The organism is Micromonospora sp. KC723 (assembly GCF_004348595.1).
GTDB lineage: Bacteria > Actinomycetota > Actinomycetes > Mycobacteriales > Micromonosporaceae > Micromonospora.
On the sequence record NZ_SMKD01000039.1, the window covers coordinates 1 to 42,095 of the forward strand.

The window sequence follows — 42,095 nt, forward strand, 5'->3', positions numbered from 1 at the left end:
CACCCGCCCCGCCGCCGGCGGTGGCCCGGTCGCCGAGGGGACGCTGCTCGGTGTGCCGCGCGTGCTCACCCGCCCGGCCACCCGAGTCCGCGCCGAGGTCACCGCCGAGACCACCCGGGGTGGGACGGTGCAGGTCCAGGCCCGGGGCTGGCGGGCCACCGGCTGGACCGAGTGGCACGACGTCTCCACCGGCGCGGTCCTCGACCGCCCGGTCACCCGGGTGCAGGCGCGCGTGCTGCTCGCCGCCCCGGACACGCGGGCCACGGTCGGGGTACGCGCCGTCACGCTCACCGCCGACCACACCGCCGCCCCGGCCCCGCGGCTCGCCGCCACCCCGCTCACCTACCGGGTCTTCGCCACCCGGATCGGTCTGGTCGGCGACCAGACCGCCAACGGCCGGATCATCCAGCCCAGGGACCACTTCGTGGCGCTGCCCAGCCGACGTGGTCTCGCCCCGCCCAACTCCGGCGACTACACCGTGCGGGTGTGCACCGTCGGCGGTGGTCGCTGCGCGTACGCCCCGGTGTGGGACGTCGGGCCGTGGAACACCCGGGACGACCACTGGAACCCCAGCGCGGTACGGGAGAACTGGAAGGACCTGCCGCAGGGGCTCCCCGAGGCGCAGGCCGCCTACCAGAACGGCTACCACGGCGGACGGGACGAGTTCGGCCGCGTGGTGCTCAACCCCGCCGGCATCGACCTCGCCGACGGCACCTTCTGGGACGGGCTCCGCCTGACCGACAACGCCTGGGTCGACACGACGTACCTGTGGACCGCCGACGGCCTGCGCGGCGTGGTCGGCTCCGGCCCGCTCAACGTACGCGGCGGGGCCGGCACCGGGTACGCCGTGCGCGGGCTCGCCGCCACGTACGCCCAGGTGCCGATCCAGTGCTACGTGACCGGTCAGACGGTCAGCGGGCCGTACCGGACCACCAACCGGTGGCACCGGCTGGCCAGCGGCCAGTACGTCAGCCACGCCTACCTCTCCGCCGTCTACGGCGGCGCCGTACCACCCTGCTGACCGCCCCGGCCGCCGTGCTCCCCGGACCGGTCGTGGCAGGTCAGGGGCGCTCGTCGGGGCGCGGTGGGCGGACCATGTCCTGGTAGCGGGGGTGGCTGGCGCCGTACACGGCGAAGTTCAGGCGGGCGTGGGTCAGGCTCAACTCACCGTTCGGCCCACCGCGCACATCTTCGGCGTCGGCGTCGCCCTGCCCGTCGTCGGTCCAGAAACAGACCGGGCAGGTGCCCCCACCGGTCCGGGACGCGCAGCAGGGACAGACCGCAGGAACCCAGAGCTCACCCACGGGGAGCAAGCTTTCCACATGGGACGAGGCCACGGCAGGGGTGGTCGGTCCCCGCGATCGCCCGGTTCGGCCGAGGCCAACGGCCCCCAGGGCCGCCGTCGTCGCCGGTTCCGGTGCCCGCTCGACCGGCCTGCTCGCCGACGCCGGTCAACCGCCCGTACCGGTCACCCGAACCAGGTCACCCGGGGTGACCCCGAGCAGGTCCACCGCCCGACCCCGGTTGACCGCCACCGCCACCAGACCGGCGGAGTCCACGTAGAGCACCAGCGCGCCGTGGGGCGCGTCACCGAAGGTGCGTCCGCGTACGGCGGGACGACCGGCGACGCGCGGCTCGCCGGGCAGCGCGTCGAGCAGGCCGGCCCCGGCGGCGAGCTGCACGTTGCCGAAGTGGTCGACGGTGAGCACCTCGGCGGCGAACCCGTCTGCCTCGCGGCGCAGGACCGGCTCGGGCAGGCGTACCAGGGTTGTCGGGTCGACCGCCGGCCCGGCCTCGACCGCCGTCGCGCCCAGCGCGAGCCGGGCCGCCACCGGGGCGAAGACGTCCCGGCCGTGGAAGGTGGGCGACACCTGCGGCGCCAGCCAGTCCGGGTTGGCCAGCTCCACCGCCTCGGTCACGCCGCCCAGCGCGGCGGCGGCCGGCAGCAGCAGGCCGTTGTCCGGCCCGACCAGCAGCCCGCCCGGGGTGACCAGGGCGACCCCGCGCCGCGCGGTGCCCACCCCCGGGTCCACCACCCCGACATGCACGCCGTACGGCAGGAACGGCACGGTCTGGGCGAGCACCGCCGCGCCGCGCCGGACGTCGGCCGGTGCCACCAGGTGGGTCACGTCGATCACCCGCACCGCCGGGGCCAGCCGGGCGATCACCCCGTGGCAGGCGGCCACGAACCCGTCGCCGAGTCCGTAGTCGGTGGTCAGGGAGATCCAGGCGGTCGGGGTCATCCCCGAAGGCTAGGCCGGATTCCGTACGTCGGCACGACCCACGCCGGCTCGTCCCGCCGTCCGGGCCGACGCCGAGACCTTCGCGGCGCTGCGCGCCAGCAGGCACCATGGCCGACCGTGGGGTGACGGGCCGGCCGTTCACCCGGCAAACTGCCCGAGTGAAGAAACACCCTCGTGCTCTGACCGTCGCCGGACTCCTGACCGCCCTCGCCCTCTCCGGCTGTGGCGACGATCCCAAGCCCGGCGATCCCTCGTGGGCCGACGGCTCCGCGAAGCCCGCGCCCACCACCCAGGCGGCCCCGCCCGACGCGCCGCAGCAGGCCGCGCCCACCGGCAGGGCGCCCCGGATCCCGGGGGAGAGCCCGTCGACCCCGCCGTTCACGATGCCGAAGCGGGACGCGGACGCGCCGGCAGCGCGCGCCGTCGTCGACGCGTTCAAGGCTGCCGGGCTGAAGGTGACGAACCTGCGCGACCGCAGCGCCGACTGTGGGCCCGACGGGGCCGGCCTCGGCTGCGCCGAACTGCTGGTCACCGACGCGGTGACGGTGTACGTCTTCCCCGACGAGGCGTACGCGAGCAACCAGACCGACGTCTGGGGCGCCGACGCCTACCGGGCGGGGGCCGTGGTGCTCAGCTACGCCGGCACCAAGACCGGCGAGGCACAACGCAAACGCTACAACGACGTCCTCGCCAAGCTGGGCTGAGCCGGCAGCCCGCCCCAACCGGGCGGGACCAGGCACGCCCGGGAATGCCCGCCGCGACCCCGCAGGTCAGCCCCGCAGTCGCAGCCCACGCGGGGTGGCCCGGAAACCGGCGGCGGTGAGCGCGTCGCGCAGCGGGGAGGAGTGCACCGCCTCGCCGTCGGCGCGTTCCACCGACATCGCCCCGAGCGCCCCCGAGTGCACCGCGTCGGCCAGCGCCTTGCCGGCGGCGGCCACCGTGTCGGCGTCGTCGGTGAAGGAGAGGAGGGTCCGCCCGCCCCGCTCCACGTAGAGCACCAGGTCACCGCCGACCAACACCACCAGCGCGCCGGCCTTGCGGCCGGCCCGGTGCCCGCCCGTCGGGACGGCCCCGTCGCCCGAGTCGACCACCCGCTCCGGCCACGGCAGCGCGGCGCCGTACGGGTTGGCCGGATCGGTGGCGGCGAGCACCAGCGTCGCGCCGCCCCGGCCGCGCCCTCCGCCGGTCGGGTCGGCGAGGGCCCGGATCCGGTCCACCGCCCCGGGGACGGCGAACTGGGCCGCGCCCAGCCCCTCCACGAAGTAGCCCCGTCGGGCCGCCCCGCGTTCCTCCAGCGCGGACAGCACCGGGTAGACCGCGGCGAACCCGCCGGTCACCTGCTCGGCGACCACCGCGCCGCGGGTCACCACCCCGTGCCGATCCAACAGCAGGTCGGCCAGGGCGGCGGCCCGTCGGGTCGGGTCGGTGTCCCGCTCCGGCAGGCGGGACCAGCGACCGGCCACGGTTAGCGGGCCACCGCGGCTGGGCAGCGCCACCCGGCCGGGACGGCGGTGCCGGGTACGCGGGGCCGACGGCCGGGACCGGTGCGCCCCGCCGCCGCCGAGCACCGCCCGCAGCGGAGCGAGCGTGTCGTTGGTGAGGTGGCCGGCCCAGACCAGGTCCCACACGGCGGCGATCAGCGCCGCGTCGTCGGGGCCGCCCACCCGGTCCGACAGGGCGCGGAAGAACAGCGCCTGCCCGTCGCCGAGCGCGTCGAGCACCGCGCGGTGCAGCGGGGTGAGGGCCAGCGCCTCGTCCACCGGGGGCAGCAGCAGCCCGGCGGCGTCCGCGTACGCCAGGGTGACCCAGCCGTCCCCGCCGGAGATCGCGCCGGCGCCGGCCCAGAGCACCTCTCCGCTGGCGCAGAGCTCGTCGAGCTGGGCGGGGGAGTAGTCCGCCACCCGGGCGGGCAGGACGAGCCGTTCCAGGGCGGACGCCGGCACCGTCGCTCCCTGTAGTTGCTCGACGGCGGCGGCCAGCGCCGCCACCCCCCGGGCTGACGAGCCGACCTGCTGCCAGCGGGGCAGGAACGCCGCGAGCGCTCGTGGCGGCACCGGCTCGATCTCCCGCCGCAGCGCGGCCAGACTGCGCCGGCGCAGCAGCCGCAGCACCTCGGCGTCGCACCACTGGGTGCCGACGGTGTCCGGCGCGAACTCGCCGGAAACCACCCGGCCGGTGGCGGCGAGCCGACGCAGCGCCTGCTCGACCACGTACACGCCGAGCCCGAACCGGGCGGCGCAGGTCGCCGCGGCGAACGGCCCGTGGGTCCGGGCATACCGGGCGACCAGGTCGCCGAGCGGGTCGGCCACCGGGACGAGGTACGCCTCGGCGACCCCGACGGGCAGCGCCACGCCGAGCGCGTCGCGCAGCCGGGCGGCGTCCTCGACGACGATCCAGCGTTCCTCCCCGGCGATCCGTACCCGCAACACCCGGCGGGCCGCCGTCAGCTCGGTGAGCCACGCCGTCGGCACGGCCCGCTCGGCCAGCTCCGCCTCGGTGAGGTCGCCGACGACCCGGAGCAGCTCGACGACGTCCTCGGCGTCGCGGGGGCGGCGCTGCTCGGTGCGCCAGCGCAACTGCCGCTCCGTCTCGGTGAGCACCGCCGGGTCGAGAAGTTCCCGCAGGTCGACCCGGCCGAGCAGCTCGCCGAGCAGGGCGGAGTCCAGCGCCAGCGCGGCGGCCCGCCGTTCCGCCAGGGGCGCGTCGCCCTCGTACAGGAACGCGCCGACATACCCGAAGAGCAACGAACGGGCAAACGGCGAGGGGCGTTCGGTCTCCACCTCGACCAGACGCACCCGGCGGGCGGCCAGATCGCGCATGTGCTGGGTGAGGGCGGGCTGGTCGAAGACGTCCTGGAGGCACTCCCGGGCGGCTTCCAGGGTGACCGGGAAGTCGGCGTACTCGCGGGCGACGTCGAGCAGTTGGGCGGCGCGTTGGCGCTGCTGCCAGAGCGGCTGGCGGCGGCGCGGGTCGCGGCGGGGCAGCAGCAGGGACCGGGCCGCGCACTCGCGGAACCGGGACGCGAACAGCGCGGAGGTGCCGACCGAGTCCTCGACCAGCTGGCCTATCTCGTCGGCGTCGAAGACCACCACGTCCGCGCCGGGCGGGGTGTCGGCGGTGTCCGGCAACCGCACCACGATCCCGTCGTCCGACGGCATCACCTGGGCGTCCACGCCGTACCGCTCGGCGAGCCGGCGACCGATCGCCAGTGCCCACGGCCCGTTGACGCGCGCGCCGAGCACACTGTGCACGGCGAGCCGCCAGTCGCCCAGCTCGTCGCGGAACCGCTCGACCACCACCGTGCGGTCGTCGGGCAGGGACCGGGTGGCGGCCTGCTGCTCGCGCAGGTACGCCAGCAGGTTGCCGGCGGCCCAGTCGTCCAGGCCGCCGGCGCGCAGCGCGGCGATGGCCTCGTCGTCGCCGTGGCGCAGCAGGGCGCGGACCCGGGCGCCGATGGCCCGACCCAGCTCCACCGGCCGGCCGAGTTGGTCGCCCTTCCAGAACGGCATCCGGGCGGCCTGGCCCGGGGCGGGGGAGACCAGCACCCGATCGGGGGTGATCTCCTCGATCCGCCAGGACGAGGAGCCGAGCAGGAAGACGTCGCCGACCCGGGACTCGTAGACCATCTCCTCGTCCAGTTCGCCGACCCGGGCGGCGCGTTCCGCGCCGGCCAGGAAGACCCCGAACAGGCCCCGGTCGGGGATGGTGCCGCCGCTGGTGACGGCGAGGCGCTGGGCGCCGGGTCGGCCGGTGAGCACGTCGGCGACGCGGTCCCAGACCAGGCGGGGCCGCAGCTCGGCGAAGGCGGTCGACGGGTAGCGCCCCGACAGCATGTCGAGCACGGCGTGCAGCGCCGAGTCGGGCAGCTCGGCGAAGGGGGCGGCGCGGCGGACCAGCGCGGCCAGGTCGTCGACCTGCCACGGTTCGAGGGCCACCATGGCGACGATCTGCTGGGCCAGGACGTCCAGCGGGTTGCGCGGGTAGTGCAGTTCCTCGATGGCCCCGGTGGCCATCCGTTCGGCGACCACCGCGCAGGAAAGCAGGTCGCCCCGGTGCTTGGGGAAGACCACGCCCCGGGACACCGCGCCGACCTGGTGCCCGGCCCGGCCGACGCGTTGCAGGCCGGCGGCGACGCTGGGCGGCGCCTCGATCTGCACCACCAGGTCGACCGCGCCCATGTCGATGCCGAGCTCCAGGCTGGAGGTGGCGACCACGGCGGGCAGTTGCCCGGACTTGAGGGCCTCCTCGATGTGCTTGCGTTCCTCGCGGGAGACGCTGCCGTGGTGGGCCCGGGCGATCACCGGAGCCGCGCCGGCCGCCGCGCCGGACTGCGCCATCACCTCCGCCGGCGGCCGGTCGGCCCGCGACGGCTCGACCGCTTCGCCCCGCCGCGCCACCCCCTCTCCGCCCGCGCCGGCGAGCTCCTCGGCGGCCAGTTCGTTGAGGCGCGCGCAGAGCCGTTCCGCGCTGCGCCGGGAGTTGGTGAAGACGATGGTCGAGCGGTGCGCCCGAACCAGTGAGAAGACCCGCTCCTCGACGGCCGGCCAGATCGAGGCGCGCCGCACGCCGGGGCCGCCCAGGTCGTCCCCGGGCGGCTCCTGCTCGTCGAGGCGGGTCATGTCCTCCACCGGGACCTGGACGCTCACCTCGATCGTCTTGGCGGTGGCCGGTTGCACCACGTCGACCGGGCGGGCACCGCCCAGGAAGCGGGCGCAGGCGTCGATCGGCCGGATGGTGGCGGACAGGCCGATCCGCTGCGCGGGACGGTCCAGCAGCTCGTCGAGGCGTTCCAGGGAGAGCGCCAGGTGGGCGCCGCGCTTGGTGCCGGCCACCGCGTGCACCTCGTCGACGATCACCGTCTCGACGCCGCGCAGGGAGTCACGGGCGGCTGAGGTGAGCAGCAGGAAGAGCGACTCCGGGGTGGTGATCAGGATGTCCGGCGGGGTGCGGGCGAAGGCGCGGCGCTCGTCGGCGGGGGTGTCGCCGGTGCGCATGCCGACGGTGATCTCGGGCGGGACGACGCCCAGCCGGGTGGCGGCCTGCCGGATGCCCGCGAGGGGAGCCCGCAGGTTGCGCTCGACGTCGACCGCGAGGGCCTTGAGCGGGCTGACGTAGAGCACCCGGCAGCGGTGCCGGGCCTCGGCCGGCGCCGGTTGGCGGGCCAGCCGGTCCAGCGACCAGAGGAAGGCGGCCAGGGTCTTGCCGGATCCGGTCGGGGCGACGACCAACGCATGGCGGCCGGCGGAGATCGAACGCCAGGCGCCGGTCTGGGCGGCGGTGGGCGCGGCGAAGGCGGCGCGGAACCACTCCCGGGTCGCCGCGCCGAACTCGGCCAGCACCCCGAGCCCGGTTGCCCCGTCCGCCTGATCGGTCATGCCTCCATCCTGCCTCGCCGGTGTGACATCCCCTCCGGCCCGGACGCTCTTCTGGGCAGTGGCCGTTCTTATTGGGCAGACCAGGCACGAGACCGTTAAGTCCTAGATAACTGGTTGCTAGCGGAGCGCAACATAAAGTAACTTCACTGCAGCGTGGCGTCGGGCAGAGGGGGATCGGATGACCGTCGAGCAGCACGGCCTGAGATCCGGCACCGATGTGCTCATCCGCAAGGTCGACAGCCATCTCGCCGCCGTCCGGAGCGGTCTGCGCGGCGCCGAGCTGGAGCTCGCCGAGCATCTCGCCCGTACCCTGCGTGAGCTGGTCGTCTCCACCGCCCAGGCCAGCGCCGCCGACCGGGCCCAGGTGCGGGCCGCGGTGCACTACTTCGTGCTGCGCCGGGAGAGCCGCGGCAACCTGCTCTCGGTGCGTTCCCTCACCGCCGCCCAGCGGGTGGTCAACAAGGTCGTCCGTCAGCTCGGCCGTCCGGACCTGCTGGTCGAGGCCCGCTGGGACCGGGAGCCGGCCGTGCCGGCCGGCGACGTCGTCCTGCGCTGACCCGGGTCCCGGCCGGCTGTCCCGATCCCGGCCGCCGCGCCTTTCGCCGTCCCGGGCGGGTGCGGCGATCCGTCCCGTCCAGGCGGGACCGCGGTGTGCCCTGCCGGCCACGCGCGCCCGCCACGTCCACCCGCCGCTCGCCCGGCCGACCCGCCACCGACCGGCTGCCCTCTCGGCACGGGACGTCGCCAGCCGTGCGGCTCGCCGACGCGGCCCGGCGGCAGCCCGCGCGTGGTCACCTGATCCGGATGTGTACTCAAGTCCCCTAGCCTCCGCCGACATCCGGACCACCACCACTCACGACGCAATGGCCAGATTTCGGTAAAACCGCCCGCAACCCGGTGAACTGGCGTGTGATCAGTGCTGGCCGGGACATTCCGACCCGGCGCGCGCCGCCAGCTCGACGGGGAGGACGCGTGCTCGTACTGCTGCTCCTCCACGTGGCGGCGGCACTCGTCGCGCCGCTGCTGGTGCGGTGGTGGGGTCCGCGTGCCTGCTACCCGCTGGCGCTCGCGCCGGCCGCCGCCCTCGGCTGGGCGCTGACCCGTACGTCGGCCGTCCGCGACGGCGGCGCGGTCGTCGAGACGTACCACTGGGTCGGCCAGCTCGACCTGGACGTCGCGTTGCGGATGACGACGCTGTCCTGGCTGATGACCCTGCTGGTCGGCGGCGTCGGGGCGCTCGTGCTGGTCTACTGCGGTCGATACTTCGATCGGGACACGGTCGGGCTCTCCCCACTGGTGGCGGTGCTGGTGGCCTTCGCCGGGGCGATGCTCGGCCTGGTCCTCGCCGACGACCTGCTGCTGCTGTTCGTCTTCTGGGAGCTGACCACCGTCTTCTCGTACCTGCTGATCGGGCACGACGCCGAGCGACGGTCCAGCCGGTGGGCCGCCGCACAGGCGCTGACCGTCACCGCCCTCGGCGGCCTGGCGATGCTGCTGGGCTTCCTGGTGCTCGGCGAACAGGCCGGCAGCTACCGCTGGTCGGTGATCGCCGAGACACCGCTGCCCGGCGGCGCCAGCCAGGTCGTCGCGGTGCTGCTGATCCTCACCGGGGCACTGGCCAAGTCGGCGATCATGCCGTTCCAGTCCTGGCTCCCGGTCGCGATGGCCGCCCCCACCCCCGTCAGCGCGTACCTGCACGCGGCCGCCATGGTCAAGGCCGGCGTCTACCTGATCGGGCTGCTCGCCCCGGTCCTTGCCGACACCGGGCCGTGGCGGCCGGTGGTGCTCACCCTCGGCCTGGTCACCATGGTCGGCGGCGGCGTGGCCGCACTGCGACAGTGTGACCTGAAGTTGCTGCTGGCGTACGGCACGGTCAGCCAACTCGGCCTGCTGGCGGTGGTGCTCGGCGCCGGCACCGCCGACGCCGCCCTCGCCGGGGTCGCCATGCTGCTGGCGCACGCCCTGTTCAAGGCGGCGCTCTTCCTCGTCGTCGGCGCCGTCGACCACCAGGCCGGCACCCGCGACCTCCGGCAACTCAGCGGACTCGGCCGACGGTCGCCGGTGCTCGCCGGGGTGGCCACGCTCGCCGCCGCGTCGATGGCCGGGGTGCCGCCGTTGCTCGGTTTCGTCGCCAAGGAGGCCGTCTTCGCCGCGCTCACCGACCGGCCCCTGGTGCTCGCCGGCATGATGGTGGGGACGGTGCTCACCGCCGGGTACAGCATCCGGTTCCTGTGGGGCGCCTTCGCCACCCGACCCGGCGTCCCGCCCACCGAAGCCGCCCCGGCGCCGCTGCCGATGCTGGCGCCCCCGGCCCTGCTGGCCGCCGCCGGGCTGGTCGCCGGCACCACCGCCACCGGGCTCGACGGGCTGCTGCGCCCGTACGCCGAACTCTTCGGCACACCGCACGAGAAACTGGCGCTCTGGCACGGGCCCACCCTGGCGCTCGGCCTGTCGGCGGTGGCGCTGGCCGGCGGCGCGGTGCTGCACACGATGCGCGGCCGGCTCACCCCGGCGCTGGTCCGGCTGCGTTCGCCGGTCGGCGGCAACCAGGCGTACGAGTGGCTCACCCACCGTTTCGACCGGCTGGCCGTCGAGGTCACCGGCGCCACCCAACGCGGTTCCCTGCCGGTGTACCTGGGCACCATCCTGCTCACGCTGGTGCTGGTACCCGGCGGCACGCTGCTGGCCACTCGCCCGTGGACGGAACGCATCGCCCTCTGGGACACCCCGTTGCAACTGGTGGTGGCGCTGGTCATCGCGGTCGCGGCGGTGCTCGCGGCCGGCGCCCGCCGCCGGCTCACCGCGATGCTGCTGGTCGGAGTGACCGGTTACGGCACCGCCATGCTCTTCGTGCTCCACGGCGCGCCCGACCTGGCGCTGACCCAGTTCCTGGTGGAGACCGCCACCATCGCGGTCTTCGTGCTGGTGCTGCGCCGGCTGCCGGAGCGCTTCTCCGCCCGCCCGCTACGCCGCAGCCGCTGGGGGCGGCGACTGGTCGGGGTCGCCGTCGGCGTGGTCCTGTCCGGCCTTGCCCTGGTCGCCGCCGCGGCTCGCACCGCCACGCCGGTCTCGGTGGCCCTGCCCGAACTCGCGGTCCTGGAGGGGTACGGCCGCAACGTGGTCAACGTGACCCTGGTTGACATCCGGGGCTGGGACACCACGGGAGAGATCTCCGTGCTGGTGGTGGCCGCCACCGGGGTGGCCAGCCTGGTCTTCGAGCGGTCCCGCACCGGCCCCCGGCCCCGCCGGGACCCGGCCGGCCGCCGGCGCGACGACCGGCCGGTGTGGCTGCACGGCGGACCCACCCTCCGCGAGCGTCGCCGGTCGATCGTCTTCGAGGTGGTCACCCGGCTGGTGTTCCACACCGTCGTGCTCTTCTCCCTCTTCCTGCTCTTCTCCGGCCACAACGCCCCCGGTGGAGGCTTCGCCGGCGGCCTGGTGGCAGGACTGGCGCTGGCCCTGCGGTACCTCGCCGGCGGCCGGTACGAACTGGCCGAGAGCGCCCCGGTGGGCGCGGGCACCGTTCTCGGCGCCGGAATGGCGATCTCCGTCGGCGGCGGCGTGGTGTCCCTGCTCACCACCGGCGTGCTGCTCGACAGCGCCAAGGTGGCCCTGCCACTGCCGGAACTCGGCGATCCGTACCTGGTGACCTCGCTCTTCTTCGACGTCGGCGTCTACCTGATCGTGGTCGGCCTGCTGCTGGACATCCTGCGCAGCCTCGGCGCCGAGGTGGACCGGCACATCGAGGCGACCGGCAGAGCCGAGCGGGGCCTCGTCATCGACCAGCGTGGAGACCCGACGTGAACGCGGACGGTGCGGGGCCCACCCTGGTGCTGGTGCTCGCCGTCGGCGTGCTCGCCGCCACCGGGGTCACCCTGCTGCTGGAACGCAGCCTGACCCGGATCCTGCTCGGTGTCGTCCTGCTCGGCAACGGCGTGAACCTGCTCATCCTGCTCAGCGGACGGTCCGGCGGACCGCCGGTGGTGGGCACCGGACCGCCCGGCGACTTCAGCGATCCGCTCCCCCAGGCGATGGTCCTCACCGCCATCGTGATCACCTTCGGGTTGACCGCGTTCGTGGCCGCCGTGGCGTACCGGAGCTGGTACCTCACCGGCGACGACGAGGTGCCCGACGACCTGGAGGACCGGCAGGTCGTCCGGCTCGCCGAACGCAACGAGATCGCCAGCTCCGACCTCGGCGAGGAGGGCCCGGGCGACCCCGAACAGGTGGACCCCCGGCCGGCGCGTCGCCGGCTGCGCGGACCCGGAGGCCAGCCATGACCCAGCTGGTCCCGCTGCCGGTGGTGGTGCCGCTGCTCGGCGCCGCGCTGACGCTGGTCCTCGGCAGGTGGCCCCAGGTGCAGCGCACGGTCAGCGTGATCGCGCTCACCGCCAACCTGGTCGTGGCGGCGCTGCTGCTGGTCGAGGCTTACCGGTACGGACCGGTGGTGGTGCAGGTGGGTGGCTGGCCCGCCCCGGTGGGGATCGTGCTGGTCGCCGACCAGTTGGCCGCCCTGATGCTGGTCGTCTCCTCGGCGGTGACCCTCTGCGTGCTGCTGTACTCCATCGGTCAGGGCCTCAGCGAAACCAGCGAGTCGGCGCCGGTGAGCATCTACCACCCGACCTACCTGGTGCTGACCGCCGGCGTCACCAACGCCTTCCTCACCGGGGACCTGTTCAACCTCTTCGTCGGCTTCGAGATGCTGCTCGCGGCGAGCTTCGTCCTGATCACCCTCGGCGGCACCGAGGCGCGGATCCGTAGCGGCTCCACGTACGTCCTGGTCAGCGTCCTGTCCTCGCTGATCTTCCTGATCGCGGTGGCCCTGGTGTACGCGGCCACCGGCACCCTCAACATGGCGCAGCTCGCCGCGCGCCTCGACGCGCTGCCCGACGGCGTACGCCTGGGGTTGCAACTGACGCTGCTGCTCGCCTTCGGCATCAAGGCGGCGGTCTTCCCGGTCTTCGCGTGGTTGCCGGACAGCTACCCGACCGCGCCGGCCCCGGTGACCGCCGTCTTCGCCGGCCTGCTCACCAAGGTCGGCGTCTACGCGATCATCCGGACCGAGACGTTGCTGTTCCCGGGCGGGGAGGTCGCCACCCTGCTCATGGTGGTGGCCGGCCTCACCATGATGGTCGGCGTCCTCGGCGCGGTGGCCCAGTCGGACATGAAGCGGCTCTTCTCCTTCACCCTGGTCAGCCACATCGGTTACCTGATCTTCGGGGTGGGCTTGAGCACGGCCGCCGCGCTCTCCGGCGCGATCTTCTACGTGGTGCACCACATCACCATCCAGACCACCCTCTTCCTCGTCGCCGGTCTGGTCGAGGAACGGGCCGGCAGCACCGACCTGCGCCGGCTCGGCGGGTTGGCCCGGGCCGCGCCGCTGCTGGCGGTGCTCTTCTTCGTACCGGCGATGAACCTGGCCGGCATCCCGCCCTTCTCCGGCTTCCTCGGCAAGCTGGGACTGCTCCAGGCCGGGGTGGCGGTCGGCGGCCCGCTCGCCTGGGTACTGGTCGCCGCCGGGACGCTGACCAGCCTGCTCACCCTCTACGCCGCCTCCCGGGTGTGGAACATCGCCTTCTGGCGGGCACCGCGGCTGGCCAGCGCCGAGCCGCTGGTCCGGCTGCCCAACCTGATGGTCGGCGCGACCACCGCGCTGGTGGTGCTGGGGCTGGTGCTCACCCTCGCCGCCGGCCCGCTCTACGGCGTCACCGCCGACGCCGCGTCCGACCTGCTGCGGCGAACCCCCTACGTGGAGGCCGTGCTGCCCGGCGGTCCGCCGTGACGGCCCCGTCCCGGCCCGGTCGCTGGCGGGACCAGGCGATCGCCCTGGGGTGGCTCATCGCCGCGTGGAACCTGCTCTGGGGCGAGGTGACCTGGGGAAACCTGGTCGGCGGGACGCTGGTCGGCGTAGCGGTGCTGGTGTTCTTCCCGCTGCCGCCGGTCACCTTCGCCGGCCGACTGCGGCCCCGGGGGCTGCTGGTGCTGGTGGCGGCGTTCGTCGTCGAGCTGGCCAGCGCCAGCGTGAACGTCGCCTGGATCGCCGTACGCCCCGGTTACCGGCCCCGCGGCGCGATCATCGGGGTACGGCTGCGGGTGCGCAGCGACCTCAACCTGGCCCTCACCGCCGAACTGCTCTCCCTGGTACCCGGCACCCTGATCATCGACGTGGACCGGGACGAGGGCGTCCTCTACGTGCACGTCCTCGACGTGCGCCGGGCGCACGACCTGGACGACAGCCGGGACCGGGTCCTCGCCGTCGAGGAGCGCATCGTCCGGGCGATCGGCTCCGACGCCGAGCTGCGCCTGCTCACCACCGACCCCGACCGGAGGTCCGAGACATGACCGTCGTCCTCGCCGTCGTGCTGACCGTGCTGCTGTCGGTCACCGCGCTGCTGGCCCTGGCCCGGATGTACCGGGGCCCGTCCCTGCTCGACCGGGTGATCGCCGCCGACCTCCTGCTCGCCACCATGATCGGCGCGGTCGGGGCCGAGGCGGCGGTCAACCGGCACGCCACCAGCCTGCCCGTGCTGGTGGTGGTCTCGCTGCTCGGCTTCGTCAGCTCGGTGGCCCTGGTCCGCTTCGCCGTCCGGCAGGAGTCGTGAGCGTGGCCGGCGTCCTCGACTGGCTGGGCGCGCTGGCGCTGGTGGCGGGCGCCCTGCTCAGCCTCGCCGCCGGGATCGGTGTGGTGCGTTTCCCGACCGTGCTGGACCGGATGCACGCGGCCACCAAGCCGCAGGCGCTCGGCGTGCTGCTGTTGCTGCTCGGGCTGGCGTTGCGGCTGCGTACCCCGGCGGACCTGGGCATGATCCTGCTGGTCGGGATCTTCCAGCTGGCCACCGCGCCGGTCGCCGCGCAGATGATCGGCCGGGCCGCGTACCGGTCCGGCCGGGTCGAGCGGGAACTGCTCGGCACCGACGAACTCGCCGACCGGAGGAGATAGCGGGCGGCGACGGCTTCGGCCCCACCATCAGCGAACCTCCAGGGATCGCCGATAGAATTACCGAATGATCGACTCTTCTGTCCAGGAGGGCAGCAGTAGCCAGCCGGGTCGTGCCCGGCATCCCCTCGGCCCGACGACCCCGGGAGCCCTGAGCGGCCCGTGTTGATTGTCGTCGGTCTCGTCGTCATCATCGTTCTCACCGCCGCCACCGGCTACTTCGTGGCCCAGGAGTTCGGCTACGTCGCCGTCGACCGCGGCCGGCTCAAGCAGCGCGCCGACGACGGCGACCAGGCGTCCGCCCGGGCTCTCGAGGTCACCGGTCGGCTCTCCTTCATGCTCTCCGGGGCCCAGCTCGGCATCACCGTCACCGCCCTGCTGGTCGGTTACGTCGCCGAGCCGTACCTGGGCGCCGGGCTGGCCGAGCTGCTCGGCGGGGCCGGTGTGCCCACCTCGGTCGGTCTGCCGCTGTCGGTGGCGCTGGCCCTGATCATCGCCACCGTGGTGCAGATGGTCCTCGGCGAACTGGCCCCGAAGAACCTCGCGCTCGCCCGCGCCGAGCACCTCGCCCGGGCGCTCGCCCGCTCCACCCTGATCTACCTCAAGATCGCCGGCCCGCTGATCAAGCTGTTCGACCGGGCCGCGGTCCGGCTGCTGCGCCGGGTCGGCATCGAGCCGATCGAGGAACTGCCCAGCGGCGCCACCCCGGAGGACCTGGAGCAGATCATCGCCGACTCCCGCGAGGGGGGCCACCTCGACGTCGAGATGTCCACCCTGCTCGACCGGGGGCTCGACTTCCGGCAGTTGACCGCCGGGGAGGCCATGGTGCCCCGGGTCCACGTGCACACCGTACGGGCGCACGAGCCGGTCAGCCGGGTGGTGGAGCTGCTCGACAGCGGCCACTCCCGCTTCCCGGTACGCGGGACGGAGGGCGTGGACGACCTGGTGGGTGTGGTCGGCATCGCCGACGTGCTCGGGGTGGCCCCGGAGAAGCGGGCGAGCACCCCGGTCAGCGCGGTGGCCGTACCCCCGTTGCTGGTGCCCGAGACGTTGCCGCTGCCGACGGTGCTGGACCGGCTCCGGTCCGGGCACCGGCAGCTCGCCTGCGTCGTCGACGAGTACGGCGGCTTCGCCGGTGTGATCACGCTGGAGGACATCGCCGAGGAACTGGTCGGCCCGATCCGCGACGAGGACGACCCACCGGAGCGGGCGCCCGCGCGGCAGGAGGACGGCTCCTGGGTGGTGCCGGCGCGGTGGCGGATCGACGAGGTCGCCGACAGCACCGGCATCGCGCTGCCCGAAGCACCCGAGTACGACACCATCAGTGGCCTGGTGATGCGGGAACTGGGCCGGGTGCCGGAGGTCGGTGACCGGCTGGAGATCAGCCTCCCGGCCGACGGCGAGGAGCCGCAGGAGCGGCCGAAGGCCCTGGTCGAGGTGCTGGCGGTGGACCGGCACGTGGCCGACACCGTACGGCTGCGGATGGCCGGCGCGGCCCGCGACGGGGAGGCCGCCGCGTGAGCCCCGGCCTCGCTCTGTTCGTCTCGGTGCTGCTGCTCGCCCTCAACGGCTTCTTCGTCGCCGCCGAGTTCGCGCTGGTGGCGGCGAAGCGGTACCGCCTGGAGCAGTTCGCCGCCGGTGGGGGCCGCGCGGCCCGGGCCGCGCTGGACGGCGTCCGGGAGCTGTCCCTGATGCTGGCCGGTGCCCAGCTCGGCATCACCCTGTGCACGCTGGGGCTCGGCGCGCTCGCCGAACCGGCGATCGAGCACCTGCTCAGCCCGCTGCTGTACGCCGTCGGGCTGCCGGTGGCGGCCAGTCACCTCATCGCACTGGTGTTCGCCCTGGCGCTGGTGACCTTCCTGCACCTGGTGGTCGGCGAGATGGCGCCGAAGTCGTGGGCGATCACCGACGCCGAGCGGTCCGCGATGCTGCTGGCGCTGCCGTTCCGGGCCTTCGCCCGGTTTGCCCGGCCGGTGCTGTCGGCGCTCAACGCGCTGGCCAACGCGATGCTGCGACTGGTCGGCGTGCAGCAGCAGGACCAACTCGCCCAGGTACACGGCCCGGACGAGCTGCGCATGCTGCTGGAGCAGTCCCGGGAGCACGGGCTGCTCGGCGCCGAGCAGCACCAGATGCTGACCAGCATGCTGGAGTTGCAGGCCACCACTGTCGCCGACGTGATGGAGCCGTTCGACCGGATCGTCACGGTCCGCCGGGACGACACCGCCGAGCGCGTCGAGGAGGTCAGCCGCGACAGCGGCCGATCCCGGCTCGCCGTGCTCGACCCGTCCGGGGAGGTCTGCGGCCTGGTCCACGTACGGGAGGCGGTGCGGGCGGTCACCACCGGCCGCCCGGCCACAGCCGGGGAGTTGATGGGCCGGGCCTTCACCCTGCCCGCCGGATCCACGGTCACCGAGGCGGTGGCCGCCATGCGTGCCGACCAGTCCCAGCTCGCGCTGGTCCGCAACGGCGGCGGGCCGACCCGGCCGATTGGCTTCGTGGCGCTGGAGGACCTGCTGGAGGAGGTCATCGGCGAGTTCGACGACGAGACCGACCCGGTGCCGCGCGGGCGGCGCCTGCGCTGACCGCGTCCACCGCCGCTGACCCCGCGTCCACCGCCCTGACCGGCCGCCGGGCCGTCCATGACCCGGCGGCCGGCCGAGGAGTGCCGGGCCGTCCGGGACCCGGTGGCCGGCCGAGGAGTGCCGGGCCGGACAGCGGGAAAGCGCCGCGACGACGGCGGCCCGGCAGGACGACGGGTCGGGGCGGCGGGAGCGGCGGGATGCGGTTGACGGGGGTGGCGCGGGAGTCCGGCGGGATCGGACTGTCGGTGCGCACCACCCTGACCAACCCCAGCACCCGGCCCGGCCTGCGCCTACCCGGGCGGGTGGTGCTCACCGCCGGTCGGGACGACGTGCCGGTCCGGCGCGTCCGGCTGGGGTTGGTCGCCACCGCCGAACCCGATGATCCGGGCTCGCCGCGCCGGTTGGTGCAGTACCACCAGGTGCCGATCGCCGGCCGGTTCGTGGTGCCGGCGGGGCGGCGGCGGGCGGTCGACTTCGCGGTGCCGCTGCCCTGGGAGACCCCGGTGACGATCTTCGGCGGGGTGCCGTTGATGGGGTTGCGCACCGGACTGCGTACGGAGGTCTCCGTCGACCCCGAGCGGGACCGGGGGGCGATGGTGCCGGTCTTCGTCCACCCGCTCCCCACCCAGCAGCATGTCCTGGCCGCGTTGGACACGCTCGGTTTCGTGCTGCGGCAGGCGGGTCTCGTGCAGGGCCGGCTGCCCGGGGTGGAGCAGACCCTGCCGGTGCACCAGCGTCTCGGGTACTGGGTGGCGCCGTTGTACGCCGGCCCGATGACCGAGCTGGAAGTGATCTTCGTGGCGAACTCGGCGGGGCTGGAGGTGCTGCTCTGGGTGGACCGCCGGCTCTCCCTGACCGGGATCAGTCACCAGAGCGTCAGCCGGTTCCGGATCTGGCACACCGGAGCGGCGCAGCGGGACTGGATCGCCACCGTGGACGGCTGGCTACGCGAGACGATCAACCGGCATGCGGCGGCGGCCGGCCGTTCCGACTGGTCGGCTCCGATCACCGAGTCGGCGCACGTCAGTCGCCCGCCGGACCAGCCGGTCGCGCCCGGTTACGGCCTCGGTGGCACCGCCGGCGGGCCGGGCATCGGCGGCGGCGGCGGGGGTGGCGGCGACGGCAGCTGACCGCTGCCGTCTCACCCCACCGGTGCGGCCCGGCGAAGCTTCTCCCGCAGCCTGGCCCGCGCCGTCGGCCACTCGTCGACGGTCATCGCGAACTGCACGGTGTCCCGCCAGGAGCCGTCGGGGCGCTGCCGGTGCATCCGCAGCACGCCCTCCCGGGTCGCGCCGAGCCGCTCGATGGCCGCCTGCGAGCGGCTGTTGCGGATGTCGGTGTGCCAGACCACCCGCACCGCGCCCAGGTCGTCGAAGGCCCGGCCGAGCAGCAGCAGCTTCGCCTCGGTGTTGATGCCCGTGCGCCACCAGGGTCGACCCAGCCAGGTGTGCCCGATCGCCACCGATCGCCGCTGCGGGTCGATCTCGTAGTAGGAGGTGCTGCCGACCACCGCCCCCGTCCGCGCGCAGCGCTGCACCCACGGCACCCGCTCGCCGCGATGCCGGGCGGCGAGCGCGGTGGCGACGATCGCCCGCATGTCGGCGAGCCCGGCCGGCAGCGGGTTGCCCAGGTGGGCGAAGACCTCGGGCTCGGCGGTGGCGGCGAAGAGCTCGTCGGCGTGGGCCAGGTCCAGCGGCTCCAGCAGCACGTGCGCGCCGCGCAACTCTGCCGGCTCCCGCCAGGGTGACACCGGCGCGCGCAGGTACGCCGGCACCGGCGCGGTCACCCCGACGTCCGGCTCGGGCAGCCCGGCGGTCAGCCGCACCGGCACCACCCCGGCCCAGTGCGGCAGGTCGAGGTCGGCCGGCTCGTCCACGACGCCGCCGGTGCGGGCCCGCACCGACACCTCGCGCAACGGCAGGGCCAGCACCGCCGTCTCGGCCAACTCCCGACGGCTCGGTGGGCGGCTGTCGGCGCTCCGCCCGGCGCCCACCTTGTCCACCAGCGCGGTCAGCACCTTCCGCTTCTCGTCCTCGCCGGTGACCAGGTGCGCCACGCCGTGCGCCACCACCGAGCGGTAGTTGGCGCTGTGGTGGAACTGGGAGCGGCCGTAGACCAGCCCGTCGAGCAGCGTGACCGCGACGCACACCGGCAGCCCGGCGTCGCCCCTCGCGGCGAGCAGCGGCCGACCGCCGGTGGAGCCGTGCAGGTAGAGGGTGTCGCCGACGCGTACGTGCAGGGTGGGCAGCAGCCGGGGCTCGCCGTCCACGGCGAACCCGAGTACGCAGTGGTAGGCCTCGTCGAGCACCGCGTGCGCCGCTGCGCGGTCGTAGCTCATCCGGTCCCGGTAGCGGCTGGCGGTGGTCCGCGCGGTCGGGGTGTACATGACATTCCACCTTTGTTCTAGTACAATCTCCGAACTGTGGCAGTACGTTATCAGATCGACGGCGCGACCTCCGCCGCGATTTCGGCCAGCGTGGAAGCGGGCATCCGCGCCGGCGCGCTGGAGCCGGGCGAGCTGCTGCCCGCCGTCCGCGCGCTCGCCGCCGCGCTGGCCGTCAGCCCGGCCACCGTCGCGCGGGCCTACCAGGAGCTGCGCCAGCGGGGCCTGGTGGTCACCGCCGGCCGGCACGGCACCCGGGTGCGGCTTTGCCCACCGGTCGCCGCCCGCCGCGTCGCGCTCCGCCCGACACCCGCGCCGGGCAGTCGCGACCTGTCGCAGGGGCACCCCGACCTGCGGCTGCTGCCCCCGCTCGGCCCACATCTGGCCGCGCTCGCCACCGAGGTCGGCCCACCCGTGGGGTACGCCTCGACCGCCGTGCTTCCCGCGCTCGCCGAGGCCGCCCGGGAGCGCCTCACCGCCGACGGTGTGCCCGCCGAGGAGGTCATTGTCACCGGCGGCGCGCTGGACGGCATCGAGCGGCTCCTCGCCGCCCACCTGCGCCCCGGCGACGCGGTGGCGGTGGAGGACCCGGGCTGGGCCAACCTGCTCGACCTGGTGGCCGCGGCGGGCCTGCGTCCGGTCGGCGTGCCGGTGGACGAGGACGGCCCCACGGTGACCGGCGTGCGGGACGCCCTGGCCCTCGGCGCACGGGCGCTGGTGGTGACCAGCCGCGCGCAGAACCCGACCGGCGCCGCCGTCTCCGCCGGCCGTGCCGCCGCGTTGCGCGAGTTGCTCACCGGCCGTGACGTGCTGCTCGTCGAGGACGACCACGCCGCCGAGTTGGCCCGTGTCCCGTTGCACCCGCTGGCCGGGGCGACTTCGACCTGGGCCTTCGTCCGGTCGGTGAGCAAACCCCTCGGGCCCGACCTACGGCTGGCGGTGCTGACCGGTGACGAGGCGACGGTGGCCCGGGTGGCCGGCCGGGCCCGGGTCGGCGCGGGTTGGGTCTCCACGGTGCTGCAACGTCTCGTGTTGTCGCTGTGGCGCGACCCGGCCACCGCCGCGCTGGTCCGCCGGGCGGGGCAGGAGTACGACCGGCGCCGCGACGCCCTCCTCGCCGCCCTCGCCGACCGGGGGCTGACCGGGTACGCCCGCACCGGCATCAACGTCTGGCTGCCGGTGCCGGACGAGACGGTCGCGGTCACCGCGCTGCGCGACGCCGGCTGGTCCGTCGCGCCGGGCGCGCTCTTCCGGATCGGGGCCGGTCCGGCCGTCCGGGTCACCGTCAGCACGCTGGACGACGCCGAGGTCGGGCCCCTCGCCGACGCGATCGCGGCTGCCGTGCGCCCGACCGGTCCGGCCGGCTTCACCGCCTGAGCCCGCCGACCTGCTGCCACCGACGAGGTTGCCGCGCCCACGGGCGACCAGGCCATGTGCTGCGCACCCGACCCCCGGGGCGGCGCACCCGGCCGCCCCGACCGACCAGATCTAGGCGAGTTGCCGTCCACACGTCCGGGCGGGGGTGACGCGTCAGGTGATGACCGGCCCACGATGGACCCACCGGGCCAGGTCCGGTTCGAAGAGCTCGCGGACGCGTGTTTCGTAGCGTCGCAGGTCGTCCTGGTCGAGCAGGTCACGCCACTGGCCGCTGGCGCCTCGATTGAAGAAGCGGTGTGGGTCCCGCCACAGCGTGATCTCCGGCGCCAACTCGTCCGCGCGGGCGCGCATCGCGTCAAAGCTCGCGGCGTTCAGCAACTCCGGCCACCGCTGCTCGGGGATCTCGATGCCAAGACGCGCCGCGAGCCCCCTCATCTGCCCTTCCAGATCGGTCTTCAGGTCGTCGTAGTGGAGCAGCAGGACATTCGGCTCGTCCCTCGCCTGCCAGAATGTGGACAAGTGACGGCACAGCGCCGGAAGGCCCACCAGCGTGTCGTCGTTGTCGATCCACGACCAGAACCGCTCGCGCGCGGACTCCGACCGCTCCGGCAATCCGGTGGGCGTCGACGGGTCGATGTCATCCATCCCGACCGCGACCGCACGCATCGCCATCGCCACGTCGAGATCGGCGTTGTCGCTGTGGTTGTCCCAGGAGATCGCGACGTCTCGCGGGTCGCGGGCCACGCAGATGTAGGTGATTCGGTCGTCGAAGGGCAGGCCGTCGAGGGGGGTGTGGGTCTTCATGAAGCGGCGATGGGGCTGCGCTTCCAGGTCGGCCAGCACATCGTCGAGGCGGTGGGTCAGGACATCCGGCCAGCGTGATATGGCGTCCAGGGCACGGGGGAGTGCGGGCGTCTGGAATATCAGCAAAGCGCAGATCATCTGCGTCCACGTCGTCCCGCATTTCGGCGGCGAGGAGATCACGATATCTCCGGCACGAAACGGAACGTGATCCCATCTTTCGGTATCCATCAGTATCGTTCGATACCTTGTCGCGGGTGGCCGCACCGTGCACCTCGCCTCGATACCTGAATCATCGACAGCTAGGAATGTAGCGACGGGTTCGTTGGCGGACAAGGAGCCGACTCGGCGTAACCCGGTCCTGGCCCGCGCCGGGCGGGTCCCGCCGCGTGCGCGCCGCCGCGCGGGGTAGAACTGTCGGCATGGCCGAGCAGACCGACGCACCCGGTGCCCAGCACTTCATCCCGCCACAGGCCGACACCCTGGACCAGTTGCGCGCCGCCGCCGCCGGCTGCCAGGGCTGCGAGCTGTACCGGGACGCCTCCCAGACGGTCTTCGGCCGGGGCGACGAGGGTGCCCGGGTGGTCTTCGTCGGCGAGCAGCCCGGCGACATGGAGGACCAGAAGGGTCTGCCCTTCGTCGGTCCGGCCGGGCGGTTGCTGCGCAAGGCGGTGGACGACGCCGGGATCGACCCGGGTCACCTCTACCTCACCAACGCGGTGAAGCACTTCCGCTTCGAGCTGCGCGGCAGGCGGCGGATCCACCAGACGCCGGACCGGGTGCACATCACCGCCTGCCGGCCCTGGCTGGTGGCCGAGTTCTCCCGGCTCCACCCGGAGCTGGTGGTGGTGCTCGGGGCGACCGCCGCGAAGGCGCTGCTCGGCCCCACGTTCCGGGTCACCCGGCAGCGTGGCGAGCTGCTGCCCTGGCCGGCCTCCGCGCAGCGGCCGGAGGACTTCGCCCGGGTACCGGTGGACAGTGCCGGGAAGGTGGCCGACGCCCCCGCCGCGCAGCTGCTCGCCACCATCCACCCGTCCGCCGTGCTGCGCGCCGACGACCAGGACAAGGCGTACGAGGGGCTGGTCGCCGACCTCACCGTCGCCGCCCGCGCCCTCGCCCGCTGACCACTCGTCCTCGGCTGCTCGCCTCCGCCGCCCCCGCCGTCCCGCCGGGCCGTGCCTGGCCTGGCCGTGCCTGGCCTGGCCGTGCCTGGCCTGGCCGTGCCTGGCCTGGCCGTGCCTGGCCTGGCCGGGTGGCCGGCCGAATGTGCCGCTACCTGCGCCATCCGCCCCGCGGTTGGGCCGCAACGCCGCAAGTCGTGCTGGCCGGGGCCGCCGGCCGCCCGGGGCGGGCGGGCTGCTGGCGGGGTGGCCGGTCCGTGTGCGCGAGGATGGGGCAGCACATCGCCCCTTACCGCAGGAGCCCCTCGATGGCCGCGTACCTGACCACACCGACCGCCCCGGCGGATGTCGCGCCGATCCAGCGGCGCACCCTGCGCCTGCTCTTCGGCACCCAGATCATCGGCGGCGTCGGCGTCACCATCGGGATCGCCGTCGGGGCACTGCTCGCCGCCCGGATCGCCGGGACGGCGGTGGCCGGGCTCGCGCAGAGCGCCGCGGTGGTCGGCGCGGCGTTGCTCGCCGTCCCGGTCACCCGCGTGATCACCGGGTACGGCCGGCGGCCGGGGCTGGTGCTCGCGTACCTGACCGGCGCGGTGGGCGGGGTGCTGGTGGTGCTCGCCGCGGCGACCGGCTGGGTGCCGCTGCTCTTTCTCGGCATGCTGCTCTTCGGCGGCGGCACCGCGGCCAACCTCCAGGCCCGCTACGCGGCGGTGGACCTCGCCGAACCGGCCCGGCGGGGCCGGCAGTTGTCGCTGATCGTCTGGGCCACCACCCTCGGCGCGGTGGCCGCGCCGAACTTCGCCGCCCTCGCCGACCGGGTCACGCACCGCTGGGGGCTGCCGCCGCTGGCCGGGCCGTTCGCGTTCAGCGCGGTGGCGTTTGTGCTGGCCGCGGTCGTACTGCTGCTCCTGTTGCGGCCCGACCCGCTGCTCACCGCGCGCCGGCTCGTGGCGGCCGGGGCCGGCGTCGTGCCGCCCGCCGGCCCGCCGGGGGCGGTCGCGCCGCGGGCCGGGATGCGGGCGGCCTGGCGGGTGGTAGTCGCCCGGCCGGCCGCCCGGCTCGGCATCGCCGCCGTCGCGGTCGGCCACCTGGTGATGGTGGCGGTGATGGCGATGACCCCGGTACGCCTCGGCGAGTCGCACTCCGACGTGGACGTGCTGCGGGTGGTGGGCGTGGTGCTGAGCCTGCACATCGCCGGCATGTACGCGCTCGCCCCGGTGGTGGGCTGGCTCACCGACCGGGCCGGCCGGCGCGCGGTGATCCTCGGTGGGATCGCCGTCCTGCTGGCGGCCTGCGCGGTGGCCGGCACCGCCGGGCACCACACGCCGCTGCTCTCGCTCGGCCTGGTGCTGTTGGGGCTGGGCTGGTCGGGGACAATGGTCGCCGGCTCGACCCTGCTGTCGGAGGCGGTGCCGACCGACGTTCGGCCGGGTGTGCAGGGACTGTCGGACCTGACCATGGGGCTGGCCGGGGCGGGCGCCGCGGCGGTCAGCGGGTTTGTCATGCGGGTGGCGGGATATCCGACGCTGACCCTGCTGGCGGCGATCGCGGTGGTGCCCCTGCTGGCGCTAGCGTTGCGTCCGGCGCCGTCCGGGGCGCTCGACGGGGAGGGCTGATCACGTGCGGCTGACCGATTTCTGGACCCGGCTGGAGGAGGCCTTCGGGTCGGGTTACGCGGCCAGCATCGCCAGCGACCAGGTGCTCTCCCAACTGGGCGGGCGGACCATCGTGCAGGCGCTCGCCGAGGGTGAGGAGACACACGTGGTGTGGCGGGCGGTCGTCGCCGCCTATCCCGACCGGGTGCCCGCCCGGCTACGCTGAGCAGCCTTTTCGCCACTTCCGCGTGTCACTTGCCGAGTCGTACATCTGTTCGGCTATTGTCCACAGCGAGGTGCTTGTCCACAGCTCACGGCCGGTCGGCTGGTTTTCTGTCGGACCCAGCGCCTAGCGTGTCCCGCGTGACGCGAAGCTCAGGAAAGACGCCGGCGAAGGCAGGGGTGGCAACCATGGCGGCAGGGCCTGACCGGGAGAAGGCGCTCGACCTTGCTCTCGCTCAGATCGACAAGCAGTTCGGCAAGGGCTCGGTGATGCGGCTGGGGGAGCGGCCGGTCGTCCAGACCTCGGTGATCCCCACCGGCTCGATCGCGCTCGACGTGGCGCTCGGCGTGGGCGGTCTGCCCCGTGGCCGGGTCGTCGAGATCTACGGCCCGGAGTCCAGCGGTAAGACCACGGTGGCCCTGCACGCGGTGGCCAACGCCCAGCGGGCGGGGGGCATCGCGGCGTTCGTCGACGCCGAGCACGCCCTCGACCCGGAGTACGCGAAGGCCCTCGGCGTCGACACCGACGCCCTGCTGGTCTCCCAGCCGGACACCGGCGAGCAGGCGCTGGAGATCGCCGACATGTTGGTCCGCTCCGGCGCGATCGACATCATCGTGATCGACTCGGTGGCGGCCCTGGTGCCGCGCGCCGAGATCGAGGGCGAGATGGGCGACAGCCACGTGGGTCTGCAGGCCCGGCTGATGAGCCAGGCGCTGCGGAAGATCACCGGTGTGCTCAACAACACCGGCACCACGGCGATCTTCATCAACCAGCTCCGCGAGAAGATCGGGGTCATGTTTGGCAGCCCCGAGACCACCACCGGTGGCCGGGCGCTGAAGTTCTACGCCTCGGTCCGCCTCGACGTGCGGCGCATCGAGAGCCTGAAGGACGGCACCGACGTGGTCGGCAACCGCACCCGGGTCAAGGTCGTGAAGAACAAGGTGGCCGCGCCGTTCAAGCAGGCCGAGTTCGACATCATGTACGGCAAGGGCATCTCCCGCGAGGGTTCGCTGATCGATGTCGGTGTCGAGCAGGCGATCATCCGCAAGTCCGGTGCCTGGTACACCTACGACGGCGACCAGCTCGGCCAGGGCAAGGAGAAGGCCCGCGAGTTCCTCCGGGAGAACCCGGACGTGGCCGCCGAGATCGAGAAGAAGATCCTGGAGAAGCTCGGTGTCGGGGTCGGCGCGGGCGACGCCGCCGGCGGCCCGGAGCTGCCGCCGGTCGACTTCTGACCGGTCGCGGCTGAATGGCAGGACGACGTGCCCGTACGGGGCGCGGCTGGGACGCCAGCCCGCCCCGCACGGGTGACGCCACCACACCCCACCCGGCCCGCGCCGGTGACAGCACGCCCCATCCCCGTCGCGCCGGTGACGACGCGGGGCGGTTCCGCCCACGCCGGGGTCGCCGGCCCCATGTCGACGGCGCCGACCCGGAGGCACCGGCCGCCCCGCCGGGTGACGAGGCCGAGGCGGCCCGGGAGATCTGCCTGCGGCAGCTCGCCGTGCGTCCCCGGACCCGGGCCGAGCTGGCCGGGGCACTGGCGAAGCGGGGCATCTCCGACGAGGTCTCGGCCCAGGTGCTCGACCGGTACGACGAGGTCGGCATCATCGACGACGCCGCCTTCGCCCGCGCCTGGGTGTCCAGCCGGCACGCCGGCCGGGGTCTGGCCCGCCGGGCGCTCGCCAACGAGCTGCGCCAGCGCGGCGTGGACGGTGAGGTCGCACAGGAGGCCCTCGGCGAGCTGGACGAGGAGACCGAGACCGAGACCGCCCGCGCCCTGGTGGAGCGGAAACTGCGTACGGCCCGGGGCGAACCCGACGCGGTCTTCCGCCGACTGGTCGGCATGCTGGCCCGCAAGGGTTATCCACCGGGGGTGGCGATCCGGGCGGTGAAGGACGCGCTCGCCGCGCAGAGCGCCGAGGCGGCGGAGTTCGCCGAGCAGATCGACGCGGACGCCCTGGCCGACGCCGAGGGCGAACCGGACCCGGCCACCCGCCCGCTCGGCTGACCGCCGTCGGATCGAGCCCAACCCGAACGGCGGCCTGTTTGTCCCCCGGTGTCCGGCCTGCCGTCAGCCCGGAGTGACGGGGCAACTTCTCTCCGTTCGGGGGGTTTGATCATGAGTTCTTGACCGAACGGCCGTCCGCGACCTAGCCTCGCCATACAGGTTCGAATTGCCCGACCAGCGCAGGCTAAGCGCACAACATAGATCGCGTAACAGAACAGCATCACTTTGGCCAGCTCCGCCGGCCTGTGACGACCACTCCGGACGGCAGGTCCGGAGCCGGTCGACAACTGCAACCGGTTGTCGACGACGCCCGGGGGCGTCGCCGACGGAGAGCTGTACCCATGGCCAGCCGCTCGGTCGGGCGTCCGGGGCCGTGGCGGTTCGTGTCCAGGGCACGGTTCCGCGGCGGCGGCGACTCAGGGGAGGCGGCCATGGCGGCGCGGCACAGGGACCACGGGTCCCCAGGGGGTGTCGGCGGATGCTCGCCGGCCGGCGCGCGGCGACCCCGTGCCAGACGTGGTTCCGGCGGCGCCGACCGGGTCAGGGGCGCTCCGGTCGGCGACGACAGGTGGCCGCCGGGCAGAGGTGGTCCGGCCGGCGGCGATCGGCGGCCCACCAGGAGCCAGCTCGTCGACCGGGGAGCGCGGTCATGACGCCCATCGACGTGGTCCTCCTCATTGTGGTGCTGGTCCTGGCCCTGGTCGTCGTCGGCGCCGTCCTGTTCGGTGTCCGGGTGGTGCGGCAACTCGGTGCGGCGCCGCGGCCGGAGGATCCGGCGTTCATCGCCGAGAAGGACCGCCAGGAGCAGTCCCTGGCCGCGCTGCGTTCCGCAGCGGATGAGGCGAGCAGCACCGTCGACGTGGCGAAGTCCGCCGCCGCGGCGGCCCGGGCCGAGGCGGCCGCGGCCAAGGCCGAGGCGAAGGCGGCGCGGGCCGAGGCCCGGCGGGTGCTCGACGACGCCCGCACCGAGGCCGACACCATCCTGGAGCGGGCCCACAAGCAGGCCGAGATCGACGCGGAGCAGCTGCGGACGACGGCCCGTCGCAGCGGCGAGCGGGAGGTCGCCGTCCTCGCCGCCACCACCCGTGAGCAGGCCGCCGAGGTGGAGCGCCGGGCAACCCGGATGGACGAGCGTGAACGCCTGCACACCGAGGAGGTCGAGCGCCTCGCCGAGCGGGAGCGCCAGCTCACCGCGGCCAGCGCCGCGCTCGCCGAGCGGGAGGCCGCGATCGCCGCCCGGGAGGCGCAGCTGACGGTGGCCGAGGAGCAACGCCGCCGGGAACTGGAGCGGGTCGCCGGCCTGACCGCCGACGCGGCCCGCGCCGAGCTGGTCGAGGTGATCGAGACGCAGGCGAAGCGGGAGGCCGCGCTGCTCGTCCGGGACATCGAGTCCGACGCCCGCAGCACCGCCGAGCAGCGCGCGCGGCACATCGTGGTGGAGGCCATCCAGCGGGTGGCCAGCGAGCAGACCGCGGAGAGCGTGGTCAGCGTCCTGCACCTGCCGGGGGACGAGATGAAGGGCCGGATCATCGGCCGGGAGGGGCGCAACATCCGCGCCTTCGAGTCGGTGACCGGCGTGAACCTCATCATCGACGACACCCCGGAGGCGGTGCTGCTCTCCTGCTTCGACCCGGTCCGTCGCGAGGTGGGCCGGCTCACGCTGGAGAAGCTGGTCCTCGACGGGCGCATCCACCCGCACCGGATCGAGGAGGTGTACGAGCTGGCCCGCCAGGAGGTGGAGCAGCTCTGTCACCGGGCCGCCGAGGACGCCCTGGTCGAGGTGGGCATCACCGAGATCCACCCGGAGTTGGTCACCCTGCTCGGCCGGCTGCGCTACCGCACGTCGTACGGGCAGAACGTGCTCAAGCACCTGGTGGAGACCGCGCACATCGCCGGGATCATGGCCGCCGAGTTGCGACTGGACGTGCCGACCATCAAGCGCTGCGCGTTCCTGCACGACATCGGCAAGGCGCTCACCCACGAGGTGGAGGGGAGCCACGCCATCATCGGCGCCGACCTGGCCCGCAAGTACGGCGAGATCGAGGACGTCGTCCACGCCATCGAGGCGCACCACAACGAGGTGCCGCCGCAGACCATCGAGGCGGTCCTCACCCAGGCCTCCGACGCCTGCTCGGGCGGGCGGCCTGGCGCGCGGCGGGAGAGCCTGGAGGCGTACGTCAAGCGGCTGGAGCGGATCGAGGAGATCGCGGCCGGCAAGCTCGGCGTGGAGAAGGTCTTCGCCATGCAGGCCGGCCGGGAGGTCCGGGTGATGGTCAAGCCGGAGGACGTCGACGACATCGGCGCGGCGGTGCTCGCCCGGGACGTGGCCAAGCAGATCGAGGAGGAGCTGACCTATCCGGGGCAGATCCGGGTGACGGTGGTCCGCGAGTCCCGGGTCACCGAGATCGCCCGCTGAACGACACACGGAAACGGGCCGGCTCGGAACACCGCGCCGGCCCGTCGTCGCGTGCGGGTCAAACCCCGTGACCGGTGCTCTCGGACTGGGAGGCGAGCGCGGCGGGCGGGAGCGGCTGGGCCGGCGTGCCGGCCGTCTTGCGGCCCTGGGAGAGCCGGCGCTGGACGTACTGCGCCAGCTTCGACAGCGAGTAGTTCACCAGGATGAACAGCACGCCGATCACCACGTACACCTGGATCGGGTTGCCGAGTACGCCGATGATCTGCTTGCCGATGTTGAGGGTCTCCTCGTAGCTGATGATGAAGCCCAGCGAGGTGTCCTTGAGCACCACGACGAGCTGGCTGATCAGCGCGGGCAGCATGATCCGGAACGCCTGCGGCAGCAGGATCATCCGGGTGGTCTGCAGCGGGGACAGGCCGATCGCGGCGGCGGCCTCGGCCTGCCCGCCGGGCAGCCCCTCCATGCCGGAGCGCAGGATCTCGGCGATGACCACGCCGTTGTAGACGGTCAGGCCGATGACCAGGTACCAGAGGGTGTCGAAGGTGATGCCGAACTCGGGGAAGCCGCGGGCCACGAAGAAGATGGTGATGACCACCGGCAGGCCACGGAACACCTCGACGCAGACCCGGGTGACCGCCGACAGCAGCAGGCTCAGTCCCCGCAGCAGGTACGCCGCGGGGGCGGCCATCCCGGTGAAGCGACGCCGGGTGAGGCTCTTGAGCTGGATCCGGAGCAGGGCCAGCAGGGTGCCGATCACCAGCGACGCGGCGATGGCCAGCGCGGCGGCGGTGAGGGTGTTCTTCAAGCCGAGGCCGATGCGTTCCCAGACCAGCGGGAAGTTCTCGTTGGAGGGGTCGACCAGCGGCCCCCACAACTCCATCGAGAACTGGCCCTTCTCGTCCAGCGGGCGGTAGATCAGGAAGTACGCCCCGACGATCAGCACCACCGTGGCGACGATGCTGCTGATCAGGGTGATCCGCCGCTGCCGGGGGCCGGGGACGTCGTAGAGGACGGTGGTCTGCTGGCTCACCGGGCCACCGCCTGTCGCTTCTCGATCCGGTCGAGCAGGGCGCCGAGCGGAACGGTCATGATCAGGTATCCGATCGAGATGCCGATGGCCACCGGGACGAAGGCGTAGCCCCCGGCGGAGGTGAGCTGGTCGGCGGTCTGGGAGAGGTCACCGACCACGCCGAAGAAACCGATCAGCGCGCTGTTCTTGATCATTGCGATGATGACCGAGCCGAGCGGCACCACCGACGCCTTCCAGGACTGCGGCAGCACCACGTACCGCAGGTTCTGGCCGAAGGTGAGGCCGAGCGACCGCGCGGCCTCGGCCTGGCCGGCCGGAACGGCGTTGACGCCCGAGCGCAGCGCCTCGCAGACGAACGCGGCGGTGTAGAGCACCAGGGCGATCAGGGCGAAGCGGAAGTACGGCAGGTCGGTGTCGAGCCGGCTGAAGATCGCATCCAGGCCGGGAAGGCGCAGGAAGTCGGCGTTGGAGCCGAGCGCCGGTAGGCCGAAGGCGGCGAAGAACATCACCACGGTCAGCGGCAGGTTGCGGAAGATGTTCACGTAGCCGGTGCCGAGCGCGCGCAGCGGCGGCACCGGCGAGATGCGCAGCACCGCCACGACGGCGCCCAGGATCAGGGCGCCGATCGCGGCGAGCACGCAGATCTGGAGGGTGAGCCAGAAGCCACCCGCAAAGACGTCGAACTTGTCGATGAGTACGTTCACGGGCCGGTCTTCCTCCCCACCCTCCAGATCGGCGGTCGGTCAGTAGCGGTCGATGGTCGGCGGGGTGCCCAGTTCCGCGCCGAACTTGCCGGCGGTGTCGTCCCAGGCCTTCTTCCAGCTGCCGTCGGTGAACGCCTTCTCCAGCACGTCGTTGATGAAGTTGCGGAAGGCGGTGTCGTCCTTCTTCACCCCGATGCCGTACGGCTCCTTGGTGAAGTTGGCGCCGGCCAGCTTGAACGAGGCCTCGTCCTTGGCGATGTAGCCGAGCAGGATCACGTTGTCGGTGGTCACGGCGTCCACCTGGCCGCCCTTGAGGGCGTCGCGGCACTTGTCGTACGTGTCGAAGAGCACGAGCTGGGTGGCGACGTCCTTCACGTACTTCTTGATCTCCTCGGCCGGGGTCGATCCGGTTACCGAGCAGACCTTCTTGGTGCCGTCCTTGAAGGAGTCCGGGCCGGTGATCGCGGTGTCGTCCTTCTTGACCATGATGTTCTGGCCGGCCTCGTAGTACGGTCCGGCGAAGGAGATGCGCTCCTTGCGCTCGGCCTTGATCGTGTACGTCGCCGCGACCAGGTCGACGGTGCCGTTGGCGATGACGTCCTCGCGGACCTTCGACGGCGTCTCGACGTACTCGATCTTGTCCTCGGGGATGCCGAGTTCCTTGACGACGAGCTTGGCGATCTCGACGTCGAAGCCCTCCGGCTTGCCCGACAGGCCCTTCTGGCCGAAGCCCGGCTGGTCGAACTTGGTGCCGACCTTGATCTTCTGCGCCTTGTTCAGCCGCTCCATGGTGCTGCCGGCGGGGAAGGACTTGCTGCCGGCGCCGGTGCCCTCCTCGGCGTTGTTGCCACCGCAGGCAGCCATGGCGAGGGCCAGGGCGGCAGCGGCGGCGACCGCCGCCACGCGCTTCACACGCATACTCTTCTCCTTCTTCGACGGAGCCCGCCCGGGGACGGCCGCTCCACTACGGGGACGCTCAGTGCGTGAGGATCTTGGAGAGGAAGTCCTTGGCCCGCTCGCTGCGCGGGTTGGCGAAGAACTCGGCCGGCGGCGCGTCCTCGACGAGCTGGCCGTCGGCCATGAAGATGACCCGGTTCGCGGCGTGTCGGGCGAAGCCCATCTCGTGGGTGACCACGACCATCGTCATCCCCTCGCTGGCCAGCGAGGTCATCACGTCCAGCACCTCGCCGACCATCTCCGGGTCCAGCGCGCTGGTCGGCTCGTCGAAGAGCATCGCCTTGGGCTGCATGGCCAGCGCGCGGGCGATCGCCGCCCGCTGTTGCTGGCCGCCGGAGAGCTGGGCCGGGTACTTGTCGGCCTGGTTGGCGATGCCGACCCGGTCGAGCAGGGCCAGGCCCCGCTCGCGGGCGGCGGCCGGCTTCTCGCCGCGGACCTTCACCGGGCCGAGGGTGACGTTCTCCAGGATGGTCTTGTGCGCGAAGAGGTTGAACGACTGGAAGACCATGCCGACCTCGCTGCGCAGCCGGGCGAGGGCCTTACCCTCGGCGGGCAGCGGCTGCCCGTCGAAGGTGATGGTGCCCGAGTCGATCGGCTCCAGCCGGTTGATCGTGCGGCAGAGCGTCGACTTGCCGGAGCCGGACGGGCCGATCACGACGACGACCTCGCCCCGGCCGACGGAGAGTGACACGCCGTCCAGCACGTGCAGGGGTCCGAACCACTTGTTGACCCCGTCCAGCACGATGAGCGGTTCGCCCTTCGCCACGTCGTCCACCGTCCCTGTCGTTCGTCCCGGAGAGCGGGGTCGGTCGACCCCCGGTCTGGGCAACTGTAGGCGGGCTGACGTGGCGGAACGCAACCCGGTTGGTCACGGAGCGGTAACACCGGTCCGGGCCGTGGCGCCGCGTCCGGTTTCCGGTGGTCACCGGGCCGCCCCGGGTGGTGCGCACGACGCCTTGCGGAGATCATGGTCGGATGACCGACCGGCTGCGTCTGACCGATTACGCCCGTGGCGGCGGCTGTGCCTGCAAGATCCCTCCCGGGGAGCTGGAGTCGTTGGTGGCCGGGCTCGCTCCGGCGGTCGGCGCCGCCGAGCTGCTGGTGGGGCTCGAGAACGGCGACGACGCCGCGGTGGTCCGGCTGGACGAACGGACCGGCCTGGTCAGTACCGCGGACTTCTTCACCCCCGTCGTCGACGACGCCTACGACTGGGGCCGGATCGCCGCCGCCAACGCACTGTCCGACGTGTACGCCATGGGCGGCAGCCCGCTGGTCGCGGTGAACCTGCTCTGCTGGCCCCGCGATGTACTCCCGCTGGAGTTGGCCCGGGAGGTGCTGCGGGGTGGGCAGGACATCGCCCGGGAGGCCGGCTGCCACCTGGCCGGCGGGCACAGCGTCGACGACGACAGCCCGAAGTACGGCCTCGCGGTCACCGGTCTGGTGCGACCGGAGGAGCTGATCACCCTGGACGCCGGGCGGGCGGGCCTGCCGTTGTCGCTGACCAAGCCGCTCGGCGTGGGGGTGCTGAACACCCGGCACAAGCGGACCGGGGAACGTTTCGAGGCGGCGGTGGCCGCGATGGCGACCCTGAACCGGGACGCCGCCCGCGCCGCCGTCGCCGCCGGGGTCCGGTGCGGTACCGACGTCACCGGCTTCGGGCTGCTCGGGCACGCCTCGAAGCTGGCCCGGGCGAGCCGCCTGACGGTGGCGATCGACGTCGCCCGGGTGCCGTACCTGCCGGGCGCGCGGGAGGCGGTCCGGGACGGGTACGTCAGTGGCGGCACCCGCCGGAACCTGGACTGGGTGACCCCGTGGACGGAGTTCGGTGCGGCCGGGGAGGCGGACCGGCTGCTGCTGGCCGACGCGCAGACCTCGGGTGGTCTGCTGGTCGCCGGGGAGGTGCCCGGGGGCACGGTGGTGGGTGAGCTGCTGCCCCGGGGCGAGCACCTGGTGGTGTTGCGCTGATCCGACCCGACTCGGCGTCCCGCGATGCGCCGGGCCGGCCACCGTACCCGATAAACTGTCATCTTCCCGCTACTCCGAGCAATGAGGCTCGGAGAATTTTGCCCGGAATGGTCACAGACCGGTAACTTGCCCCCGGCTGAGGTCATATGCACCCCACCATCGTCTGTAAGGCCCGATCCGGAGGCCGGTGGGACGAACGCAGCGAGGAGGCGGCGTGACCGAGCTGTGGAACTGGAGAATCGACCGGGCGGCACCGGTGGAGGTGTACCCGGCCCTGGCCGAGGCGATCGGCCGGGTGGTGATGCCCCTCGCCGTCGCCGACCCCGCGCGGCTGCCGGCGTACGCGGTGGTCTGCGACGTGTGGGAGGCGCCGGGTGAGTTCGGCACGGTCGTGGACTGCTACGGGGTGCCGGAGTCGCTGAACGAGCACACCAGCGTCGCGGCGCTGGCCCGGCTGCTGGGCCGCAACTGCCTGCTGGCCGATGACACCCTCGACGCGGGCCGGCACCTGCTGGTCGCGCCGGACGGCACCATCCGGCCGGTGCACCTCGAGGTGACCGAGACCGACGACGGCGAGGTGCTGACCAACCAGCGTCTGTGCACCCTGGCCCATCCGGGCTGTCGCGGCTGGTCCCGGTGCCACCGCTCGAAGTGGGCCCCCGACTCGATCAACCCGGCCCTCGCCGCCGCCTGACCGGTCGCGACCCGCCCGGGTCGCCCGACCCGCTCGGGCGGCGGTGTCGAGGGCCGGGCGGCCGGTCAGCGGGTCGCGGCGGGGCGGGAGCCGCGTACCTGCAACTGGTCCAGCAGGGAGGCGGTCGCGGCGGCGACGGCCTGCACCGCGGCGTCGAACGCCTCGGCGTTGTGGGCGGCCGGCGCCCGGAACCCGGAGATCTTCCGGACGTACTGCAACGCCGCCGCCTGGATGTCCGCCGGGGTCACCTCCGGCACGTACGGCTCACGCAGGGTCTTGATGCTGCGGCACATGGCTCCTCCTCGTTCGGGTCGGTCCGGTCGGCCCGGATACGCTGTGCACGTCATGACTACCGCAGCCGAACGCAGCCCGCGCACCTACCAGGTGCGCACGTACGGCTGCCAGATGAACGTGCACGACTCCGAGCGGATCTCCGGCCTGCTGGAGCGGGCCGGTTACGTCCGTGCCGCCGGGGCCGACGACACTCCGGACGTGGTGGTGTTCAACACCTGCGCCGTCCGGGAGAACGCCGACAACCGGCTCTACGGCAACCTCGGTCACCTGCGACCCGTCAAGGACAGGCACCCGGGGATGCAGATCGCCGTCGGCGGCTGCCTGGCCCAGAAGGACCGCGGCGACATCGTCCGCAAGGCTCCCTGGGTCGATGTGGTCTTCGGCACGCACAACATCGGCTCGCTGCCGGTGCTGCTGGAGCGGGCCCGGCACAACGCCGCCGCCGAGGTGGAGATCCTGGAATCCCTCGACGTCTTCCCGTCGACGTTGCCGGCCCGACGGGAGTCGACGTACGCCGGCTGGGTGTCGATCTCCGTCGGCTGCAACAACACGTGCACGTTCTGTATCGTGCCCGCCCTGCGCGGCAAGGAGAAGGACCGCCGCCCCGGCGACATCCTCTCCGAGGTCCGCGCCCTGGTCGACGAGGGCGTGCTGGAGGTGACCCTGCTCGGGCAGAACGTCAACTCCTACGGCGTGGAGTTCGGCGACCGGTACGCCTTCGGCAAGCTGCTGCGTGCCTGCGGCGACATCGACGGGCTGGAGCGGGTCCGGTTCACCAGCCCGCACCCGAAGGACTTCACCGACGACGTGATCGCCGCGATGGCCGAGACGCCGAACGTCTGCCCCTCGCTGCACATGCCGTTGCAGTCCGGCTCCGACGACGTGCTGCGGGCGATGCGCCGGTCGTACCGGTCGGAGAGGTACCTGGGAATCATCGAGAAGGTCCGGGCGGCGATGCCGGACGCGGCGATCACCACCGACATCATCGTCGGCTTCCCCGGCGAGACCGAGGCCGACTTCCAGCGCACCCTGGACGTGGTCCGCGCGGCCCGGTTCTCCTCGGCGTTCACCTTCCAGTACTCCAAGCGCCCCGGCACTCCGGCCGCCACCATGGACGGCCAGCTGCCCAAGCAGGTGGTGCAGGAGCGCTACGAGCGGTTGGTCGCGACGGTGGAGGAGATCACCTGGGCGGAGAACCGCAAGCTGGTGGGGGAGACCGTCGAGGTGCTGGTCGCCGTCGGCGAGGGGCGCAAGGACGAGCTCACCGGCCGGCTCTCCGGCCGGGCCCGTGACGGCCGTCTGGTGCACTTCGCCGCCGGCGCGTACGCCGGGTCGATCCGCCCCGGCGACATCGTGCGCACCACGGTCAGCTACGCCGCCCCGCACCATCTCAACGCCGACGGCGAGCCGCTGTCGCACCGGCGTACCCGGGCCGGTGACGCGGCCGAGGCCGGGCGCTCCCCGCGTACCCCGGGGGTGTTGCTCGGGTTGCCCACCGTGGGCGCCCCGGCGGTGGCGCCCGCGCCGACGACGGGCTGTGCCGCCCACTGACGGCGTCGGGGCCCGCCGGGTGGCGGGCCCCGAACCGGTTGTCAGACCGAGATCTTTCCGGCGCCCGCGCCGGCGGTCACGATCGACTTGACGCTGCTGGCGGCGTCGAGCGGGTACGGGTAGGGGATGCTCCGGACGCTGCCGCCGGCCTGCCCGCCGCCGGAGTTGACGAAGTGGTTGTTCCGGGCCACCAGGGTGCCCGGTCCGGAGCTGCCCTCACCGAGGTGGTACGGGTCGGGGACGCTCTCGAAGTAGTTGCCCTCGACGAGGACACCGGCGTTCATCGTGGACGCCACGCCGTAGCCACGGTTGGCGCGGTAGTAGTTGTTGAACACGTGCACCGGGTTGCCGAAACGGACCCGGGGGTGGCGTTGGTTGCTGCCGTCGAAGTGGTTGTGGTGGTAGGTGACCCGTAGCCGTCCGGTGTCCTGGCTGGCGTTGCTGTCGCTGTGCCCGAGCAGCATCGACTTGTCGTGGCTGTGGACGCGGTTCCAGGACACGGTGACGAAGTCCGAGCCGCGCTTGATGTCGACCGCGCCGTCGTACCCGCTGGTGAAGGTGTTGTGGTCGATCCAGATGTTGGTCGCGTACTCCTGCACGTTGATCGCGTCGTCGTTCCAGTTCCGGAAGGTCAGGTTGCGGATGATGACGTTGCGGTCGCCGCTGATGTTGAAGCCGCAGCCGGCGATGGTGGCGCCGGAGTTGCCGAGGATGGTCTTGTTGGAGCGGACCCGCAGCATGCCGGAGCAGTTGATGGTGCCGGAGACCCGGATGATCGAGGCGCTGCCGGAGCCGAGGGCGGAGGTCAGCGCGGAGGCGCTGGTCACCGTGGTGGTTGGGGCGTTGCCGCCGCCGGTGGTGCCGCCGTTCTGGGTGGCCCAGCCGACCAGGTAGTTCGGGGCGGCGGCGGCCGGTGTGGTGCTGAGGGTGAGCGCGGAGGCGGCGAGCAGCGCGGCGGTGGTGGCGGCGAGCAGGGTCTTCGGACGTCGGGATGTGGTGCGCATGGTGCTTCCCTTCGGTGGTGGCGGGGCTCGCGGACCGTCGGCCGACCCTGCTGGCGCCATGCCCGTCGGCGTCGAGGTCGGCCGGGGACGGTGGTCGGCGTGCCCTGCCGGTGTGGACGTGCGGGGTGAGAAGCGGCTCCCGTGCCACGCTTGCCCGGCATGCCGAGGCAAGCGCTTTCCTTGATAGAAGCACAGACGCTCATCAATGTAAAGTGCCTTGCCACCTGCGGAAATGATCAGTGGCTGTGGCGGCGAGGGCGGTCGTCGCCGGTTGCCGGAAGCCGCCCGCCGGTCGGCGGGGAGCGGCCGGCGAAGGGGCCCACGAGGTGCGGACGGGCGGAAGCCCCCGGCCCGTCAGGGGGCCGGGGGCTTCCGGAGCGGGTCAGGTCAGCCGGCCTGTTCGGCCAACTGGAGGAACTGCCGCTTGGCGGCGAGGGCCTGCTCGGCCTCCTTGATCCGGCGGGCGTCCCCGGCGGCCTGCGCCCGGGCCAGCCGCTCCTCGGCCTCGGCGACCTGGGACCGCATCTGCGCGAGCAACGGATTGTCCTGTGGGGTGGTGCGCCGCCAGGCCGAGTCCATGACCTCGCGAACCCGGTCGTCCACCGCGCGCAGCCGGCGCTCCAGCCCGGCGGCGGCCTCCCGGGGCACCCGGCCGGCCTCGTGCCACTGCGCCTGGATCTCCCGCAGCCTGGCCTGCGCGCCCTTCGGGTCGGCGTCGACGTCCAGCGCCTCGGCCTCGGCCAGCAGCGCCTGCTTGCGCTCCAGGTTGGCCCGCTGCTCGTTGTCCCGGGCCGAGAAGACCTCGCTGCGCCGGCTGAAGAAGGCGTCCTGCGCGGCCCGGAAGCGTTCCCAGAGCTTCTGCTCGGCCTCCTTGGACGCGCGCGGGGCGGCCTTCCACTGGTTCATCAGTTCCTTGAGCTGGTTGGCGGTGGCCGCCCACTCGGTGGAGTCCCTGAGCTTCTCGGCCTCGGCGACCAACTCCTCCTTGACCGTCTGCGCCTGCTTGCGCTGCTGGTCGAGGGAGGCGAAGTGGGCGCCCCGGCGCCGGGTGAAACCGTCGCGGGCCGCGGCGAAGCGCTTCCACAGCTCGCCGTCGGTCTTCTTGTCGACGCCGCGGATGGTCTTCCACTCGTCGAGGATCTCCTTGAGGCGGTCCCCGGCGGTCTTCCAGCCGGTCGACTCGGCGGCGATCTTCTCCGCCTCCTCGACGAGGGCGGTCTTGCGCGCGAGAGCCTCGACCCGGGCGGCGTCCCTGGCGGCGCGGGCCTCCCCGGCCTTGTCCTCGGCGACCGCGGCGAGCTTGTCCAGCCGAGCGGCCAGCGCGTCGATGTCGCCGACGACGTGCGCCTCGGCCAGCGAGGCGCGGATCCGGCGGATCGTGGTCAGCGAGTGGCCGGCGTCCGCCGCGCCCGAGTTGAGCCGGGCCTCGGTCAGGTCCACCTCGGTCACCAGGTCGGCGAAGCGTCGGGCGAAGTGGGCCAGCCCCTCCTCCGGGGCCCCCGCCTGCCAGGATCCGACCACCCGCTCACCCTCGGCGGTCTTGACGTACACGGTGCCGTCCGCGTCCACCCGTCCGAAGGCAGTCCAGTCGCTCATGTGCCCATCCTCGTTCTCCCGGCGTCGACGGGACTTCGCCCTCGATCGCCGCCACGGCGCAGCCAACTTGCTCTCGGCATTGTCACAGGTCTCACCCTGCCCGCGTCGAGCGCCTGTCTCTGACCGTGACCATACGGTGTCCTGCCATTCACCGACAGGGTGCGTGGGGAGTGTCGACCATCGACGTGGGCTGTACCGTACGACGTACGACAAGTGGTCCGCCCGGCGGGCCGGCGAGGAGGAACAGATGACGCAGTCCCGGAGCCGAATGACGCCCCCGGCCGACCCGGGTTTCGCGCCGGGCGCGGCGGCCCTGGCCGAGTTGGACGAGTGGTTCCGCCGCTACGACGCCCTGGCGGAGGCCGGCGACGTGGCCGGCACCGCCGAACTGGCCATGTTCCCGCTCAACACGGTCACCGACGACGCGGCCGGGGAGGGATCCGCCCGGCAACTCGACCGCGCGGCGTACCTGGAGATGATGGGCGGCGTCCTCGCCGGCGGCGGCGACCTGAAGATGGAGTCGCGCCGCACGCCGTACTTCCTCACCCCGAGCCTGGTCGTGGTCTTCACCGAGGCCGAGTTCACCGTCGACGGCGAACGCCGGCAGGTGCGCTACGCCGACCTGCTGGTCCGCGCCGGCGGCCAGTGGCGGTTCCAGACCATGGTGCAGGGCGGCTGGGGCGGCCAGCCCGACTGAGCCGGCGGGTGCGGGGGCGCCGGGCCCGGCGGTGCCGATACGGTTGCCGGGTGCCCCTGGTCGCCGCCGCCGTCTGCCCGCACCCGCCACTGATCGTGCCCGAGTTGGCCGGCGCCGCCGCGCCCGAACTGGACGGGCTCCGCGCCGCCTGTGACGCCGCCGTCGCCGGGCTGCTCGCCAGCGACGCGGAGAGCGTCCTCGTGGTCGGCGGCGACGACCGCGACGCCAGTCTGGACCACCCGTTCCGGGGAACCTTCGCCCCCTGGGGGCTGCCGCTCGAGGTCCAGCTCGGTCGCCTCCCCGACGGACGAGTCGGCACCGACCGCCTCCCCCTCAGCCTGCTGGTCGGCGCATGGCTGCTGAGTCGGCGGCGACCGGAGGAAGCGCGCCGGACCAGTTGGCGGATGGCCACCGTGGCGCACCACGCACCGGCCGAAGAGTGCGCCGCCCGGGGCGCCCGGGCCGGCTCCGACCGACCCTGGGGGCTGCTGGTGATGGGGGACGGGTCGGCGTGCCGGGGCCCGCAGTCGCCCGGCTACCACGACCCGCGCGCCGAGGCGTACGACGAGGGGGTGGCCCGGGCCCTTGCCGACGCGGACGCCGAGGCCCTGCTCGACCTGGACCCGGCGCTCTCGGCGGAGCTGAGGGTCGCCGGCCGGGCGCCCTGGCAGGTGCTGGCCGGCGCGGCCCGCGCCGCCGGCGGCGACTGGCGCGGCACATTGCGCCACCACTCGGCCCCCTACGGCGTCGCCTACCTCGTGGCCTCCTGGGAGCGGGCATGACCGTCGTCGCGGTGGTCGGGCCCACCGCGGCCGGCAAGTCGGCGCTGAGCATCGCTCTGGCGCACGCCCTGGACGGCGAGGTGGTCAACGCCGACTCGATGCAGCTCTACCGGGGCATGGACATCGGCACCGCCAAGCTCACCCCGGCCGAACGCGAGGGCGTGCCGCACCACCTGCTCGACATCTGGGCGGTCACCGAGCCGGCCAGCGTCGCGGAGTACCAGCGGCTGGCCCGTGCCGCCGTCGACGACATCCTGGCCCGGGGGAGGGTGCCGCTGCTGGTCGGCGGCTCCGGGCTGTACGTGCGGGCGGTGCTGGAGCGGTTCGAGTTCCCCGGCACCGATCCGGCGGTCCGCCAGCGCCTGGAGGCCGAGCTGGCCGCCGTCGGCCCGGCCCCGCTGCACGAGCGGCTGCGCGCGACCGACCCGGCCGCCGCGGCGAGCATCCTGCCCGGCAACGGCCGGCGGATCGTCCGCGCCCTGGAAGTCATCGAACTGACCGGGACGCCGTTCACCGCCTCCCTGCCGCAGCCCACGCCGTACTACCCGTCCGTGCAGCTCGGCGTCGACCTGGACACCGCGTCGCTGGACGAGCGGATCGCGCGGCGGGTCGACCGGATGTGGGCCGACGGGCTGGTCGCGGAGACCCGCACACTGGTCGGCCACGGCCTGGCCGAGGGGCGTACGGCCAGTCGGGCGCTCGGCTACCAGCAGGTGCTGCGGTTCCTCGCCGGCGAGACGACCGAGGCCGAGGCGCACGACGAGACGATCCGGGCCACCCGCCGCTTCGTCCGCCGGCAGCGCTCCTGGTTCCGTCGTGACCCGCGCGTCCACTGGCTGGACTCGGCGTCGCCGGGCCTGGTCGACACGGCGTCGCGGGTGGTCGCCGCGCATCGGGGATGATGGGGGCGTGGAGTTCACCAAGGGCCATGGCACCGGCAACGACTTCGTCATCCTGCCCGACCCGGACGGCACCCTCGACCTGACCCCGGGCCTGGTCGCCGCGATCTGCGACCGACGGCGCGGCGTCGGCGGTGACGGCGTGCTGCGGGTGGTACGGGCCGCCAAGCACCCCGAAAGCGTCGGCCTCGCCGGCGAGGCCGAGTGGTTCATGGACTACTGGAACTCCGACGGCTCGATCGCCGAGATGTGCGGCAACGGCTCCCGGGTCTTCGTCCGCTACCTGCTGGAGAACGGGCTGGCCACGCCGTCCGGCGCCGCGCTGCCGGTGGCCACCCGGGCCGGTGTCGTGCGGGCGCGGGTCGAGACCCACACCATCGCCGTCGAGATGCGCCGTCCCCGGGTGTACGACGCCTCGGCCGCGACCCTGGGCGGGCTGACCCTGCCCGGGACGGCGGTGGACGTGGGTAACCCGCACCTGGTCTGCGCGCTGCCGGCCGGTCTGGAGTTGGCCGGCCTGGATCTCACCCGGGCCCCCGAGTACGATCCGGCGGTCTTTCCCGCCGGGGTGAACGTCGAGTTCGTCACGCCGGGTGAGCCGGTCGCCGACACCGACGGGCACGTGCTGATGCGGGTGTACGAGCGCGGCTCGGCCGAGACGCTCTCCTGCGGCACCGGGGCGTGCGCGGTCGGCGCGGTGGCGCTGCGCGACGTCGGGCGGGACACCGGCACGGTGGCGGTCGACGTACCGGGCGGCCGTCTCACGGTCACGCTCACCGAGAGTTCCTGCTGGCTCTCCGGCCCGGCGGTGCTGGTCGCCACCGGCGAACTCACCCCCGCGGCCCTGCGCGGGTAGCC

At 73.5% G+C, this 42,095-nt stretch carries 38 protein-coding genes; 26 read left to right on the top strand and 12 right to left on the bottom strand.

Features of this window, described 5'->3' with window-relative positions:
• Positions 1–1,021, top strand: a 1,021-nt coding sequence (locus tag E1165_RS29885) for a hypothetical protein (RefSeq protein ID WP_132390630.1), incomplete at its 5' end; no start/stop codon positions are given.
• Between the two features lie 40 nt (positions 1,022–1,061).
• On the opposite strand, the gene E1165_RS11610 is transcribed toward E1165_RS29885, so the two are convergent.
• Positions 1,062–1,304, bottom strand: a complete 243-nt coding sequence (locus E1165_RS11610; protein WP_132390632.1) for a CPCC family cysteine-rich protein — start codon at positions 1,302–1,304, stop codon at positions 1,062–1,064.
• A 147-nt stretch (positions 1,305–1,451) separates the two neighbouring features.
• A complete protein-coding gene (locus E1165_RS11615; protein WP_132390634.1) occupies positions 1,452–2,243 on the bottom strand; it encodes an S-adenosyl-l-methionine hydroxide adenosyltransferase family protein in 792 nt (263 codons plus the stop codon).
• 158 nt (positions 2,244–2,401) lie between these two features.
• Between E1165_RS11615 and E1165_RS28935 the strand changes: the two genes are divergently transcribed.
• Positions 2,402–2,947 (top strand): hypothetical protein, encoded by a 546-nt coding sequence (locus tag E1165_RS28935; RefSeq protein ID WP_165945199.1) that lies wholly within the window; start codon positions 2,402–2,404, stop codon positions 2,945–2,947.
• A 66-nt stretch (positions 2,948–3,013) separates the two neighbouring features.
• Here E1165_RS28935 and E1165_RS11630 read toward each other — a convergent pair whose 3' ends face one another.
• A complete protein-coding gene (locus E1165_RS11630) occupies positions 3,014–7,618 on the bottom strand; it encodes an ATP-dependent helicase (RefSeq protein WP_132390639.1) in 4,605 nt (1,534 codons plus the stop codon).
• Positions 7,619–7,796: 178 nt separating this feature from the next.
• Between E1165_RS11630 and E1165_RS11635 the strand changes: the two genes are divergently transcribed.
• From E1165_RS11635 to E1165_RS11680, 10 genes are all read left to right on the top strand, one after another.
• Positions 7,797–8,174, top strand: a complete 378-nt coding sequence (locus tag E1165_RS11635) for a hypothetical protein (RefSeq protein ID WP_132390641.1) — start codon at positions 7,797–7,799, stop codon at positions 8,172–8,174.
• A gap of 416 nt (positions 8,175–8,590) precedes the next feature.
• Positions 8,591–11,422 carry a Na+/H+ antiporter subunit A gene (locus tag E1165_RS11640; protein WP_132390643.1) on the top strand — a complete coding sequence of 944 codons (2,832 nt, stop codon included), beginning with the start codon at positions 8,591–8,593 and terminating at the stop codon, positions 11,420–11,422.
• Positions 11,419–11,898, top strand: a complete 480-nt coding sequence (locus E1165_RS11645; protein ID WP_132390645.1) for a Na(+)/H(+) antiporter subunit C — start codon at positions 11,419–11,421, stop codon at positions 11,896–11,898. The genes E1165_RS11640 and E1165_RS11645 overlap by 4 nt, the downstream gene beginning before the upstream one ends.
• On the top strand, positions 11,895–13,400 hold the full coding sequence (locus tag E1165_RS11650) for a Na+/H+ antiporter subunit D (protein ID WP_132390647.1): 1,506 nt from the start codon (positions 11,895–11,897) through the stop codon (positions 13,398–13,400). Before E1165_RS11645 ends, E1165_RS11650 begins: the two co-directional genes overlap by 4 nt.
• Entirely contained in the window at positions 13,397–13,960 is a 564-nt protein-coding gene (locus E1165_RS11655; protein WP_132390649.1) for a Na+/H+ antiporter subunit E, read from the top strand. Before E1165_RS11650 ends, E1165_RS11655 begins: the two co-directional genes overlap by 4 nt.
• On the top strand, positions 13,957–14,220 hold the full coding sequence (locus E1165_RS11660) for a monovalent cation/H+ antiporter complex subunit F (protein WP_132390651.1): 264 nt from the start codon (positions 13,957–13,959) through the stop codon (positions 14,218–14,220). Before E1165_RS11655 ends, E1165_RS11660 begins: the two co-directional genes overlap by 4 nt.
• A gap of 2 nt (positions 14,221–14,222) precedes the next feature.
• Positions 14,223–14,558: a monovalent cation/H(+) antiporter subunit G gene (gene mnhG / locus E1165_RS11665; protein ID WP_132390653.1), complete on the top strand. Its 336-nt coding sequence runs from the start codon at positions 14,223–14,225 to the stop codon at positions 14,556–14,558.
• Between the two features lie 159 nt (positions 14,559–14,717).
• The gene (locus tag E1165_RS11670; protein ID WP_132390655.1) at positions 14,718–16,076 is read left to right on the top strand and encodes a hemolysin family protein; all 1,359 of its coding nucleotides are present in this window, start codon (positions 14,718–14,720) and stop codon (positions 16,074–16,076) included.
• Complete coding sequence (locus E1165_RS11675) at positions 16,073–17,137, top strand: hemolysin family protein (protein WP_132390657.1); 1,065 nt, start codon at positions 16,073–16,075, stop codon at positions 17,135–17,137. The genes E1165_RS11670 and E1165_RS11675 overlap by 4 nt, the downstream gene beginning before the upstream one ends.
• A 197-nt stretch (positions 17,138–17,334) precedes the next feature.
• Entirely contained in the window at positions 17,335–18,267 is a 933-nt protein-coding gene (locus E1165_RS11680; RefSeq protein WP_132390659.1) for a sporulation protein, read from the top strand.
• An 11-nt stretch (positions 18,268–18,278) separates the two neighbouring features.
• On the opposite strand, the gene E1165_RS11685 is transcribed toward E1165_RS11680, so the two are convergent.
• Positions 18,279–19,523: a bifunctional pyridoxamine 5'-phosphate oxidase family protein/GNAT family N-acetyltransferase gene (locus E1165_RS11685; protein WP_132390661.1), complete on the bottom strand. Its 1,245-nt coding sequence runs from the start codon at positions 19,521–19,523 to the stop codon at positions 18,279–18,281.
• Between the two features lie 36 nt (positions 19,524–19,559).
• Between E1165_RS11685 and E1165_RS11690 the strand changes: the two genes are divergently transcribed.
• On the top strand, positions 19,560–20,897 hold the full coding sequence (locus E1165_RS11690; RefSeq protein ID WP_132390663.1) for an aminotransferase class I/II-fold pyridoxal phosphate-dependent enzyme: 1,338 nt from the start codon (positions 19,560–19,562) through the stop codon (positions 20,895–20,897).
• A gap of 153 nt (positions 20,898–21,050) precedes the next feature.
• Here the strand turns inward: E1165_RS11690 and E1165_RS11695 are convergent, their stop codons facing one another.
• Positions 21,051–21,929, bottom strand: a complete 879-nt coding sequence (locus E1165_RS11695) for a sulfotransferase domain-containing protein (protein ID WP_132390665.1) — start codon at positions 21,927–21,929, stop codon at positions 21,051–21,053.
• A gap of 191 nt (positions 21,930–22,120) precedes the next feature.
• Between E1165_RS11695 and E1165_RS11700 the strand changes: the two genes are divergently transcribed.
• From E1165_RS11700 to rny, 6 genes are all read left to right on the top strand, one after another.
• Positions 22,121–22,822, top strand: coding sequence for a UdgX family uracil-DNA binding protein (locus E1165_RS11700; protein ID WP_132390667.1), 702 nt, complete (start codon positions 22,121–22,123; stop codon positions 22,820–22,822).
• A 266-nt stretch (positions 22,823–23,088) separates the two neighbouring features.
• Positions 23,089–24,435: an MFS transporter gene (locus E1165_RS11710; protein WP_132390701.1), complete on the top strand. Its 1,347-nt coding sequence runs from the start codon at positions 23,089–23,091 to the stop codon at positions 24,433–24,435.
• A gap of 4 nt (positions 24,436–24,439) precedes the next feature.
• Entirely contained in the window at positions 24,440–24,640 is a 201-nt protein-coding gene (locus tag E1165_RS11715; RefSeq protein WP_132390669.1) for a DUF3046 domain-containing protein, read from the top strand.
• Between the two features lie 185 nt (positions 24,641–24,825).
• Positions 24,826–25,872, top strand: a complete 1,047-nt coding sequence (gene recA / locus E1165_RS11720) for a recombinase RecA (protein ID WP_043962471.1) — start codon at positions 24,826–24,828, stop codon at positions 25,870–25,872.
• Positions 25,873–25,886: 14 nt separating this feature from the next.
• Positions 25,887–26,648 (top strand): regulatory protein RecX, encoded by a 762-nt coding sequence (locus tag E1165_RS11725; RefSeq protein ID WP_132390671.1) that lies wholly within the window; start codon positions 25,887–25,889, stop codon positions 26,646–26,648.
• Between the two features lie 649 nt (positions 26,649–27,297).
• Positions 27,298–29,064, top strand: a complete 1,767-nt coding sequence (gene rny, locus E1165_RS11730) for a ribonuclease Y (protein WP_132390673.1) — start codon at positions 27,298–27,300, stop codon at positions 29,062–29,064.
• Between the two features lie 58 nt (positions 29,065–29,122).
• On the opposite strand, the gene E1165_RS11735 is transcribed toward rny, so the two are convergent.
• Genes E1165_RS11735 through E1165_RS11750 form a run of 4 tightly spaced genes read right to left on the bottom strand, consistent with a single transcriptional unit; the run spans position 29,123 to position 32,530 of the window.
• Complete coding sequence (locus E1165_RS11735; protein WP_132390675.1) at positions 29,123–30,094, bottom strand: amino acid ABC transporter permease; 972 nt, start codon at positions 30,092–30,094, stop codon at positions 29,123–29,125.
• Entirely contained in the window at positions 30,091–30,798 is a 708-nt protein-coding gene (locus tag E1165_RS11740) for an amino acid ABC transporter permease (RefSeq protein ID WP_132390677.1), read from the bottom strand. The genes E1165_RS11735 and E1165_RS11740 overlap by 4 nt, the downstream gene beginning before the upstream one ends.
• A 39-nt stretch (positions 30,799–30,837) precedes the next feature.
• Positions 30,838–31,716 carry a glutamate ABC transporter substrate-binding protein gene (locus E1165_RS11745; RefSeq protein WP_132390679.1) on the bottom strand — a complete coding sequence of 293 codons (879 nt, stop codon included), beginning with the start codon at positions 31,714–31,716 and terminating at the stop codon, positions 30,838–30,840.
• A gap of 58 nt (positions 31,717–31,774) precedes the next feature.
• The gene (locus E1165_RS11750; RefSeq protein ID WP_132390681.1) at positions 31,775–32,530 is read right to left on the bottom strand and encodes an amino acid ABC transporter ATP-binding protein; all 756 of its coding nucleotides are present in this window, start codon (positions 32,528–32,530) and stop codon (positions 31,775–31,777) included.
• A gap of 200 nt (positions 32,531–32,730) precedes the next feature.
• Between E1165_RS11750 and selD the strand changes: the two genes are divergently transcribed.
• A complete protein-coding gene (gene selD / locus E1165_RS11755; RefSeq protein WP_132390683.1) occupies positions 32,731–33,720 on the top strand; it encodes a selenide, water dikinase SelD in 990 nt (329 codons plus the stop codon).
• 214 nt (positions 33,721–33,934) lie between these two features.
• On the top strand, positions 33,935–34,414 hold the full coding sequence (locus E1165_RS11760) for a hypothetical protein (RefSeq protein WP_132390685.1): 480 nt from the start codon (positions 33,935–33,937) through the stop codon (positions 34,412–34,414).
• 65 nt (positions 34,415–34,479) lie between these two features.
• Here E1165_RS11760 and E1165_RS11765 read toward each other — a convergent pair whose 3' ends face one another.
• On the bottom strand, positions 34,480–34,707 hold the full coding sequence (locus E1165_RS11765; RefSeq protein ID WP_132390687.1) for a DUF2277 family protein: 228 nt from the start codon (positions 34,705–34,707) through the stop codon (positions 34,480–34,482).
• Positions 34,708–34,759: 52 nt separating this feature from the next.
• Here E1165_RS11765 and miaB point away from each other — a divergent pair, with 52 nt between their 5' ends.
• Entirely contained in the window at positions 34,760–36,259 is a 1,500-nt protein-coding gene (gene miaB / locus E1165_RS11770) for a tRNA (N6-isopentenyl adenosine(37)-C2)-methylthiotransferase MiaB (protein WP_132390689.1), read from the top strand.
• Between the two features lie 41 nt (positions 36,260–36,300).
• On the opposite strand, the gene E1165_RS11775 is transcribed toward miaB, so the two are convergent.
• Positions 36,301–37,263: a polysaccharide lyase family 1 protein gene (locus tag E1165_RS11775; protein WP_132390691.1), complete on the bottom strand. Its 963-nt coding sequence runs from the start codon at positions 37,261–37,263 to the stop codon at positions 36,301–36,303.
• A 387-nt stretch (positions 37,264–37,650) separates the two neighbouring features.
• Positions 37,651–38,859: a DUF349 domain-containing protein gene (locus E1165_RS11780; RefSeq protein ID WP_132390693.1), complete on the bottom strand. Its 1,209-nt coding sequence runs from the start codon at positions 38,857–38,859 to the stop codon at positions 37,651–37,653.
• Between the two features lie 247 nt (positions 38,860–39,106).
• Between E1165_RS11780 and E1165_RS11785 the strand changes: the two genes are divergently transcribed.
• Genes E1165_RS11785 through dapF form a run of 4 tightly spaced genes read left to right on the top strand, consistent with a single transcriptional unit; the run spans position 39,107 to position 42,093 of the window.
• Positions 39,107–39,556: a hypothetical protein gene (locus E1165_RS11785; RefSeq protein ID WP_243704719.1), complete on the top strand. Its 450-nt coding sequence runs from the start codon at positions 39,107–39,109 to the stop codon at positions 39,554–39,556.
• A gap of 50 nt (positions 39,557–39,606) precedes the next feature.
• Positions 39,607–40,338, top strand: coding sequence for a hypothetical protein (locus E1165_RS11790; RefSeq protein WP_132390695.1), 732 nt, complete (start codon positions 39,607–39,609; stop codon positions 40,336–40,338).
• The gene (gene miaA / locus E1165_RS11795; protein ID WP_132390697.1) at positions 40,335–41,240 is read left to right on the top strand and encodes a tRNA (adenosine(37)-N6)-dimethylallyltransferase MiaA; all 906 of its coding nucleotides are present in this window, start codon (positions 40,335–40,337) and stop codon (positions 41,238–41,240) included. The genes E1165_RS11790 and miaA overlap by 4 nt, the downstream gene beginning before the upstream one ends.
• A gap of 7 nt (positions 41,241–41,247) precedes the next feature.
• Positions 41,248–42,093, top strand: coding sequence for a diaminopimelate epimerase (dapF, locus tag E1165_RS11800; RefSeq protein ID WP_132390699.1), 846 nt, complete (start codon positions 41,248–41,250; stop codon positions 42,091–42,093).
• The last annotated feature ends 2 nt before the right edge of the window (positions 42,094–42,095 follow it).

What these genes read in the sequence shown, in the direction of transcription:
- E1165_RS11615 (WP_132390634.1), bottom strand. Translation starts at nt 2,243, where the DNA reads ATGACCCCGACCGCCTGGATCTCCCTGACCACCGACTACGGACTCGGC.
- E1165_RS11630 (WP_132390639.1), bottom strand. Translation starts at nt 7,618, where the DNA reads ATGACCGATCAGGCGGACGGGGCAACCGGGCTCGGGGTGCTGGCCGAG.
- E1165_RS11635 (WP_132390641.1), top strand. Translation starts at nt 7,797, where the DNA reads ATGACCGTCGAGCAGCACGGCCTGAGATCCGGCACCGATGTGCTCATC.
- E1165_RS11650 (WP_132390647.1), top strand. Translation starts at nt 11,895, where the DNA reads ATGACCCAGCTGGTCCCGCTGCCGGTGGTGGTGCCGCTGCTCGGCGCC.
- E1165_RS11660 (WP_132390651.1), top strand. Translation starts at nt 13,957, where the DNA reads ATGACCGTCGTCCTCGCCGTCGTGCTGACCGTGCTGCTGTCGGTCACC.
- E1165_RS11680 (WP_132390659.1), top strand. Translation starts at nt 17,335, where the DNA reads ATGCGGTTGACGGGGGTGGCGCGGGAGTCCGGCGGGATCGGACTGTCG.
- E1165_RS11685 (WP_132390661.1), bottom strand. Translation starts at nt 19,523, where the DNA reads ATGTACACCCCGACCGCGCGGACCACCGCCAGCCGCTACCGGGACCGG.
- E1165_RS11695 (WP_132390665.1), bottom strand. Translation starts at nt 21,929, where the DNA reads ATGGATACCGAAAGATGGGATCACGTTCCGTTTCGTGCCGGAGATATC.
- E1165_RS11700 (WP_132390667.1), top strand. Translation starts at nt 22,121, where the DNA reads ATGGCCGAGCAGACCGACGCACCCGGTGCCCAGCACTTCATCCCGCCA.
- E1165_RS11710 (WP_132390701.1), top strand. Translation starts at nt 23,089, where the DNA reads ATGGGGCAGCACATCGCCCCTTACCGCAGGAGCCCCTCGATGGCCGCG.
- recA (WP_043962471.1), top strand. Translation starts at nt 24,826, where the DNA reads ATGGCGGCAGGGCCTGACCGGGAGAAGGCGCTCGACCTTGCTCTCGCT.
- E1165_RS11725 (WP_132390671.1), top strand. Translation starts at nt 25,887, where the DNA reads ATGGCAGGACGACGTGCCCGTACGGGGCGCGGCTGGGACGCCAGCCCG.
- rny (WP_132390673.1), top strand. Translation starts at nt 27,298, where the DNA reads ATGACGCCCATCGACGTGGTCCTCCTCATTGTGGTGCTGGTCCTGGCC.
- E1165_RS11745 (WP_132390679.1), bottom strand. Translation starts at nt 31,716, where the DNA reads ATGCGTGTGAAGCGCGTGGCGGCGGTCGCCGCCGCTGCCGCCCTGGCC.
- selD (WP_132390683.1), top strand. Translation starts at nt 32,731, where the DNA reads ATGACCGACCGGCTGCGTCTGACCGATTACGCCCGTGGCGGCGGCTGT.
- E1165_RS11765 (WP_132390687.1), bottom strand. Translation starts at nt 34,707, where the DNA reads ATGTGCCGCAGCATCAAGACCCTGCGTGAGCCGTACGTGCCGGAGGTG.
- miaB (WP_132390689.1), top strand. Translation starts at nt 34,760, where the DNA reads ATGACTACCGCAGCCGAACGCAGCCCGCGCACCTACCAGGTGCGCACG.
- E1165_RS11775 (WP_132390691.1), bottom strand. Translation starts at nt 37,263, where the DNA reads ATGCGCACCACATCCCGACGTCCGAAGACCCTGCTCGCCGCCACCACC.
- E1165_RS11780 (WP_132390693.1), bottom strand. Translation starts at nt 38,859, where the DNA reads ATGAGCGACTGGACTGCCTTCGGACGGGTGGACGCGGACGGCACCGTG.
- E1165_RS11785 (WP_243704719.1), top strand. Translation starts at nt 39,107, where the DNA reads ATGACGCAGTCCCGGAGCCGAATGACGCCCCCGGCCGACCCGGGTTTC.
- miaA (WP_132390697.1), top strand. Translation starts at nt 40,335, where the DNA reads ATGACCGTCGTCGCGGTGGTCGGGCCCACCGCGGCCGGCAAGTCGGCG.